49 protein-coding genes and 1 pseudogene (2 of these 50 only partly in view) are annotated in these 57,671 nt (G+C 51.1%); 36 read left to right on the top strand and 14 right to left on the bottom strand.

Annotation, left to right across the window (positions count from 1 at the left end; all coding sequences use genetic code 11):
• Together LLG46_13520 and LLG46_13525 are read right to left on the bottom strand one after the other, a co-directional pair.
• Positions 1 to 2,113: the 5' portion of a hypothetical protein gene (locus LLG46_13520; protein MCE5324314.1), read on the bottom strand. The gene continues 233 nt to the left of window position 1, outside the view; the window shows 2,113 of its 2,346 coding nt (coding positions 1-2,113); the start codon lies at positions 2,111 to 2,113; its stop codon lies beyond the left edge, outside the window.
• Positions 2,114 to 2,624: 511 nt separating this feature from the next.
• Positions 2,625 to 3,704, bottom strand: a complete 1,080-nt coding sequence (locus tag LLG46_13525; GenBank protein MCE5324315.1) for an LptF/LptG family permease — start codon at positions 3,702 to 3,704, stop codon at positions 2,625 to 2,627.
• 72 nt (positions 3,705 to 3,776) lie between these two features.
• On the opposite strand from LLG46_13525, the gene ftsE reads away from it, so the two are divergent.
• The 5 genes from ftsE to LLG46_13550 all read left to right on the top strand — a co-directional run bounded on the left by ftsE (position 3,777) and on the right by LLG46_13550 (position 8,270).
• Positions 3,777 to 4,466: a cell division ATP-binding protein FtsE gene (ftsE, locus tag LLG46_13530; protein ID MCE5324316.1), complete on the top strand. Its 690-nt coding sequence runs from the start codon at positions 3,777 to 3,779 to the stop codon at positions 4,464 to 4,466.
• Complete coding sequence (gene ftsX / locus LLG46_13535) at positions 4,429 to 5,334, top strand: permease-like cell division protein FtsX (protein ID MCE5324317.1); 906 nt, start codon at positions 4,429 to 4,431, stop codon at positions 5,332 to 5,334. The genes ftsE and ftsX overlap by 38 nt, the downstream gene beginning before the upstream one ends.
• A gap of 157 nt (positions 5,335 to 5,491) precedes the next feature.
• Positions 5,492 to 6,643 carry a peptidoglycan DD-metalloendopeptidase family protein gene (locus LLG46_13540; protein ID MCE5324318.1) on the top strand — a complete coding sequence of 384 codons (1,152 nt, stop codon included), beginning with the start codon at positions 5,492 to 5,494 and terminating at the stop codon, positions 6,641 to 6,643.
• 154 nt (positions 6,644 to 6,797) lie between these two features.
• On the top strand, positions 6,798 to 7,556 hold the full coding sequence (locus tag LLG46_13545) for a hypothetical protein (GenBank protein ID MCE5324319.1): 759 nt from the start codon (positions 6,798 to 6,800) through the stop codon (positions 7,554 to 7,556).
• 186 nt (positions 7,557 to 7,742) lie between these two features.
• Positions 7,743 to 8,270, top strand: coding sequence for a hypothetical protein (locus LLG46_13550; protein MCE5324320.1), 528 nt, complete (start codon positions 7,743 to 7,745; stop codon positions 8,268 to 8,270).
• Here LLG46_13550 and LLG46_13555 read toward each other — a convergent pair.
• Positions 8,254 to 10,416: a hypothetical protein gene (locus LLG46_13555; GenBank protein ID MCE5324321.1), complete on the bottom strand. Its 2,163-nt coding sequence runs from the start codon at positions 10,414 to 10,416 to the stop codon at positions 8,254 to 8,256. The two genes, LLG46_13550 and LLG46_13555, sit on opposite strands and share 17 nt — an antisense overlap.
• A 323-nt stretch (positions 10,417 to 10,739) precedes the next feature.
• Between LLG46_13555 and nrdR the strand changes: the two genes are divergently transcribed.
• The 14 genes and pseudogenes from nrdR to LLG46_13625 all read left to right on the top strand — a co-directional run bounded on the left by nrdR (position 10,740) and on the right by LLG46_13625 (position 26,788).
• Complete coding sequence (gene nrdR, locus LLG46_13560; GenBank protein ID MCE5324322.1) at positions 10,740 to 11,222, top strand: transcriptional regulator NrdR; 483 nt, start codon at positions 10,740 to 10,742, stop codon at positions 11,220 to 11,222.
• 243 nt (positions 11,223 to 11,465) lie between these two features.
• Positions 11,466 to 13,697, top strand: coding sequence for a vitamin B12-dependent ribonucleotide reductase (locus LLG46_13565; GenBank protein MCE5324323.1), 2,232 nt, complete (start codon positions 11,466 to 11,468; stop codon positions 13,695 to 13,697).
• A gap of 377 nt (positions 13,698 to 14,074) precedes the next feature.
• The gene (locus tag LLG46_13570; GenBank protein MCE5324324.1) at positions 14,075 to 14,938 is read left to right on the top strand and encodes a hypothetical protein; all 864 of its coding nucleotides are present in this window, start codon (positions 14,075 to 14,077) and stop codon (positions 14,936 to 14,938) included.
• A gap of 218 nt (positions 14,939 to 15,156) precedes the next feature.
• Entirely contained in the window at positions 15,157 to 15,438 is a 282-nt protein-coding gene (locus tag LLG46_13575) for a hypothetical protein (GenBank protein ID MCE5324325.1), read from the top strand.
• A gap of 83 nt (positions 15,439 to 15,521) precedes the next feature.
• Positions 15,522 to 16,295 carry a site-specific DNA-methyltransferase gene (locus LLG46_13580; protein MCE5324326.1) on the top strand — a complete coding sequence of 258 codons (774 nt, stop codon included), beginning with the start codon at positions 15,522 to 15,524 and terminating at the stop codon, positions 16,293 to 16,295.
• Between the two features lie 47 nt (positions 16,296 to 16,342).
• A complete protein-coding gene (gene aroF, locus LLG46_13585) occupies positions 16,343 to 17,374 on the top strand; it encodes a 3-deoxy-7-phosphoheptulonate synthase (protein MCE5324327.1) in 1,032 nt (343 codons plus the stop codon).
• Between the two features lie 207 nt (positions 17,375 to 17,581).
• Complete coding sequence (locus tag LLG46_13590; protein MCE5324328.1) at positions 17,582 to 18,628, top strand: hypothetical protein; 1,047 nt, start codon at positions 17,582 to 17,584, stop codon at positions 18,626 to 18,628.
• A 2-nt stretch (positions 18,629 to 18,630) separates the two neighbouring features.
• A complete protein-coding gene (locus LLG46_13595; GenBank protein ID MCE5324329.1) occupies positions 18,631 to 19,383 on the top strand; it encodes an AAA family ATPase in 753 nt (250 codons plus the stop codon).
• Positions 19,384 to 19,450: 67 nt separating this feature from the next.
• Positions 19,451 to 20,650 carry a hypothetical protein gene (locus tag LLG46_13600; protein ID MCE5324330.1) on the top strand — a complete coding sequence of 400 codons (1,200 nt, stop codon included), beginning with the start codon at positions 19,451 to 19,453 and terminating at the stop codon, positions 20,648 to 20,650.
• Positions 20,647 to 22,911 (top strand): annotated as a pseudogene (gene cdhC, locus LLG46_13605) (CO dehydrogenase/CO-methylating acetyl-CoA synthase complex subunit beta). Before LLG46_13600 ends, cdhC begins: the two are co-directional and overlap by 4 nt.
• Positions 22,912 to 23,055: 144 nt before the next feature.
• Positions 23,056 to 23,985, top strand: a complete 930-nt coding sequence (locus LLG46_13610; protein ID MCE5324331.1) for an acetyl-CoA decarbonylase/synthase complex subunit delta — start codon at positions 23,056 to 23,058, stop codon at positions 23,983 to 23,985.
• A gap of 16 nt (positions 23,986 to 24,001) precedes the next feature.
• The gene (locus LLG46_13615; protein MCE5324332.1) at positions 24,002 to 25,192 is read left to right on the top strand and encodes a flavodoxin domain-containing protein; all 1,191 of its coding nucleotides are present in this window, start codon (positions 24,002 to 24,004) and stop codon (positions 25,190 to 25,192) included.
• Complete coding sequence (gene xth / locus LLG46_13620) at positions 25,185 to 25,973, top strand: exodeoxyribonuclease III (protein ID MCE5324333.1); 789 nt, start codon at positions 25,185 to 25,187, stop codon at positions 25,971 to 25,973. The genes LLG46_13615 and xth overlap by 8 nt, the downstream gene beginning before the upstream one ends.
• Before the next feature lie 14 nt (positions 25,974 to 25,987).
• Positions 25,988 to 26,788: a fumarylacetoacetate hydrolase family protein gene (locus LLG46_13625; protein ID MCE5324334.1), complete on the top strand. Its 801-nt coding sequence runs from the start codon at positions 25,988 to 25,990 to the stop codon at positions 26,786 to 26,788.
• A gap of 8 nt (positions 26,789 to 26,796) precedes the next feature.
• On the opposite strand, the gene LLG46_13630 is transcribed toward LLG46_13625, so the two are convergent.
• Positions 26,797 to 27,153: a DUF1622 domain-containing protein gene (locus LLG46_13630; protein ID MCE5324335.1), complete on the bottom strand. Its 357-nt coding sequence runs from the start codon at positions 27,151 to 27,153 to the stop codon at positions 26,797 to 26,799.
• Between the two features lie 263 nt (positions 27,154 to 27,416).
• Here LLG46_13630 and LLG46_13635 point away from each other — a divergent pair, with 263 nt between their 5' ends.
• The 13 genes from LLG46_13635 (at position 27,417) to LLG46_13695 (ending at position 41,730) form a co-directional block, all read left to right on the top strand.
• Complete coding sequence (locus LLG46_13635) at positions 27,417 to 29,051, top strand: right-handed parallel beta-helix repeat-containing protein (protein MCE5324336.1); 1,635 nt, start codon at positions 27,417 to 27,419, stop codon at positions 29,049 to 29,051.
• A gap of 17 nt (positions 29,052 to 29,068) precedes the next feature.
• Positions 29,069 to 31,276, top strand: a complete 2,208-nt coding sequence (locus LLG46_13640) for a beta-galactosidase (GenBank protein ID MCE5324337.1) — start codon at positions 29,069 to 29,071, stop codon at positions 31,274 to 31,276.
• Positions 31,277 to 31,543: 267 nt separating this feature from the next.
• Positions 31,544 to 32,338 carry a hypothetical protein gene (locus LLG46_13645; protein ID MCE5324338.1) on the top strand — a complete coding sequence of 265 codons (795 nt, stop codon included), beginning with the start codon at positions 31,544 to 31,546 and terminating at the stop codon, positions 32,336 to 32,338.
• A 57-nt stretch (positions 32,339 to 32,395) separates the two neighbouring features.
• A complete protein-coding gene (locus tag LLG46_13650) occupies positions 32,396 to 32,785 on the top strand; it encodes a hypothetical protein (GenBank protein ID MCE5324339.1) in 390 nt (129 codons plus the stop codon).
• The gene (locus LLG46_13655) at positions 32,785 to 33,753 is read left to right on the top strand and encodes a radical SAM protein (GenBank protein MCE5324340.1); all 969 of its coding nucleotides are present in this window, start codon (positions 32,785 to 32,787) and stop codon (positions 33,751 to 33,753) included. Before LLG46_13650 ends, LLG46_13655 begins: the two co-directional genes overlap by 1 nt.
• Before the next feature lie 32 nt (positions 33,754 to 33,785).
• Positions 33,786 to 34,775, top strand: a complete 990-nt coding sequence (locus LLG46_13660) for a radical SAM protein (GenBank protein MCE5324341.1) — start codon at positions 33,786 to 33,788, stop codon at positions 34,773 to 34,775.
• Positions 34,765 to 35,031 (top strand): PqqD family protein, encoded by a 267-nt coding sequence (locus LLG46_13665; GenBank protein MCE5324342.1) that lies wholly within the window; start codon positions 34,765 to 34,767, stop codon positions 35,029 to 35,031. Before LLG46_13660 ends, LLG46_13665 begins: the two co-directional genes overlap by 11 nt.
• A gap of 27 nt (positions 35,032 to 35,058) precedes the next feature.
• Positions 35,059 to 35,202 carry a hypothetical protein gene (locus LLG46_13670; GenBank protein MCE5324343.1) on the top strand — a complete coding sequence of 48 codons (144 nt, stop codon included), beginning with the start codon at positions 35,059 to 35,061 and terminating at the stop codon, positions 35,200 to 35,202.
• Between the two features lie 342 nt (positions 35,203 to 35,544).
• Positions 35,545 to 36,522, top strand: coding sequence for a hypothetical protein (locus LLG46_13675; protein MCE5324344.1), 978 nt, complete (start codon positions 35,545 to 35,547; stop codon positions 36,520 to 36,522).
• Positions 36,515 to 37,924 carry a radical SAM protein gene (locus tag LLG46_13680; GenBank protein MCE5324345.1) on the top strand — a complete coding sequence of 470 codons (1,410 nt, stop codon included), beginning with the start codon at positions 36,515 to 36,517 and terminating at the stop codon, positions 37,922 to 37,924. The genes LLG46_13675 and LLG46_13680 overlap by 8 nt, the downstream gene beginning before the upstream one ends.
• Positions 37,921 to 38,919, top strand: coding sequence for a radical SAM protein (locus LLG46_13685; protein ID MCE5324346.1), 999 nt, complete (start codon positions 37,921 to 37,923; stop codon positions 38,917 to 38,919). Before LLG46_13680 ends, LLG46_13685 begins: the two co-directional genes overlap by 4 nt.
• A 1-nt stretch (position 38,920) precedes the next feature.
• Positions 38,921 to 40,702 carry an ABC transporter ATP-binding protein/permease gene (locus LLG46_13690; GenBank protein MCE5324347.1) on the top strand — a complete coding sequence of 594 codons (1,782 nt, stop codon included), beginning with the start codon at positions 38,921 to 38,923 and terminating at the stop codon, positions 40,700 to 40,702.
• Between the two features lie 2 nt (positions 40,703 to 40,704).
• On the top strand, positions 40,705 to 41,730 hold the full coding sequence (locus LLG46_13695) for a nucleotidyltransferase family protein (protein ID MCE5324348.1): 1,026 nt from the start codon (positions 40,705 to 40,707) through the stop codon (positions 41,728 to 41,730).
• Here the strand turns inward: LLG46_13695 and LLG46_13700 are convergent.
• The 10 genes from LLG46_13700 to LLG46_13745 form a co-directional block, all read right to left on the bottom strand.
• Positions 41,717 to 42,628, bottom strand: a complete 912-nt coding sequence (locus tag LLG46_13700; protein MCE5324349.1) for a hypothetical protein — start codon at positions 42,626 to 42,628, stop codon at positions 41,717 to 41,719. The genes LLG46_13695 and LLG46_13700 overlap by 14 nt on opposite strands.
• Before the next feature lie 13 nt (positions 42,629 to 42,641).
• A complete protein-coding gene (locus LLG46_13705; GenBank protein ID MCE5324350.1) occupies positions 42,642 to 43,937 on the bottom strand; it encodes a radical SAM protein in 1,296 nt (431 codons plus the stop codon).
• A 153-nt stretch (positions 43,938 to 44,090) separates the two neighbouring features.
• A complete protein-coding gene (locus tag LLG46_13710; protein ID MCE5324351.1) occupies positions 44,091 to 44,513 on the bottom strand; it encodes a DUF202 domain-containing protein in 423 nt (140 codons plus the stop codon).
• A gap of 20 nt (positions 44,514 to 44,533) precedes the next feature.
• The gene (locus LLG46_13715; protein ID MCE5324352.1) at positions 44,534 to 45,721 is read right to left on the bottom strand and encodes an anaerobic sulfatase maturase; all 1,188 of its coding nucleotides are present in this window, start codon (positions 45,719 to 45,721) and stop codon (positions 44,534 to 44,536) included.
• On the bottom strand, positions 45,718 to 46,329 hold the full coding sequence (locus LLG46_13720; GenBank protein ID MCE5324353.1) for a MarC family protein: 612 nt from the start codon (positions 46,327 to 46,329) through the stop codon (positions 45,718 to 45,720). The genes LLG46_13715 and LLG46_13720 overlap by 4 nt, the downstream gene beginning before the upstream one ends.
• 25 nt (positions 46,330 to 46,354) lie before the next feature.
• A complete protein-coding gene (locus LLG46_13725; GenBank protein ID MCE5324354.1) occupies positions 46,355 to 47,293 on the bottom strand; it encodes a transporter in 939 nt (312 codons plus the stop codon).
• Between the two features lie 63 nt (positions 47,294 to 47,356).
• Complete coding sequence (locus LLG46_13730; GenBank protein ID MCE5324355.1) at positions 47,357 to 49,681, bottom strand: arylsulfatase; 2,325 nt, start codon at positions 49,679 to 49,681, stop codon at positions 47,357 to 47,359.
• A 38-nt stretch (positions 49,682 to 49,719) separates the two neighbouring features.
• The gene (locus LLG46_13735; protein ID MCE5324356.1) at positions 49,720 to 50,523 is read right to left on the bottom strand and encodes a hypothetical protein; all 804 of its coding nucleotides are present in this window, start codon (positions 50,521 to 50,523) and stop codon (positions 49,720 to 49,722) included.
• An 8-nt stretch (positions 50,524 to 50,531) separates the two neighbouring features.
• Complete coding sequence (locus tag LLG46_13740; GenBank protein MCE5324357.1) at positions 50,532 to 51,260, bottom strand: hypothetical protein; 729 nt, start codon at positions 51,258 to 51,260, stop codon at positions 50,532 to 50,534.
• A 200-nt stretch (positions 51,261 to 51,460) separates the two neighbouring features.
• Positions 51,461 to 52,246: a DeoR/GlpR family DNA-binding transcription regulator gene (locus LLG46_13745; GenBank protein ID MCE5324358.1), complete on the bottom strand. Its 786-nt coding sequence runs from the start codon at positions 52,244 to 52,246 to the stop codon at positions 51,461 to 51,463.
• A 173-nt stretch (positions 52,247 to 52,419) separates the two neighbouring features.
• Here LLG46_13745 and LLG46_13750 point away from each other — a divergent pair, with 173 nt between their 5' ends.
• The 4 genes in view from LLG46_13750 to LLG46_13765 are tightly spaced (at most 12 nt apart) and all read left to right on the top strand, a layout consistent with a single transcriptional unit that may run on beyond the window.
• On the top strand, positions 52,420 to 53,781 hold the full coding sequence (locus LLG46_13750) for an aspartate aminotransferase family protein (GenBank protein MCE5324359.1): 1,362 nt from the start codon (positions 52,420 to 52,422) through the stop codon (positions 53,779 to 53,781).
• On the top strand, positions 53,771 to 55,228 hold the full coding sequence (locus LLG46_13755) for a hypothetical protein (protein ID MCE5324360.1): 1,458 nt from the start codon (positions 53,771 to 53,773) through the stop codon (positions 55,226 to 55,228). The genes LLG46_13750 and LLG46_13755 overlap by 11 nt, the downstream gene beginning before the upstream one ends.
• Before the next feature lie 12 nt (positions 55,229 to 55,240).
• The gene (locus LLG46_13760) at positions 55,241 to 56,389 is read left to right on the top strand and encodes a Gfo/Idh/MocA family oxidoreductase (GenBank protein ID MCE5324361.1); all 1,149 of its coding nucleotides are present in this window, start codon (positions 55,241 to 55,243) and stop codon (positions 56,387 to 56,389) included.
• A protein-coding gene (locus LLG46_13765) for a fucose isomerase (GenBank protein ID MCE5324362.1) crosses the window boundary here: on the top strand, positions 56,386 to 57,671 show its 5' portion. 109 nt of this gene lie beyond the right edge of the window; 1,286 of the gene's 1,395 nt are visible here — the first part of the coding sequence; it begins with the start codon at positions 56,386 to 56,388; its stop codon lies off the right edge, out of view. Before LLG46_13760 ends, LLG46_13765 begins: the two co-directional genes overlap by 4 nt.

Here is a 57,671-nt window from a genome sequence, read left to right on the forward strand (position 1 = left end):
GCACCCGAGTCTTTGGACCGACCCTTGTGTCAAGCAGCCCTTTGATGCTGGAGAGTTTTCGCACGCCTACCGTCGTGTCATAGCGCGTGCCGAGGTCGAAACGGAAGCAGTCGTCGAGTGATCTGTATCTGACCTGGTTGATGAGAGCTTTCCATTTCCAGGTATTGAAATTGAACCCCGTCGCCGTATAGAAGAGCAGGTGTGGTGAGGTCTGGATCGACCATCTGAGCGTCGTGTTCTGCCAGGGCACGGACGGCTGTTCAAAGTTGTAGCCGCCAATCAGACTGAATTTGTTGTTTTCTCCCTGCTTTAGGGTCAGGGCTGCGTTTATGATGTTGTAGGTGCTGATGTAATCGGAACGGAACGGCGTATATCCGCGGGGGTTCTGGTAGCGATATGTCAGAGAGAAATCGGAGCACTCAGTAAATTTCTTTTTGAGCTGCGTGCTGGCGTTGAGCGCGTATTGCGCCGTATCGTTGCTGTAAACATATTGCTTGAGTCCTGCACCCATAAGCAGGTTCCACGTGCTGCTGATGGGGTGGGGCTTTGCCGGAGTAGCCATCTCATAATATGTGCGGAACAGACTGGTGTTTCCCACCTCGGCATATTCACCGAATGCAAGTTTCATCTGCGTTGGAATCCCAAACGGCAGCAGATTGCCGATCCGTGCGCTGTCCGTTGTAAGCGAAAGCTCCGGCAGTTTTTCGACACCGCCGAATGACCCGCTGGTGACGAACGCTTCGTCGCTGAGGTCGGTCTGTTTGATGGCGGTAAGGCTCCAGTCGAACTTTTCCTCTTTCTTTGTGAACGCAAGGTTTGAGGTGAGCCGCGCATTATTTGTGCTGCCGGAGTAGGCGATATAGTTAAACAGGCTGTCTAAAGACGAGTTGGTCCCGATCTTTTGAGAGTAGGTCAGATTGCCGGTGGTGCTGGACGTTTTGGTGTATGTGTTGTTGCTCTGATAGCCGATCACGAGTGAGCTTTTCGACATCGATGTATCGCGCAGCAGTGTGGCTCTGCCGGTGAGTGTCTGGCTGTGCGGCGCGTATTGGTATTCGTTGGCTCTGAAGTCGGTCATCAAATTTAACTTGTAGTCGCCTAAGCATTGATTGTGGTTGACCCTGCCCGTATATGTCTGGCGGCCGATGTTGCGGTCGTTGAGAGTGTAGAACTGTACATCGCCGTTTGTGGAGCCGGACTGATAGTTGTTGCTGATCCCCGTGCCGACTCCTTTCTTGGACATCAGGTCCACCAGCAGAAGTGTTGCCTCTTTTCCACTGCCGGAAAGTGGATACGAAAATTTGGTGTAAAAGCCTTCTTCGGTGGTCTGGCCTATCTTGGGCAGAAGCTCAGGGTCTCGCATGATGCGGTTTATTGGGATCACCAGCCTGCGAAATGTGAGGAGTCTTTTATGTAGCGCGATCAGCTTTACATTTCGCAATACGAGCCTTTGACCTGGATATATGTCGACCGACCTGGCAACAAGCTGATAGTGCGGATCGGCGAGATCGCATGTGGTGACCTCGCCCTTTCTGACAGCCATGGAGGACCGCTTTATGCCCTCGATGGTCGGTGCATTACCGAAAACGGGTGCGCAAGTGTAGCCTCTGGTGAAGTCGGGGGTCAGCGTCGTAATGGCGTCCTGCATGTCCCATTTGCCAGTGTTTAGGTTTATGATGATCTGCTTGCCCAGCACCTGTTGTTTGTCTATCTGAAAGACAACATTGCCGCAGAATGTCGCTGTGTTTGTCTTATAGTCAACCGTTCCGGCATCGGCTGTCACCAGCACGTTGCGGTAGCGGGCAGTGACATGTCCGCTCGCAACTGTGAGGGCAGGCTTGCCGTCTTCAAATATCGTGTTCCACTCTGCCCCGAAGACACTGATGAAGTTGGCCGGACCTGTTGATGCAGAGGGTTCGGGCATAGGAATATAGCCCGATGGCGGTTGGGACGGCGCGACAGGTATCGGAGCGACCTGGTTGGGTGGGGTGATGGGTGCGGGCACGGTTATGTCGGACGATGTGGTTGTCGAGTCAATATCGTCAGTCTGCGAATATGCGCACACCGGCAGAAGCACACACACCAAAACTGCCCAATATCCAAATAGTCTCATAAGAAGTAGAAAAGCATTTAGTTGTGATTCAAAAAATTTGGGGATTCAAATCCCCCGTATATATGCGACGCCAGGTTCAAAGCAGATTCCTCGCATTCGCTCAGAATGACTGCATTTGTAGCGTATTCTGGTTTAGCGGTCGGCTCACATAATAGAAAGCGTTGACTGTAAAAGCCGGATTTTGAGATCCGGCACTGGCCTTGGGGTAAGGATTCAGAGATCCTTACCCATCAATGATTACTTCAACTGGAAAAATGGGAGGGCGAGGCTCCTGCCGAGCCTAATTTGCACCAATAAATCGAATTTCTTTCAGAATAACTCCCACCATGGGATTTCCTTACTTTTAGCGTCTCTCATTTTTCAGTGTCTCAGCGGTTCAAATTCGTAAAGTCAGGTTCAAAGCAGATTCCTCGCTTCGCTCGGAATGACTGTATTTGAATTGTTTTCAGCTCTTGTTGCCAACCCCACATAACCACGCGTAAATTATCAATATAAAATACTAAATCTAAAATTACTCGGTTTCCCACATAAGGTAGATGCCGAGGATTGTGAAGATGATTACTTCACTCCAGCCCGCCAAGCCGGGCGGCAGACCTCCTGTTTTGCCGAGCACACGGCTGAATAGGATCACGTTCCAATAGAAGAATAGCACCACAATCCCTATGAGCACCCCCATGAAACCTCCGCCTCGACCAAAACGCAGGCTCAGCGGTGCCACACACAAAAGCAATATGAGTGAGCTTAAGGGGATTGCGAGCTTGTAGCCGTATTCGAGTTGGTAGCTATCGGATTTTTGGCCACTCTGACAGAGCTTGTCCATTTCGCCTTTAAGCTCTTTTATCGACATTGCTTCGGGGACTTTTTGTTCCTGAGCAAAGTAGTCCGTCACTGCACGCCGCAGATCAAGCTTCATTTTTTTTGGGTGGCCTATCAATTCGGGGTCGCCGTTGTCGGCGACGCAGTATATTGTGCACTCCTTAAGATACCAAATATGATCTTCTTCCATGGCCGATTTTGCAGTGATCAAAGTAGGGAAGCCGTCTCCTATCGGAGGCTCGTAGATCATCAAGTCGGTGAGTGTGGTATTGCCGCCTGTCCGTTCGATACGGTTCACATAAAAATAATACCGCTCCGCCCGAAAGAAGACGTTTGCCTGGATAGGTATCGAACCGGGTGCGAGATAGATGCGTTTGAGTACTTTGACGCCCTCGCGCTGGGTCCAGACAGTTACCTTTTCCTGGAAGACATAGGCTGCGATGCTGGTAAGCGCTCCTACGATGAAGACCGGCAGAAATATTCGCCGCACGCTGATGCCCGCCATTCGCATCATCGTGATCTCGCTGTCTCGCGCGAGCCTGCTGACAGCCAGAGTGCAGCCGAACAGCGCACCTGCCGGAAGAGCGAGCATGACCCAGTACGGAGTCTGCAGAAATATATAGTAAAGCAGGTCCGGCCACTGGCTGATTCTGCTGACTATCAGGTCGATGCTGTTATAGATGATGTTGCCGACAAGGAGGATGAGGACGACCGCAAATCCGGCAACAAACGGAACCATCATCTCTCTTGCGACGTATTTATCTAAGGTCTTCATACTTGTGCTCAGTTCGATTATAACATATATGTCATTGCATCCAAAACGAGCATAAAGTATAATTGAGGCAATATGATTTATCTACAGGGCGTGTCGGTCGAATATCCCAATGGTGTCCATGCTCTAAAAGACATCGATCTATCTATAGACAAAGGTGAGTTCGTCTTCGTTGTAGGCTCCACTGGCAGCGGAAAGTCCACTTTTCTCAAGCTGCTGTATCGTGAAATATTGCCGAGTTCCGGCAGTGTGGTTGTCGATAATGAGGACGTCACCCTTTTGAACTCATCACAAGTGCCATTTCTGCGCCGCAAGCTCGGGATAGTATTCCAAGACTTCAAGCTCCTTCCTCAGAAAAATGTCTGGGAGAACCTGGCGTTTGCGCTGCGTGTTATCGGCGTGAACCCCAGAGATATCAGACGCAGGATTGGCGATGTGCTCGAACTTGTGGGGCTCACTCACAGGTGTGACTCATTTCCGCATCAGATGTCGGGAGGCGAACAGCAGAGAGCCGCGATTGCACGCGCTCTTATCAACCATCCGACCATTCTCATTGCCGACGAGCCCACGGGTAATCTCGACCCTGCGACTTCATGGGAGATTATGCAACTGCTTGAACAGATAAACGTCCGCGGGACCACGATCCTGGTGGCGACACATGATTCTCAGATAGTGGACAAGATGAAAAAACGGGTAATCCAGCTCGAATCGGGCACGCTGGTCCGTGATGTCAATAAAGGTATGTATCAATACTGTGAACCTTAGAAACATAGAGTTTGTGATTCAGGAAGCATTTACGGGGATATGGCGAAACGGCCTCATGGCCTTTGCGTCGATATCAACAATCGCGCTCTCGCTTGGAGTGCTGGGGGCGTTCGTTCTGGCTGCGCTTGGAGCAAACAATTTTTCTACAGCTCAGATCGGCAGGTTTAAGATAGCCGTGTTTATGCACGATGATGCTGACCGAAGTCATGCCGAAGAGACTGCCGCGCGGATTCGCAAGATGCATGGTGTCAGCAGTGTGGAACTGCGTGACCGCGACAAAGAATGGCGCAATTTCAAGAGAATGTACCCCGATATCAACTCAGCGGGTCTGCCGACCAACGTTTTGCCGTATGCGATGGATGTGAAGGTCGCCGACCCTGAGAGGCTGCCGGTGATCGCCTCCAGAATTCGCTCCATGGGCGGCATCGATGCGGTCCGTGAGGGGCGTGAGACATTCCAAAGGGTAATGGCCGGAGCGCAAGTCGTCAAAGCGGTGAGTTTTGCCGGTGTGATTGTGCTCCTCATCACAACCGCATTTATCATTAGTAATGCAATCAGACTTACACTTTATGCGCGCAGGCGCGAGATACGGATAATGCAGCTTGTCGGAGCTACGAATGAGTTCATCAGGCTGCCTCTGGTCATCGAAGGTATCGTCTTTGGAGTGGCAGGGGCGATTGTGGCATGGTGCCTGCTCAGAATCGGCTCTACATATATTGCATATGCCGCCGAGAAAGTGACGCCGCTGCTCGGCAAGGTCTCCAGTGGGCTTGGGGCATCTGCTCAGGCTTTGTCTCTGGTGATACTGGGTGCTGCAATAGGTGCAGCGGGCAGTTTTGTGTCCATCAGACGTTTTTTGAGGGATTAGACCTGCTGAGGCGCTAAATGAATAGAAAGCCCACAGTGGAGAGTTGGCGCAGACTAGGCTCGGCGGGAGCCTCGCCCTCCCGGCTTTCCGGTTTATGCTCTCTATTATGTGAATCGAACGTATAACCAGAGGATTCAGTCATTCCAAAAAGATAATCATGCTGAACGGATTTGCTAATAAAACAAGGTTTGCCGTAATATCATTGGCCTTTATAGTGGCGTTTGGGCTGTGTTTGCCTGTGCTCGGCGCCAAGAAAAAAACGTCTGCTCTGAAATCTGACTTGCGCAATGTCCAGAGTAAAATCCGCTATTATAGAAAAGAAATAAAGAAAAAAGAACACCAGAAGCGCTTTGTACTGAGCCAGCTCTACTCCACACAGCGTGACCTCGAAAGCACTCAGACCAGTCTTACACGCAACAAGATCAAACTGCTGGATGCTCAGACCGACCTCAATGAGACCGTGGAAAGACTCAAAAGGACCCAGAAACAGCTCGATAGACGTGAAATGCTGCTGCAGAGCAGGGTGGTCGACATATATGAGGGTGAGGGTCTGGACTATCTGAATGTCGTGCTTGGCGCGGCCAATATGTGGTCGTTCCAGACTCGAGTATATTATCTCCAGCGAATACTCGATTCTGATGCAAAACTCATCAGGCAGATTAAAGCAGATAAGGCGGCTATTGAAAGAGATAAGGCTCGCCAGGCGCGCAGAGTAAGTGAGATTAGCTCGCTTCAGACACGGCTTGAGTTTCAACGCAATAAAGTTGCTGCATTGGCCGACAGCCAGCAGGAGATGATTGATAACCTTGAGCACAACATAGAACTGCAAAAAAAAGCTGAAGACGAACTCCAAGCGGAATCACAAGAGATTGAAAATCAGATCAGGCGCTATCAGATGACTCCAAAGGGTCGCGCACGATATGCCCGTGCTTTCAAAGGCGGACTTTCGATGCCGTGCTCCGGTCCCATTACATCACCGTTTGGTTACAGAAAGCATCCGATCAGTGGTATATATAAACCGCATACCGGTGTCGATATCGGTGTTCCATCGGGTACGCCTATTCATGCGGCTGCCGATGGTGAAGTAATTTTTGCGGGCTGGAGGAATGCATATGGTTATGCAGTTATTGTAGATCACGGCGGCGGTGTTTCCACACTCTATGGCCACAACTCAAGACTCCTCGTAAAGTGTGGGCAGCAAGTGTCAAGGGGCCAGGTTATCGCCAAATCCGGCAGCACCGGCTACTCCACAGGTCCTCACCTCCACTTCGAGAAACGTGTCAACGGAAAGCCAGTTAATCCACTATAGAATTTGATATTTAGTATTTTGGATTTGGTATTTGCCAGAATCATTGCGTTCTTTCGATATTAAACACAAAATATACATTATTAAATTCTCTCCCCTCGGGTATACTGATTGTGTGATACGTATGCCTTTGGCTCAGGCAGTAAGGGGGCACGAGATGAAATCCATAGGTTTGCTCTCGTGGGTGCTGGTGTTGACGGCTTTTGTGTGTGCAAGCGCATATGCTGCCGGACAAAATCCCGCGCTCGTTAATTTGGAGCTTAAGAACGTTACCGTGCAAGAGGGCTTATCGGCTCTGTTTGCGGGGACGTGTTATCAATATACGGTTGAGCCCGGAGTCTCGGGCAGGGTGGTTGAACTCAAACTCAAAGGGATAACATTTGAACAGGCGCTGACGCTGTTTACCAACGCGGCAGGGCTGACATATACAATCAGTGACGGTATATATATAATCGGGCCATCAGCGAATGCCGGACAGGCGACCAGGACAGTTATTGCGCAGGGGACGGCCAAGCCCAAGAAGCCGACCAAGAGCACGTCGGTCAAATATCCTCAGGAGACGAACCAGGCTCAACAGTCTCAGCCCGCAATGACACAAACTGCTCCTCAAACGACAGCCCAACCGGCTCCACCGTCACAGCAGGTTGTGGTCAATCAACAGGCGCCGGTTTTTTATAGTCAGCCGGGTAATAATCCTGGATATTACGGATATCCACAGATTTATGGCACGGGGAATTTCGGTGTCATCGGAGGATGTGGACCGCTTGTGGCACTGGGTGGAGGATACCCATATGTGACAAGATTTGGTCTGGGAGCTGTGCCGCCTCCCGGATGGGTCAACGCTGATACACTCAGGTTTTTGCGCAACCTGAAGGCTCTTCTCCCAGGGCTGCATATATATGGTCCGGGATATTGATGTAGCGTTCAAGCAGCTCTCACAGTAATTTCGCGAGAGCTGCTTATTATATGGTTGACTGCTGAGCTTGTTGTCTAATGCATAAATAATGGCGACAAAATAGCGCCATGCTCTTTACATCGCCATGTCGGAGTGATAGAATACAATTACATAAAGGCATTTGCCGACCACTCAGGAGTACGGAAGTTGAAGGTAGTCGAGATTCTCTTCTATGATAGCAATCACGTCAAGCTGGTGGTGGAGATGCCTGACCCAAATTGCTATTCCACCAAGCACGCACCTCATATTCCCAAGCTGCTTTTTAAGCTCTTTCCACATCTGGCGCGCCATCGGTGCGAAAACGATAATGGTTTCTCTTTTCGGCGTGAGTGCCAGTCCACGGAGATTCCGCATCTGTTTGAGCACTTGATTATCGAGCTTCAGGGTCAGGTTCTTCGTAATAGCACGCTGAAAGGCGAGACGCAGTGGAATTGGCGGGTCGACCCGAAGGGCAGGTTCCACGTGTATGTTGAGTATGAAAATGAGATACTTGTGCTGGGAGCAATAAGGGTCGCCGAGCGTATTATTCAGGCGCTGGATCGGCGTGATGTCGATTCGATAAATGTGGACGAAGAAATAGAACGGCTGCGCAAGTTGGCCAAGGTCGGCGATCAGCTCAAAGAGGACCCACACGATGCGCTTATGGAGAGGCGTCACCCTACGGCTGCGGGCTAGGAATCTTTATGCCGGCGCGCATTTCATCTGCTGAACATGTGAACTTGTGTCTGTTGATGCGCACACTGTAGGCTCTGCCGCGCATTCCGTCAAACACGATCCTGGCTGTATTGGCCTGCGCATCACATATCGACAGGCCGAGTATACTCCGGTCGAAACTTACGCTATGTATCTTTGCGCCGTTTACTGGGAATGCCCATTTTTTTCCAACATGGACGAATGCAGCGCCGAATGAACGGCGTATTACTGCATCAATCGCACCTATATGCGCTGCGCTCAGCGGTCTGATATTGTTTGCATTCACTGCGGCCTTTAGTGCTGCCGCTCCCCGCTCAAAATAGAGTTTCTCGCCTGACACGCGCGAGTATCGCATTGCACATTCGGCGAATGCGGCTGTAAGCTCGATATCGGCTGATATATCCACATTGCCTCTGGCGCACATCCCGAATGGTATCGTTCCACACCCATTCCATACCGACTGGAACAGGCTGAGATCGTTCAAAATATCGATTCCCTGCTTGAGAAACTTGTGATCGGCAGTAGATTCGTATATTTCCAGGCAGGCTATTGCACTCCAGAGCAGCGACCATCCGCTTTGGGGAAGCGAGCCGGTATGAGGGTCCTGGATCGAAGTGGTGAGGTGGTTTTGCGTGTCGATGAGTGTGTGGTCCTGATACAGGTTGCTCTTGATTACAAACTTCACTGCATCTTGGGCAGCCTGAGTATATCGATTGTCACCTGTGATCGAGCCAAACCGTGCAAGAAACAGTGCGGAGACGGCTGTCTGGGAACTGCTCAGCAGAGTCGGTAATGGATGGGCATATTTATCGAAGAATGAGGGAATTGATCCGTCATCGCGCATGATCCTGACTAAGAATTCGCCATAATCTTTACAATAGTTGACTATTCGCTGATCATGATCGATATCCGTATACCACCTGAGCAGCCATATGCCCTGGCGCGAGCATTCGACGCTGTGATAATATGCCCCATCAACTGCGACATTACAGCCGGACCATTCACGTTTGTTGCTGTTAAACTTTGTTGGAAAAAGTCCTGCATACTTGGGCGCACTGAGCAATGCATTTATTAGAGCATGCGCTCCTTTTTTTAACGCCGTATCGCCCATAAAATATACTCCATATGCCGACCATGCATCAGGCTCAAGCAGAGCTAGTCTGAGTGTTCCGGTTTTGTCGGTGTATATGTCTGCAGTCGATATTGCATAATTATTGTGCCCTGCGCTCTCCGCTCTCCACTCTCTGCCGTGTCGCCATAGCGCTATAGCCACATACTTGTGCATGGATTTCCTCTTGCGGTCTGCATCCAGCAGAATGTCGAAGCCATATTTGAGATATGGAGTGTTGAGGTGTCTGGCCATGGTCATATCGTGAGTGAAATACCTGCCTGACTCTTCGTATCCGCAGAAACCATATGAGATGAGGGGTGATGAGAGCAGGCCGTTTGCGATGTCCAGGTCGAGTGCTGTCTGCATCTCTCCTTTCGTGACTTGCGGGTCTGGTATGAGCGCGGCAGCCAAATGGCCGTGCTGGATAATCGCGGCGGGCGAATGGAATGCGCGATCGCCGATGATTTGCTCATCGCCCGGCCTGAGGACTGGAGCCCATGTATAATCGATATTGCTGCCGTGAGTGACTGCCCACCTGGCGGGAGTGAACGCATACGAACTCATCAGATACTCAACCAGTGGGGGGTGTGCGTTATTCTCGATATTGTCTTCTACTGTAATATGGACGCAGGACTCAGCATCACGCAGTTCGATTTGTTGTTTCAATTGGTGACCCATGGCGGAGCCTGTCAGGAGTATTACCACGCTTTGTTCGGTTTGCGAAATGACCCGTGCATCGGAAAATACCATTCTCAGCGAGTCACGGCTGATTGAAAAAAGATGTGGACGGCTGCCGGAGATCATGGGTGATGCGCATGCCCGGAATTCGCTGGACGGAATCAGGTTCTTGTGCAGTGACGACAGCACAAGCTGGAAGTTGCCGTCCTTATCGACGGCGTGATATTCCTGTGCGTAGCCGCCGTCTCTGAGGGCAAGCCTGACCAGCACAAGCCCGTTTGTCACGTCGATGCCTGATTCTGATGTCGAAACAGAGAGATTATTATGTATGGATGCCATGATATATTAACAAACCCCTATAGTAATTACCACAATATTGCGGAGCTGTCTATATAATTGCAGAGCTGCGAGATTAAATTATTGACAAATATTAACAAGCGTGCTTAATGATGCGTATAGAGGGCGGGGGTTGGGTATATAGGGAGGAAGCCGCTTGTGATTTTACGACCATGCCAATCACCAGTCCCAAATTTATATTTCTTAACCCCTATAAAACTTGCGGGGAATTTTGCATCAGTAAAATTTGCTGAGCCTCATTGACAGCGCATATGTTGTGTGATACTATTCTGAAGTCCACTAGATATAGTGGCAGAGGGCTTATCATGAAATGTCCATTTTGTGGCAATCTGGACGATAAAGTTCTTGATTCGCGCACCGCAAAAGGCGGTGAGGCTATCAGGCGGCGGAGAGAGTGTGTGGGCTGCGGCAGGCGCTACACAACCTTTGAACAGATAGAAGAACTCCGCGTGATGGTGGTCAAAAGAGACAAACGCCGCGAGCCGTTCGATAGAAATAAGATATTGAAGGGTATGATCGTGGCATGTGAAAAGCGTCCAGTGGGAATGGATATGTTGGAATCGATTGCCGACGACATAGAGCGCAGGGTCTATGACTCCGGGATCAGAGAAGTTGAATCGGAGCAGATCGGCGAGATGGTGGTCGAAGCCCTGAGGAAAGTGGACCAGGTTGCTTTCGTGAGGTTTGCATCGGTCTACAGGCAATTCCAAGATGCAGGGCAGTTCAAAGATATAGTGGAGGTCCTGGGCGGCAGCGGGCGGCGCTCCTCCAAACGGTCTTCACGCTAAATAAATTACGGCCTTGAACTTGTATTACCCCTGATTATGCGCTTACCGCATAATCAGGGTCTCTGAGAGCATTATTCACGTTCCTTGTGAATAATGCTGGCCAGAGATATGTGTTCTGAATACGGAATTCAGACCGAGACGTGCAATTTACATTGCGTAAATTGCTTAGTTGTTCTATTAATTGATTATGTCCGTGTTTTTACATCTAACCTCTTACATCTAACTTCAAAACAGGGGTGGGCTATGCTTACTAAAAACGCAATAACCGTTCTTGAAAAACGATATCTGAGAAAAAATGAGAAAGGCGAACTGCTTGAAGACGTCGACGGGATGTTCAAGCGCGTGGCGCGCGCAATTGCAGATGCCGAGATCGCATATGGCAAGTCCGAGAAATATATCGATGGGCTTGCGGGCGAATATTATGAACTCATAAGTAATCTTCATTTCCTTCCAAACAGCCCGACCCTTATGAACGCAGGCCGCGAACTCGGTCAGTTATCGGCTTGTTTCGTTTTGCCTATCGACGACTCGATGGAGAGCATCTTCGAGACGGTGAAGAATACTGCGCTCATCCACAAGAGCGGCGGCGGAACCGGCTTCTCGTTCTCACGATTGAGACCGGCTCATGACTGCGTCAAGTCCACCAACGGAGTCTCAAGCGGACCTATATCGTTTATGGAGGTCTTCAACTCGGCAACCGAAGCGATCAAGCAGGGCGGTACCCGTCGCGGGGCCAACATGGGGTGTCTTCGCGTGGATCACCCGGATATCATCGACTTCATAACCTGCAAAAAAGACACATCCAAGCTCACCAATTTCAACATAAGCGTGCTGCTCACAGAAAAATTCATGCAGGCTGCAATCAAGAATAAGGAGTATGATCTTATCAACCCCCGCGACGGCAAGCCTTGCAAGAAACTCAATGCGGGCAAAGTATTCGATCTGATCGTGAACCTGGCATGGACGAACGGTGAGCCCGGCATCATATTCATAGACCGGATAAACCGTGACAACCCGACCCCGAATGTCGGCCAGATCGAAAGCACGAACCCGTGCGGTGAGCAGCCTCTGCTGCCGTATGAGTCGTGCAACCTCGGTTCGATCAACCTTGCGCTGATGGTGAAGGAGGTCGATGACCATTATGAAGTGGATTATGACAAGCTCCGCCATGCGGTCCAGCTTGCAGTGCGGTTCCTGGACGACGTTATAGACGTGAATCGCTATCCGCTCGATGAGATTGCAGAGATGACCAGGGGCAACCGCAAGATCGGGCTGGGAGTGATGGGCTTTGCCGATATGCTGCTGCAGTTGGGGATTCCATACGACTCTGAAGAGGGCATATCCATTGCCGAGCAGGTGATGAGCTTTATAAACAATGAGGGTCGCAAGGTCTCGTGCGAGCTTGCAAAGGAGCGGGGCATTTTCCCGAACTTCAAAGGCAGTATATATGATCGCAAGGACGATGGGATGGAAGTGCGCAACGCCACCGTCACCACCATCGCCCCGACGGGCACTCTGAGCATTATCGCGGCGTGCTCCAGTGGGGTCGAGCCGCTGTTTGCAATCAGTTATGTGAAGCGTGTTATGGACGGCACTGAGCTTGTTGAGGTCAATCCATACTTCGAGAAAGTGGCACGGGAGCGTGGGTTCTACAGTGAAGAACTGATGCGCAATATCGCTGAGAGGGGCGGTGTGCGCGGGATGAATGAAGTGCCCGAGGATGTTCAGAAGGTCTTCGGAACAGCTCTGGACATCGCTCCGGTCTGGCATATACGCATGCAGGCGGCTTTCCAGAGGTTTACGGACAATGCCGTATCCAAGACAGTGAACTTCCCGCAGGATGCGACCCCCGATGATGTGCGTGAGGTCTATCTGCTCGCATACAAAGAAGGGTGCAAGGGCTGCACGATCTATCGCTATGGCAGCAGGGACTCGCAGGTGCTCAATGTGTCCGGGATGGACAAGAAGGCCGCTGAAGCAGCCGGTAAGGTCGTGCGCGGTCCCAGACCCAGGCCGAACCGCACCCAAGGCTCCACCGAGCGAATGAACACGGGCTGCGGCAATCTTTACGTTACGATAAATGAGGATGATGAAGGGCTGTGCGAGGTCTTTACTTCGATGGGTAAAGCAGGCGGCTGCGCGTCGAGTCAGCTAGAAGCCATAGGCAGGTTGATTTCGCTTGCGCTGAGGGCAGGTGTGGATGCTCAGTCGATCCAGAAACATCTGCGTGGGATCAGGTGCCCGACCCCGGCATGGGGCAACGGAGGCTCAGTGCTCTCGTGCGCTGACGCAATAGGGATTGCAATAGAGCATTATCTGGCCGAACGCAAGACGGGTGTAGCCACTGATGAGATATCCAAGAATATAGACAAGCTCGACAACATGGTTGGAGCATGCCCGGACTGCGGGAGCGCCGTAGAGCATGAGTCGGGATGCGTGGTCTGCAGGTTCTGCGGGTTCAGCAAGTGCGGGTAAATATCAGGTGTTGGGTGTCGGGTGCCGGGTGATGGAGCTGGTAATCGGACACGGGGATGGGGCGTCCCTCCTGCCGAGTTTGGTAATCGGTGTTGCTGTATCGGGAATCTTGTTTCCGATACGTGGTGATCGTTTCGGGAATGAATTCCCGAAACACCACACCAAATACAAAAAAACACCAACACCAAAAAATTCTGAGAGTTTATATCACGAAAACACGAAAGGAAAGAAACACGAAAAGAAAATATCGTGATTTCGTATTTTCGTGCTTACGTGACAAAGCAAAGTGTCAGATTTGCAGGAAGCACTGCTGATACAAGGACGTTATGATTGGGCGCCGGGGAAGGGAATTCCCGGCGCCCGGCTTATTTATATATATGAGGTGCCGTGCCAAAGAAACACTCACCGCAGTCGAGATGGACCGTGGTGAAGCCATAGAGTTTCAACTTGTCTCCGGGGATGTGGCAAAAATCACGCTCGTCTCCACTGATGCACATGTCCTGCGCACAACGCTGAAGCAGCTTGGTGTGCCCGAACAGGGTGCGCGCACGGATTATCGTTTCTCGTGCGTTCTGGATATCAATGGGTATGAGCATATACTCGAACGCGAAGTCTCCACGCAGAACAGTTTCTATGAGCCGTGGATGATAGACGGCATGCGCATATGGCTGGATGCCGTGGATGACATTTTCGAGTTTTTGGCGGAAGACCACGGCGAGTGCCGTCCACACAAACATGCTCGGTTTGCCATTCAGGATGCGGCGCTGCGCATATGCCCCGACATACTCTATCCATGGTGTCCGCTGCCCGAAGGAGGACTCAGGATCGAGCAGTGTTATCGGGGTGAGGACTGCTGGCTCGGCGCATATGAGGGCACGCAGGCGCATGGCGGGCTGGATATCAATCACCCGCGCGGCACGCCGCTTTGGGCTCCTCTGGATATCCACGATCATTACCTTTTCAACAGCCTCGGAAATGGTGATAATAATAACCGGTGGCGCGGAATACATAAATGGCAGGACGGTTCCGAATGGATCATCCAGACGCATCATATAATCGAGCTGACTGTGCCGGAGCATGAGCCCATACCCAAGGGCAGGCAGTATGCGATTGGAGCAGGAGTGTTCACCGGATGCGTCGACCACAGCCACTTTGTTTTCAAGGTCCATGACCATGGTCAGACGATATTGCTCGACCCATGGATTCTATTTTGGCAGATGTATCGTGACCGGCAGGGGTAGCAGCACCTGGCGGCGAAGGGTATTTTATGAAGAACTTTGCGATTGGCCTGGCTGTTGTTATAGCGTTAATCATTCTGTGGGCCGGCCTGCAGGCAATAGGGCCGAAGACGGATGAACCGAGCCAGTGCGGATCATCCGGCGGTGGGTGAGGCGTCCCGATTGACGTGGGGCAGGTTGCTCCCGCATTCACCTTTCATAAGGGCAGGCCGACTTGGCTATTGGTTCGATCCGACAAGAAGCCGGGCGGCAGTGATATGGACAAGACGTTTGCCCGTATGAATGCCGAATTCGGCGATAAGATCGAGTTTCGCAGGCTGAACTGGGAAGAGAGGGCAGGAAAGGGCGCGATTGAGAGCCTTTCTCTTGCAAAACCTCCTGCATCTGTCCTGGCGGACTGCCGAGGGCATGTTGTCGAGAAATTTGAAGGCGTGTGTGATGCAACTGCCATCAAGGATAAACTTAGTAATATGATCGAAAGCAACGAGGAGAAGACGAAATAATCAGCGAACAGGCAATAAATTCACGGACGTTCGTATGCGGAAACGCTCAGGTCAAGCTGATCAACAGCGACTGCATCTCGGGTATGCGCAGCGGTCTGGATGCGGGCAGTGTGGATGTTGTTGTGACATCGCCGCCGTATAACCTCGGGATCGACTACAACGGTTATGACGACACCCTCTCTCGTGAGGATTACCTGTCGTGGATGGACGAGTGGGCATCAGAAGTCAAAAGAGTGCTTTCGGAGACGGGTTCGCTTTTCCTCAATGTAGGCGGCAAGCCGAGTGATCCGCTGGTGCCGTTTCAACTGCTGGACGTGATGGTCCGGCATTTCACATTGCAGAATGTGATCCACTGGGTGAAGTCGATTGCGATATTGAAGAGCGAGGTCGGCAATTACCCCGGGATAGCAGGCGATGTGGCAGTTGGTCACTTCAAGCCGATCTCATCACAGCGCTTCCTCAACGATTGCCATGAGTATATTTTTCACCTCACAAAGTGCGGTGATGTCCCGCTCGATAGGCTGGCCGTGGGTGTGCCGTATCAGGATAAGAGCAATATAGGCCGCTGGAAAAGTGCTGATAGGGATCTGCGCTGTCGGGGAAACACATGGTTTATCCCATATGAGACTATCCAGAGCCGCGATAAGGAAAGGCCGCACCCGGCGACGTTCCCGGTCGAGCTTCCTATGCGATGTATAAAGTTGCATGGCGTCGAGCGTGCACGGCTTGTGCTTGACCCGTTTTTGGGGATAGGCTCCAGCGCAATTGCATGCGCAAGGCTCGGCTTGCCGTTTATCGGTTTCGAGATTGCGCAGGAATACTATGCCGAGTCATGCGAGCGCTTGACAGCAGAGTAGTGTGAGCTTAAGATATTGTCATAAACTGATAAGTCGCGGAGTGTAATATGATCGTCGCAATGAAGTCCGGCGCCTCAAAAAGTGAGATCGAGGCAGTCGTTGACCGTATATCCACCTACAAACTCAAGCCGCTCAATATGCCCGGAGGCGAACGCACCGCCATCGGCATAGCCAGCGCAATTCCGCCGGACCTGCGCGGTGCGCTCACGAGCATCCTCGAAAGTATGCCGGGGGTCGATCACGTCACCCAGGTCACGCGCGCGTATAAGTGTGCCTCGCGTGAGTTTCATCCGGCGGATACTGTTGTGACGGTCAAAGGCGTCTCCATCGGTTCCAAAGAAGTGATTGTTGCTGCCGGACCGTGCGCAATCGAAAGCCGCGATCAACTGATGGCTGCTGCGAAGGCCGTCAAAGATAGCGGAGGCAAGCTGCTTCGAGGCGGGGCATTCAAGCCCAGGACTTCGCCGTATGCATTTCAGGGACTGGGAATCGAAGGTCTCAAGCTTCTCAAAGAGGCAGGTGAGGCTATGGGTCTGGTTACAGTGACTGAGGTGATGGACCCGCATGACCTGGACGCAATAGTGGAACACGCGGATATACTCCAGATTGGCGCTCGGAACATGCAGAATTATCCGCTGCTCATCGAAGTCGGCAAGACGAAGCGCCCGGTTGTGCTCAAGCGCGGCTCCAGCGCGACTATAGACGAGTGGCTCCTTGCGGCTGAGTATATCCTGGCGCAGGGCAACGGCAATGTGATCCTGTGCGAGCGCGGCGTCCATCCTCTCGAACGAAACCATACCCGCTACACGCTTGATCTGTCGGCCGTGCCGGTGGTGAAGTCTTTATCGCACCTGCCGGTAATTGTGGACCCGTCGCACGCATGCGGCAACTGGAGATATGTCTCGGCTATGAGTAAGGCTGCTGTTGCGGCTGGCGCTGACGGGTTGCTTATAGAAATTCATCCACATCCATGCGATGCGCTTTGTGACGGTGCGCAGTCTCTCGACCTCGATGTTTTTGCAAAACTTATGGCTGACCTGGGTGCTGTGGCTTCTTCGATTGGACGGTTTATAGATTAGATATTGTGAGAGAGTTCAGTTATCCGGGAATTTGTGCTAATTGTAGATTCTATGAGCTTTTTTCTTCCAATGACAGGCATGCCGGGAGGGCGAGGCTCCTGCCGAGCCTTATTTATTCCCACTAAACTGAACAGTTCAGATATTGTAATTTGGTGCTCAATATTGTAATCTAGTGCTGTCCGACCAAACTCAGGAGAATCAGCCAAAGTGAGCTTCTTACCCAGATGCATGGCCACGGCGATAGGCAGCATGCCGCATGCCGACGCCAAAGCTGCTATAGATATCGTTCTTGATAGTATCCCAGATGCGCCTATATGGCCTCAGCTTCCCGCAAACGGCATGAACGAGCAGATGGAGGTCCAATACTCCGAGGGTCTGCCGGATGTGGTGATCGATAATGAAAAACAGCGGATTTATTTCGATACAACTGACGATACATTCGCTGCTCTGGGCGCGTTTATGGAGAAAATCGCAATGGATGAAGTTGACGCCTTCGCCATAAGCCCAGACTACTCCAGGGGAATATACGCTATGGAGGTGGCGCTTAAAAACTGCGGTTCGACGCGGCCGTTTGTTAAGGTGCAGACTACCGGGCCGCTGAGTTTTGGCCTTACTGTTGTTGACCAAGACAAGCGCGCAATATATTACAACGACATCTACAAGGACGCTATTATAAAGGCTCTGACGATGAAGTGTCGATGGCAGATTCGCAAATTCAAGCCGTATGCCGAAAAAGTGATATGCTTTATCGATGAGCCGATACTCTCGGCGTTCGGATCGTCGACATATGTCAGCGTGAGCCGGGATGATGTGATCTCAGCTTTGAACGAGATGATAGAGGCTGTTCACTCCGAAGGTGCGCTTGCGGGCATTCACTGCTGCGGCAACACTGAATGGTCGATACTCATCGATGCAGGGGTCGATATCATCAGCTTCGACGCATTCGATTTTGGCGATACTATTGCTCTCTACCCGGATGCCGTCAAAAAATATCTGGAAGACGGCAAGTATTTGGCATGGGGGATCGTGCCTACAAACAGTGAGAAAGTGCGGTCTCAGTCGGTCGAGAGCCTTGTCGCGAAGTTCGACTCGGTGGTAGATAACCTTGCCTCAAAAAGTGGGTTGAGCCGCGAATATATCATCGAGCGGGCATTTATTACTCCCTCATGCGGGACTGGTTCGCTGCCGGTTGACGATGCGGAGATGGTATTCAGACTTCTAAGCGAAACAAGCAAAGCACTGCAAGGCAGGTAGTTATGGGTTATACGATAGCGGTTACAGGCAAAGGTGGCGTGGGCAAGACCACAATCTCCACACTGATTCTCCAATGGCTGGTGGCGCACAAAGAGACGCCCGTGTTGGCGGTGGATGCCGACTCAAACGCCAACCTCAACGAGGCTTTGGGAATCACGTACGAGGCGTCTGTCGGCGGGATACGCGAAGAGGCAAGATCAACTGCAACCAAGTTGGCCGGGATCGCCAAGCAGGAGTTTCTGGATATGCAGGTGCAGTCGGCTCTGGTCGAGCAGGAAGGTTACGACCTGATCGTGATGGGTAGACCTGAAGGTCCGGGCTGCTACTGCTTCGCCAACAACGTGCTGCGCGATGTGATCCAACGACTTTCGTCGAACTACAAGCATATTTTGGTGGACAGCGAGGCGGGCTGCGAGCATATCTCGCGTCGGACTCTGCTCAAGATAGACTTTTTGCTTATTGTGTCCGACTGCAGTGTGCGCGGTATACGCACTGCAAAGCGCATTGCCGACCTGACGCAGGAGATGGGCACGCCGGTCGCAAATCGTGGATTGATTGTCAATCGAGTGCCTGACGGTGTATTACCGGAAAGAGTAAAGGCCGAAGTAGATGCTGCGGGTCTGCTGCTGCTTGAGGTCATAAAAATGGATGATAACGTGGCCGCGCTGGATGCGGACGGATTGGCGGTCGGCGATATACCGGCTGATTCGGCGTGCAGGATGAGTGTAGACAAAATGATGAGCCATTTGATTTAGTATTTTATATTTTGGATTGATTATTGCTCTCTGTACCGACACCTAACAACCAATTTTGGAGACTCCGATGGCTGTTGATATAACTGAATTTACGCGCACATGCACAATGGGCACTGCTTCCATTTCCGATTTCGCCAAAACGAAAATTGCAGCCCTCAAGCTCGCATCGCAGAAGCGCAGTGGGATAGTGGACGCAAAAAGTCTGCGCAAGGCTGCATCACTCTTCGACATCGATACCGATGGCAGGGGCGATTATGAGATAGCATCCGACCTGGCTGATTTTTTTATGAGTCAATTCTCTTGGTCGGACCAGCCGAGCGCTGCATTGAACCTGGCTCCGGTAAAACTCAGGCAGCACTGGAAGAATATCGGTGTCGAGCCGAGTGGAATCGATTCGGTAGTGATTGAAGCTCTGGCTGGTGCTGGTGACATGACTAAGACGTGTATGAAATGCGGCATAGCTGACGGCTGGATAGGCTCACTTGTCGCCACTATCACGTCGGACATACTTGATGGTTCGCCGGAGCCGTTTGTGGCTCATGCCGATCCTGATAAGCATGTCGAGTGTAAAAACTTCAATGATTCCATTAAAAGTGACACTGGTGTCGAGCTGATCGCAGGGTTCTCGAATGAGTCGATTGCGCATATGCTCGGTGGGCGGTTCAGAGCAGGGTTCCAAGTCTTCTCGGATGCGATAACTGACGGCAGAATCCGCGGGATCGTATGCCTGTTCGGCTGCAGTCAAAGTGATACCGGTTTGGCCGATATAGCGGGTGAGCTTATAAAGAAAAATGTCCTCGTGCTCAATATTGGGTGCTGTGCGGTCGAGTTGGCAAAGGCCGGACTGCTTCTGCCTGAAGCGGCTGAACGTGCCGGTGAGACACTTGCTGAGATGTGCGAGATGATAGGGATGCCGCTTGTTCTGCAGATGGGATCGTGTTATGAAGGCGCTCGTGTGCTCTTATTGGCAAATGAACTACTCGCGTTGGGTGGACTCGGCGAGGACTTCTCTGATATGCCGCTAGCCGCATATTGTGGTCAAATTGATGGAAGAGGTGCTGCAATTGCGAGCTGCTTTGCAGCAAGTGGTCTATTCACGGTGATAGGCAAATCCGGGTTTTCCACTTTCCACTTTCCGCTTTCCACTGTTGACGATCCTGTCGACGCGATAATCACGCACATCGAGTCCAAGCGTGATGATCTGAAGATCAATGCTCAGCGCGAACGCAAATTACTGGATATGAAGGAGCGCAGGGAACTGGTATGAGCAAAATTATATCCTCCATAGCCATATCCGGCGCACAAAAAGTGGTTGGGGCAGTCGATTCGGCTGTGCGGCAGGTGATTGCCGACAAGGGCAGCGACTGCCCGGTGGGCTTTCCAGATACTGCCTATTATCTGCCGGTGATATACTCGCTGCTGGGTCATAAGGTCGAGACACTCGGGGACATGCTGCCGGTGCTGGATGAGTGCAAGGCTCTGCTGGCTCCTCCGCCGTCTGAGAACGCATGGCTGCCGTATTTCGGCAGTACTCTGGACGCGGGTATGGCGACACTTTTTGCTGCCGAGATGCTTGAAGCGTGCAAATATCTGATCGGTCCGAACCCTGTGGATGGAATATGGCTGGGCGCTGCAAGCGATGTGATTATACGCGAGCGAGGGATCGAGTTTGTGGACGGTTCCGCTCCGGGATTTGCCGCTATTGTGGGTGCGGCTCCTGATGTCGAAACTGCGGTCAGGATCGCACGTGAGCTTCAAGAGAAGAACATCTACGTCTTCATGGCCGGTGAGACTGACGGCATATCCTTTGCTGAGCAGCTCGTCGAAGGCGGAGTGGAAGTCGGATGGGACACTCGTCTTGTTCCATTCGGCAAGGATGTCTCGGCTGCGATATACGCGCTGGGCTTTGCGAACCGCGCGGCACTGTCATTCGGCGGTGTCCAGCCAGGCGATTATGCTCGCAATCTCAAATATAACAAAGACCGCATCTTCGCATTCGTGATGGCTCTGGGCGCTGTGGATGAGATCAAATGCGCTGCCGCAGCCGGTGCGCTCAGTTACGGCTTCCCGATTATTGCCGACACTGCCATTCCGCAGATATTGCCCAGCGGCGTATGTACATATGAGCACATCATCTCGGATGTGCCGCTGGATCAGATAGTCGAAAAAGCTCTTGAAGTGCGCGGGTGCAAAATCAAGATCACAAAAGTCCCGATTCCGGTTACCTATGGCGCGGCATTCGAGGGCGAGAGGATCAGGAAAGAACAGACCCACGTCGAGTTCGGCGGCAACCGCACGCCCGCATTCGAGTATGTGACCACAAAAGATCTCGATGAGGTCCAGGACGGCAGGATTGAAGTTGTCGGGCCGGATGTGAATGATGTCGAGCCGGGCACCGCTCTGCCGCTGGGTATATGGGTGGAAGTGGCAGGCCGTAAGATGCAGTCCGACTTCGAGTCGATCCTTGAGCGCCAGATTCATCACCTGATCAACGGCGCCGAGGGTATCTGGCACATGGGTCAGCGCGACATCATATGGGTAAGGATCAGCAAAAACGCCCAGGCCAAGGGCTTTACTATCGCTCACCTGGGAGAAATTCTGCATGCCAAGCTCCTGAATGAATATCCGGCGATTGTGGATAAGGTGCAGGTGACGCTCTTCACCAAGAAGGACGAGGTCGAAAAACGCCTGACTGAGGCGCGAAGGGTCTATCGTGAGCGCAATTTGCGTGTGGAGTCGCTTACTGACGAGACTGTGGACACGTTCTATTCATGCCTGCTGTGCCAGAGTTTTGCGCCCAATCATGTCTGTGTCATAACTCCTGAGAGGCTGGGGCTGTGTGGTGCATATAACTGGCTGGACGGCAAGGCAGCCTATGAGATCGACCCGACAGGTCCGAACCAGCCGCTGGTGAAGGGCGAATGTCTGGACCCGGTTCGCGGGCAGTGGAAGAATATCAACGACTACGTATATCAAAACTCCAAGCAGACTATCAAAGCGTTCAACGCATACTCGATGCTCAAAGACCCGATGACGAGCTGCGGTTGCTTCGAGGCGATAGTCGCGATGCTGCCGGAGTGCAACGGAGTCGCGATAGTGAGCCGCGAGTATCCGGGCAATACGCCAATGGGCATGAAGTTCTCCACTCTTGCGGGTATGATCGGCGGAGGCATTCAAACACCGGGCTTTATAGGTGTAGGCAAAGCCTACATCTCAAGCCGGAAGTTTATTGCATCCGAGGGTGGGCACAAACGCATCGTCTGGATGCCTAAAGAACTCAAAGATTCCCTGCGCGAAGAGCTGCTTCATATCGGCGAACAGGTTGGCATACCCGGCTTTATTGATATGATCGCTGATGAAACAATCGCGATGGACGATGCCTCGATCCGTGCTCATATGGAGAAGGTGAGCCATCCTGCGCTGGATATGTGGGATATTACCCAGTCATCACCGGAGGCCGAGGCATGGGATGCAAAGAAAGCTGCCGCTCCGGTGGCAGAGCCGGTGCATATCGAGACTGTCAAACCGGCTGAACCCGTGAAAACTGCCAAACCTGTAGTCAAGCCTGTAGAGGCAGTGGCTGCTGCGCCTGTGGTTTCACCGGACAGGCAATATACGTCGGCTGAGATTGTCATGCCCGGCAGGTTCAGTGTGCCCGGCGAGACGGCCAACATGCAGGTTCGCACAGTTACACTCGGCGGCGGCGGGACACGGACATCGGCTGTGACCATTGGAGGAGCGTCCACGCTGCCGTTCAGGCATTTCGAGGGCGACACGGGCTGCAGGCAGATAGTCGCGATGGAGGTCTTCGATCAGGTCTCGCCAAAGCTGCCTGAGAGCATACTCGAAGCATACGGCAATCTGCTTGAAAATCCTGCCGGTATGGCTAAATACTGCGTTGAGGAGCTTGGTGCGGAGGCGATCAGCGTCAGACTCGACGGGACCCATCCCGATAATGGCGACAAATCACCAGAAGAAGCGGCAAAAGTAGTCGAGAGCGTGCTCAAGGCTGTAGGAGTGCCGATTATAGTGACTGGTCCGGGCAATTATGATAAAATGAACGAGGTAATCAAGCAGATAGCCAGTGAGTTTACCGGCGAAAACCTGCTCCTGAACTGGGCGGAGACGGATAATTACAAGACACTCGCCGCCGCCGCGATGGGATATGGGCACTCTGTGGTCGCTCAGACGCCGATAGATGTCAATATGGCCAAGCAGCTCAATATTCTGATGACCAATATGGGGATCGCACCGGAGAAGATAGTGATCGATGCTCTTACCGGCGCTATAGGCTATGGCCTTGAATATACATATTCTGTGATGGAGCGAATACGCACCGCGGCGTTTACTGGTGACGCTATGCTAGCTATGCCGATGCTGGGCACTCCGGGCTGCGAGGTCGCAAAGACAAAGGAGAGCAAGGCTCCTCAAGATGCATTTCCACTTTGGGGATCGGCTGAGAAGCGCGGAGCTTTACTTGAGATAGCGACGGCCATGAGCCTGCTGAATGCGGGTGCGGATTTGCTGATTATGTATCATCCTCTTGCCGCTAAGACAGTCAAGCAGAAGATTGCAGAGATGGGGGAAATAGGTAACAGGTAATAGGTGTGTGAGACAGATGGAACCGATAGAGATAAAGAAAAACATTTACTGGGTGGGAGCGCTGGACTGGGATGTGCGCGATTTCCACGGCTATTCCACTCCCCAGGGAACGACATATAATGCATATCTGGTCATAGACGACAAGGTTACGCTCTTCGATACTGTGAAAAAAGGCCATGGCTGCGCGCTTATCTCCAACATAAAGCGCATTATCGACCCCGCAAAAATTGACTATATAGTAGTAAACCATGTCGAGCCGGATCACAGCGGGTCTATGCCCGAGGTGATGGAAATAGTCAGGCCGGAGAAAGTGTTCTGTTCGTCAAACGGCAAAAAGTCGCTGCTTGCGCATTATCATCGTGATGACTGGCCGTATGAAGTGGTCACCGACGGCCAGACTCTGAGCCTGGGTTCAAAGACAGTGCGTTTTCTCGAGACCCGAATGCTCCACTGGCCGGACAGCATGTTTTCATATATCGAGCAGGACAAGTTGCTGATATCGCAGGATGCGTTCGGCGAACACTGGGCGACCACTGAGCGATTCGATGATGAGGTTGACCAGTCTAAACTGATGCACGAGGCTGCCAAGTATTACGCCAATATCCTGCTGCCTTATTCGCCGCTCGTGCAAAAGCTGTTGGCACGTGTGAGTGAGATGAACCTTGAGATAGAGATGATCGCACCGGACCATGGTGTGATCTGGCGGAGCAATCCCGGTTCCATCATCGAAGCATGGGGCAAATGGAGCAGGCAGGAGACAACAGCCAAGGCCCTGGTCGTCTATGATACCATGTGGCACAGCACAGAGCATATGGCCAACGCCATTGCCGAGGGTCTTGACGCCGAGGGCATAAGCGTCAAAGTCATGAATATGCAGTTCAACCACCGCAGCGATGTCGCGACCGAGATGCTGGACGCCAAAGCGATCATATTCGGCTCAGCGACCATCAACAACGGCATGCTCCCGCGAATGGCCGATGTCGTAAGCTATGTGAAGGGTCTGCGCCCGGCGAACAAGATAGGCGCTGCGTTCGGGTCATACGGATGGGGCGGCGAGGCGGTCAAGCTGCTCAATGCTGCTATGGAAGAGATGAAGTTCGATATCATCGATCCGGGCGTGCGTGTGAACTATGTTCCCACCGAATCCGACTTAGCAGGTTGTGTTGAGTTGGGGCGAAAAGTCGCCAAGGCGATAAAAGGTGAGTAAAAGATTGAGGGTAGCCAGTTTCAATGCGAACTCGATCAGGAACCGTCTGCAGGTAATCCTCGACTGGATGGGCGCGAATGAGGCCGATGTCGTCTGCGTGCAGGAGACAAAAGTCCGCGATGAAGAGTTCCCTCTCGATGCAATAACCAATGCGGGCTATCACACGGCTTTCAAGGGTCAAAAGGCCTTCAATGGCGTAGCAATTATAAGCCGGCATCCGCTGGAGGATATAGTTATCGGTACCGGCAGAACCGACTGGGATGAGGAAGCTCGCATTATACGCGCCGGTGTGAATGGCATCACTATAGTCAACACATATATTCCACAGGGGACGGCCATTGATTCGCCCAAATTCGACTATAAGCTCGCATGGATACAGAATATGCGAAGCTACTTCGATGTTTCATTTACTCCCGATGATTCGATTGTGTGGGTGGGAGATTTCAATGTCGCACGCGAGCCAATAGATGTGTATGACCCCGAGGGGCTGATGGGCAGTGTGTGTTATAACCCTAAGGAGCATGCGGCGCTCGATTTTGCGAAGGAGTGGGGGTTCGTCGACGTCTTCCGCAAGCATCATCTGGGTGAGTCGAACCAGTTTACATTCTGGGACTATCGTGTGCCCAACGCGCTTAAGCGCAGGATGGGATGGCGGCTTGACCATATATGGGCAACCGAGACGCTGGCCGCAAAGTCGACAGGCTGCTGGATCGACGCTGAGCCTAGGATGCTTGAAAAGCCGTCCGATCACACATTCATCGCCGCTGATTTTGAAATATAGTGTATTAGGAGAGCATGTTGAAGTTTGTTCGTTTTAAGAGTGCGAGATACCCACAGGGCACATATGGAGTGTTTGCTGATGATGGGCAAATAGAAGTGATAAAGGGCAGCCTGTTCGATACTGTCGCAAAAACAGGCGATTCGATAGATGAGTCTGAGATAACGACTTATCTGCCGCCTGTTGACCCGCCTAATGTGCTGGCGATAGGCCTCAACTATGCCGAGCACTCGAAAGAAACAAATGATATTCTTCCGACTGCTCCGCTGCTCTTTATGAAGGCGAGCACGGCGGTTATCGCTCATGGTCAGAATATAGTGCTCCCTCATACAGCGCCGGATCATGTGGATTATGAAGCCGAGCTGTGCGTCATAATAGGCAAAAGCGCCCGAAATGTCTCCGAGTCGGATGCGCTCGATTACGTTTTCGGCTATACATGTGCCAATGATGTTTCAGCGAGAGATGCGCAGAAAGCAGACGGTCAGTGGGTCCGTGCAAAGAGTTTCGATACGTTCGCGCCCATGGGACCATATGTGGTGACGTATCTTGACCCGACCAACTTGCGGGTTATCTCACGCTTGAATGGTAAGGTTATGCAGGACGGCAACACTAATGATATGATCTTTCCGGTAGCCAGTGTGGTCAGCTATTTGAGCAGGTGTATGACACTCCTGCCCGGTACTGCCATACTTACCGGTACACCGTCTGGTGTGGGTTTTGCGCGCACTCCGCCGGTCTACATGAGACCCGGAGATGTTTCCGAGATAGAGATCGAGGAAATAGGCGTTCTGAGAAACACCGTCGTCTCGGAAAACTGATGGTTGGCTCAGTCGTGATCGGCGGAGTCCTGCCGTGTCGCCTGCCATGGCCATCTGCCTTCGAGTTCAAACTGCAATGCGGTGCTCAAAAATGTCCGGATGAGGACTATCAACCCCAGCACCACCACATTCTCCAGTGTGGGCGCAACCACTACCGTGCGAATTATGTCTCCAGCTATTAGAAATTCAAGTCCCAGGAGTATGGCGCGACCAAGGTTCAGCCTATAGAGTTGGTATGATGCGGCAGGCTCCCGCCGGAATAGGAAACGGCCTGTAGCGTATACGGCTCCGATCACGATTACCACGACTCCCATCGCGTCTATCACTGTGCCGATATCTCCCATAAGCTGACGATAGTCGTTCATTTGTGATGCCTCGGAATTGCTTATACCCATTGGTGGCGGTTGGTGGGGCGGCAAAAATTTAAGCTGGCAAGAACGTCTTAGTTATTGACAAGCAAGCGTATTGGGGCTAGACTACAATGACCTTTATACCTGGATTACGCGCTTCACGCATAATTCGGGTCTCCGAGAGCATTATTCACGTTTCTCGTGAATAATGCGGTACAGCTGTCATGGCTTCGCATTTATGCCCAATAACAATCTCAAATTACAGGAGTTGGTGAGAAATGTGTGATAGGATGACTGCAATATACATCTTCGCTGTGTTATGTCTCTCTTGTATTGCCGGACCTGCTTCGTCCAGCATATGGTATGTGAAATGGAATTCCACAGGTAATGAGTCGGGTTATACCTGGGCAAACTCTTTTCATGCCATATCAGACGCGATCGATGCTGCCATCCCAGGTGATGAAATATGGGTTGCAGGCGATATCACTCATCCTTACAAGGAATGTATCATACTTCCATCGGGTGTTGCGTTATATGGCGGATTTGCCGGCAGCGAGAGCGCAAAAAATCAAAGAAACTGGCTTGCCAACAATACAATCATTGACGGTAATCAGGCGGGCACAGTCATAACTATACCTGATTCTGCGATCTCTACCACACGTATAGATGGGTTTACAATACAAAACGGGAAATATTCAACCTCCGATACAGGCAGCGGGATACATTGCCTTTATGCTGGGTCGCCTGTTATAGCCCACAACACAATTACCGGTAACAATGCCAGTAATGGCGGCGGAATTTATTGCTCAGGTGCTTCTCCGACGATAATTAACAACTTGATAGTAGGCAATGAGGCGGGCGATGGCGGCGGTATATACTGCACAAGTTATTCATCACCTATCATTGCAAACAACACTATTTTGTCGAACACATCATTGTGTTTGGGTGGTGCAATATATAGCTTTGCTTCTTCGCCGTCTATATCCAACAATATAGTGGTATTCAACAGTTCGGGAATTTATCGATACGGCGGATTACCTGTCTTGCGGAACAACGATTTTTATCAGAATATTTATACCGATTATGATGGCATATCTGCCGGAGATGGCGATATTTCGGTAGATCCGCAGTTCGCTGATTATTGCTATCACATCAAATCGACCTCACCTTGTGTCGATGCAGGCATAATAGTGGATGGTGTATCTGATGACATAGATGGACAGGGGCGCTATTCAGGCACATCGTTTGATATTGGCGCGGATGAATATTCGGCTCCTATCGAAGTTAAGAAAGCGAGAGACGGCAATAGCGTTGTGCTGAATAACGTGGTTATCACTGCATCATTTGACGACTGTTGTTATGTTGAGACCACCGATCGCACGATGGGAATCAGGGTGGAAAATTCTGCTTCTAGCTATAGAATTTTACCGAATACGCTGGTTAATGTGATTGGGCAGTGCAACACAAATGAGAACGGAGAGCGCTACATTGCAGCAGCCATAATCAACCAGACTAAGTTTAGTTATCAGTTGAAACCGTTGGGCTTAAGCAACAGCAGCATTGGTAATGGATCACTCGGATATCAGAGAGGCGTTTATGGCTGGATTATCAGACTGGATGCGGAAAAGAAACCTTATCGTGTATGGGGGCCTGTATCCGGCCTGAATAACATCGGCCTCCTGATTAAAACATGGGGTAAGGTGACAGATAAGGAGCAAGACACAGCTACATGGTTCACGATTGATGACGGCAGCGACCTTGATATCAAGTGTACCTGCTCCAGTGGCGTGAGCGTGAATGTTGGAGATTCGGTGTTCGTCACTGGCGTTGTGTCGTGTGAAAAAGTCGGAGGTGAATTGCGTCCTGTAATTAGGATGCGAGGGTCCTCTGATCTTGCTTGGGGCGATAAATGAGTGTGAGGAGTAGAAAAATGCATAGAACGTTACTTATTATTGCTTGTGTTTTTTGCATGGTTTGTGTGGCTTCTGTAGCTATTGCAGATACAAGAACTGATCTGCAAGTCATCAAGTTATCCCTGCCTACTATTAAGACGAAGCTGGACAGGATCAAAGCCAGTGGGCAGGATATCTCATATCCGATGGTGAGTTATACAGTGCTTGAGAATTTTGTGGATTATGCGCTGACGGATGTAGATACTAATGCCACGCTGGCGGCGACTGAACTGTCTGAACTACAGACGATTAAAAGCGACCTTGATCAGCAGATTGCCCAGGCTTTAGCGGGCAGCCTGGTTTTTCCCATACTCCCCAGGTGGACAGGAGACACAAGACCTGTAATAAGCGGCGGTTCATTTATGGCTCCAACCATTACTTTCGGCAGCGATTGTCGCGAAATACGCCCGGTCTTCTTTACCGGATTTGGTCACTTTGGGCAGGTTAGAGCGGATATGGAAAAGTGGCCGAATTATGGGATCAATATGGTCCAGTTTGAAATTGGACCATGGAGCCTATATGGTGATGGAACAGAGATAAACCCACCTGACCTGACGCCTGTCCAAAGCATTAAGGCAGACCTGGACAGAGCACAGAAGGCCGGTGTAGCAGTGAATCTTCTTATAAGCCCGCATTATTTTCCTGCTTGGATGAAAGCTAAATATCCAGAACTTGTGAAGTCTCGCAGCGGGTTTATAGCGTTCTGTATCCATGCGCCTTCCGGTCAGGAATTTCTGAAGGAGTATATCACGGAATTGATAACTCCGATCAAAAATCATCCTGCCCTTCACAGCATTTGTTTGACGAACGAGCCGGTGAATATCGAGGAGCCCTGCGAATATGCGACTGCTGCGTTCCATACATGGCTGTGGAAGCGCCATGTGAGCGTAGACCTCCTTAACAGACGTTGGGGGACGAACTATGCCAGTTTTGATGACATTACAATTCCAATTTCGGGTTTGAGTGCAGTTACCACACCTATGGGACGTTGGGCTGATTATGTGCGGTGGAACCAGGAATACTTCGCTGGCTGGCATAAGATACTTGCCGATGCCGTTCATGCCGTAGCTCCCAATCTGCCAGTTCACGCAAAGGTTCAGGATTGGACTTTTGGCAACAAAAGCCAGATGATCTGTGGCAACGATCCATATTTATATGCAGGCATATCCCAGATCAACGGCAATGATGGTTCCAATTACTACGTCGATCCATCTCCCTACTTTAACGAATGGCTGGGCTGTTACATGTATGCCGATCTCCAGCGGTCTATGAAAGATGCTCCGGTCTTTAATTCTGAAAACCATATGGTTGGGGATTACAGTCTCGAAACTGTGTTGTGGAGGCATATGCGTACTGCTCTTTGGCAGGAGGCAATCCATGGGCAGAGCGCAACAACTCTTTGGGTTTGGGAGCGTTCCGGCACTCCCGACAGCCAGATATATGGCCATTATATGTACCGGCCTTTATGCACAAAAGCAGTTGGTATTGTAAACTGTGATCTGAACCGTGCCGCGAAAGAGGTTACCGCTTTGCAGAGTCTTCCCGAGCAGGTCGACCTCCTTTATTCCACAAGTTCGCTGATTTGGGATACCGGCAACGAATATGACTACCTTACGATGCGGGCATATAATGCTTTGGTTTTCAGCAAGGTGAGAACAGGCTTTATATCTGAAAGGCAGTTGGAAGACGGGATTCTGCCGAAGGCACCGGTGCTCGTGGTCCCGAATGCCAAACACCTGTCAAACGCAGCGTTTGCGACACTCAAAAATTACACAGGACGCATAATATATCTGGTCAATTCATCTCTTCTGGCTTATGACGAGTATGACAAACCCAGATCTGAAACATTGAACGCTACTGTCCTTTCCTTCACTTCAGCGTCTGCTGCAAATATAACGGCACTATACAAGGTCCTGTCACCTCAACTCATTTCCTGGGGGATAAAACCCAAGATTACAATGACGGATACGGCAGGCAATCAGTTAATGGCGGTTGAGTATCTGGAAGCCAGTACCGCTGACGGCATAATCGTGGATATGTGCAACTACTATGATGGGTCTGTCAATGTGAGATTGTCCAGAGATGGTGAGCCTGTTACTGCCGTTGATGTTCTTACCGGCGAAACCGTGACTGGAATTATTACGCTCGAAACGCTTGAGTTCCGGTTGCTGAAGATTGCCAACTGATGAAGTATATGATGGCTTCTAGAAACCCATAAGAGCATTTTCATGCTGCCGTATTGTCAGGACTGATGATAGATGTGTGGGAATATGAGTCTTGCGGCAAGCTTTGTTTACTCAAGAATAATTAAACTGTCCCTATCGTCTGAAAGTTGACAGTAAGTATGGCAGCATGATATGTTATTTCTGGGTGGTTTTTATCGAGGGTTGCTGGTGGGAATGTGTAAATCAAGTGCCTTTTGGTCATGCAATTGTCTTCGGTTTGTTGTAATTTTGGCTTTAGCAGTCGTTCTGTTGGTGGCATCTCCACATGGTGTACTGTCCACAGGTAAACACAAGCAGGAGAAGAAAGAAAAAATTGCGAGAAAAGTCTATATAACGAACGATCCTGTCTCTGCAGGTGTGTTCAATGAGCTGACTAAGGCAGTTATATCGTCGACTAAAAACCTGGAGGATTTGAGTTTTCAAGTCAAGATAGTGAAATCAAATCCGAAAGTGCTTCAAAAGCTCAAGAATGATTTTATGCCGTTGAAAGGGATGCGAAGGGCGTCAGTCTGGTATAAACCCCCCAAGATCAAAGTTGAAGTCAAAGTCGGGTCCATGACACTGACCGAAAAATCCGATGGCATAAAAAGAAGTCTTTCTGTTCGGCCTCTGCGATACAAAAAAAATGAATCGTCGGACGAGAGAGAGTCTGCCAGCCTACTGGATGCATATTTTGGACTGTTGACAGAGAATATCTGGCAAAATTATGTCGTCAAATCGGCATCCAGGGCGCAAGATGGCCGTTCGGAGAATTGCACAGTGTGTTTTTCGCTTGGAAACAAAACCAGCGGCAGTCATAACTGCGTCATAGACATGTCGGATATGAAGCTGCTCAAGATAAACCAGTATGATTCATCCGGTGTGTTGCAGGCTAAGTATGTGTATTCCGATCACAAACGATATTGCGACGGATTTTGGGTTCCAAGACACATAGATATATATAATGCAAAATCGGAACTGGCTGCAAGTGTTGAATATGTAGACATAAAAGTGAATGCCGGCATACGGGATTCAATTTTCTAAAAACAGCCGATGGGTTTGGAACCACTTGATTCAAATATAGAAGAGACCTTGAAACGAATGGTCGTGCATGAGGGGGCTAGGGGAGTTCTCCAGAGACTGGGCTGCCGAGTGGGGCTTGTGCTATTTGCGGCTGCACGCCTGGTTATTCCCGCTTTTCGCAAACAACCATGTTATTGGCGAGTCTGCCTGATATGGTGCACCCTCAACGAGGAACAAAGAACAGCTGTGCGGATCAATATATCTCTGGACGTAAGCAATATGCACTGCGTCTGCGGGCATATATGGCTGACAAAAGATGGAGAAGCAATAGGCGAGAAGAGGGATGCTTCGAGAAGGCCGTTGAAACTGGTGGGGTCGTGCGGTCGTGTCGATTATTGGATCGATACGCCTGCTTGCAGCATCGATTACCGGCTGACCGATTTGTCTGAAGGCAGGTTCTTACATTAATGGCAAACATATTTCTAACCCCCCATTGCGGTCGGAATTGCGCTTTCTGCTTTGCGAAAGAAGGCCCATGGTCGGATGAATATCAGGCGCGTGAACTGAGCCTGGATGAAGTCGAATGCATTCTGGAGACGGGCGACAGGTCTGTATGCACTGAATGCGGCTTCATAGGCGGAGAACCACTGACCTACAAAAACCTCTCCAAGGTCATCAGAATGTGTCTTGACAGAGGGATTCGTGCAAAGGTGTTCACCAGCGGCAGTTGCGTATGTCCCGAGGGTATGGACGAATTCGTCGGTGTCGAAAACCTGAGCTTCATTGTAAACGTCAGCCCACCTCACACATATGAAGAGACTCGAATGAAGAACCTTGATGCTTTTTTCAAAACATTTGGAGGAGCATGCACACTGTCATATACTCTTTCGCCGTCACAGCCCGATGGACGATATTTGGTGGACTATATTCTCAAATATGGACTATCCAAGCATATCCGGGTGGGCATCGCGGTCCCTATGATAGGCGGGGGAAATGAGCACGTTGCGCCAACCAAATTCAGGGAAGCTGCGCTGGCATTTATCGATCTTGCACGATATGCCGCAAGGTTCAATATATCTTTGGGCACGGACTGCGGGTTCGTGGCGTGTATGTTTACGGAGCGCGAGATCGGTGAACTGCAGTGGCTGGGAGCAAAACTCATATTCACATGCGGTCCTGTGATGGATATCGGTCCCGATTATGAAGTGTGGCACTGTTTCCCGCTGGCCAGGATAATGCGGGTCAAAATGGAAGACAACAAGATGCCGATTGGTGCTTTCAAAGACGCGGCACAGACCTTGAGGGAGCATTTCAGAGCAGGTGTCTTCGAGAGATGCTCAATATGCGACTTTCGCAGGAAAGGCATATGCATGGGAGGGTGTTTGGGCCACATCATCCCGAGCGTCAATGAAGGAATCTCTGCTTTGTCCGGTTAGGCTGAAAGAGAATTATTCGGGGGAGAGACTAGATGCCGAATTTGATCCTGACTACAAAATGCAATCTGGACTGCTCATATTGCTTTGGACGCGATGTGATGCAAAAGGGCGGCAACAAGATCGCCGACATGTCGATGGAAATCTTCCATGAGCTGAAAGCATGGATAATCCGGGAACGTCAGAAGATCACAAGCGTACATCTGATGGGCGGTGAGCCGACACTAAACCATAATCTCGTCGAAATGGCATGCTCTCTCCTTGATGAAGGCCTTGCTGTCTCAATCTTCTCTAACTGCTCAACGAGCGAAAGCCCCGTCTGCGCGCAGTGGCTCAAAGATAAAAATGTGACCTGGGTGGTGAATGTGAACCCACCCGAGTCAAGAACCGCCCAACAGGACAGCTTCCTGAGAGAATCACTCGAGACTCTGGGAGAGGCAGTGGTCATCACACTCAACATTCTCCCTCAGCAGATGGATTATGAATGGACGCTCGACCTGATTGCCCAGTATGGCCTGGCGAGGAAAATAAAGATCGGGTTTGTCCTGCCGACGCTCAGTAAGACGAATGAATATCTTTCGGATGAGGACTATCCGGTTGTCGCCGAACGTGTTGTCGAGTTCGCACGGCTTTGCAACAGGTTTGACGTGAAACTGGAGTATGAATGTGGAGTGCCCTGGTGTTCATTTACCACCGAGCAGCTCGGGGCGCTGTGGGCGTGCAATTCCTCATTCTTTTCGTCATGTGATTCCCGGCTGGATATATTGCCCGACGGTCGTGTGATATACTGTCTGCCTCTGGCGGAGCTTTGCTCTGTGGCTTACAGTAATTTCTACTCATATAGAGAGGCAAAAAAATGGTTCGAGGGCAGCCTGTCTCCATACAGGCCGTTGGGCTCAAAAACTGAATGCCCGAGCTGCCGTTTGATGATTCAAGGACCATGCAGAGGCGGATGCCTAGCTCGCACGTTGTCGGGTGCGAAAAATATTGAAATAGGAGGCAGAACTATAAGCAATGTCTCATGAAGTTGCTCCAAATGCTACTTGGAAAGAACTGGACGGTTCCATCGTTGTTGTTAATACTGTTTCAGGAGCGTATTACTGCCTGAACGAAAGTGCCGCGGTGATCTGGCAGGATGTGGCCGCGGGCAAAGACAATAATTCCATTATCGAGCATTTGTCGGGGGTCTATGAAGTCGATCCGACAATGGTTGCAGCCGATCTGCAAAAATCAATCGACTATTGGATACAGGAAAACCTGATTGTCGCAAAAGATGCTTAAACCACTCTAGAGAAAAGGAGGAAAGGGATGGAGATTAACGAGGAAAGCAAGACTGTAAAAAAGAAGTATGTCAGCCCTGAAACAGTCAAGCATGAGCCGCTTGACATTGTTCGCGGTTCCGGCAGCTATTCGAGCCTGTACTACACATATTATTACTACTATTATTACTAGCCCGTATTATGGAAACAGTTCAGTTTTACGGGAGCGAATATGGCTCGGTGGGAACCTCGCCCTCCCGGCAAGCTCAATATTGGGAGGGTGAAGCTCCTGCTGAGCCTAAAATTCCAGGGTAACTGAGCTTTCTCGTATTATGCGCTTTCCGCATAATACAGGTCTCCGAGAGCATTATTCACGTTCCTTGTGAATAATGCGGGCTAGAGGGCAGAATGGCAGTGAGTATGTCCGCCATATGGCGGGCGGCTTGACAGTCGTTTGGTGATCGTGTGCAAACACGATCACCATATTTGCTGGTACGTCAAAAGCGTATCCTACCACTTATTTTGTTGACAGACAATGGTATACAATACTGCTGACCATACAATTGTGATGTGCCTTGCCGGCGGCAGGTTTCGGATCAGGACTTCATGTGCGCAGACCATGCAAACTCTCGAGAATATGTTCAGCTATCACAGCACTGATGATATCGCGGAGGCGGGTTTCGAGCATGAGGTATGCATACGTCATCGTCGTGTCGATCAGGACATAATCGATCTGCTGGATAACGCGAATGATCCATGGCTTGGACGGACGGCCATAGACATACCGGTTATGGCTGTAAGGGACTCCGATAAGGGCATTGCACTAAAAATTGGTGATGAAGCGTATTCATATACCGATATCGGACGGCACAAGACTGTATGCTATCTGAAGCCTGAGTGCAGCGGTGATGCATCGATATGCCCACAGCCGTGGGTCTATCTGCTGCCGATCTTGCAGGCTCTGCTGGCATTATACGGCATTTATGTCATACACTCCGCTGCGGTGACATATGAAGACAAGGCTCTGCTGCTGCTCGGCGAGTCAGGCGCTGGAAAGACGACCATGTGCCTGGCTCTGGCGCGCGCAGGAATGGCTTATATGGGCGATGACCTCGTGGGGCTGCAGCGGCACGAAAATACGATTTATGCGCATGCCATCCTGCTCAGACCCAAGCTGGTTATAGATGAAAGCGGCGAAAAGTGCACGGTCGATGCGGTCGCCGATGAGAGACTTGCCTGCATGCGATTCGCTCCGGTGGGAGCGCTGGTCCATCTGCAGCGAAGTGTGCCGGAGTTGAAGCAGACCGCGAGAATGCAGAGACCGCAAATGATGTCGCAGCTTTTGTCTATGGGCAATTCACCTGTGATGACGAATGATATGAAGCAGTGGTTCGATACTGTTTTTGAACTGTCGCAGCAGGTGCCGGGATGGATATGGTCGCCTCCATTTCCTGATGCGGATAATATCGATGCAGTTTTCGGACACATGCGGAGGATGATGAATATTGCGTGAACCCGGCCTGGCAGGGATATCGACACTTCTTGCGTCGAGAGATTGCGTCTTTCATAATGTCGGCATACAACAAGTTCTGGAGAACTTGCCATATTCTATCGCGCCGGCTATCGAATACCTCGCTCAGGCAGAAGCTGATATGGCATATAGGCTCATAGACAGCATAAATAAATTCTGCCCGTATTTGCAGCGGCCATATTCGACCCAACAGGACATTTCCGGCAGGACATTTCCCATTTTCGATGATCTGCGCAGTGAAATGGAACTGTTTCTTGCGGCTGTGCAAAATAAAATTTCTTATTGCAGCGCACATGAGCGGCATGTGTTGACCAAAAGGCTTGCCCGTTTCCTGGGGGTCAGGCAGGAGGTGCGTGAAATTGTCCGTGCTGCTGTGGGAGATGACGCCGCGGACGAGTTTGATGCAGCAGTGGCCTCAGAAGAGTCCAAAGCCATGGACCGGCAGTTGATGCTTTTCCTGTCATACAGGTGCAATCTGGATTGCCCGTATTGCTTTGCAAAGGGCAATCAGGGCGATATGCCGCTTGACATGGCTGTTGAACTTATTGATTGGGCAAAAGAAAACGGCGCAACTGTCATAACTTTTCTGGGCGGCGAACCCACAATATATCCCCACTTCATTGATGTTTTACATGAGCTAAAATGCAGGGGGCTATACACATTCTTTGCGACAAACCTGCTGGCTGAACCGGATGTGATCCATGCACTGGAAAAAGATTTCGTGCGCTCGCTGGTGGTTCATGTCGCCCACAAAAATGTATACAAACCGGGACAGTGGGATATGTTGAATCGCAATCTCGCGGATGTGCTATCCAAGGGTTTGGCGGTTTCGCTGCGCGCGAATGCGTATGCCCATGGGCACGACTGGTCGCACTTATTTGAGCTTACTGATAAATTCGGCGTAAAGGAAGTGCAGTATGCGCTTACGTTTCCCGGAGGAGACGGCTCCAATGCGTTCGTAAAGAGGGATGACCTGGCCGCGATGATACCCGAAGTGATGGAGATGCAGCGGCTTTGTGATGAAAAAGGGCTGCACCTGATAATAACAAAACCTCTGCCGCCATGCCTCTTCCCGCTACACATGCAAACGAGAATTGCCAGGCTTCACGAATATCAGATCTCATGTACGGCGCCATGCGACGGGTATTCCCACAACCTTTGCGTGCTGCCGGACGGTGGTTTTGTGCCATGTATGGCTATGCTGGATGTAAAATATCCAGCGACTGAGCCACATGATTACGACCGGATTGCGGATTTCTGCAAATCTCAACTGCAGCCTTGGCTGGATAAGCCGCTGTTTGAGGATTGCGTGGGCTGCTTCCTTTTTGCAAGAAAAATCTGTCAGGGCAGCTGCATCGGGCATAAGCGGGAATTGGGTCTATGAGCTTATCCAATGTCGACTGGCGGCAGGTGCTTGGTCTGAGGGTCTCGCTGCCGAAGAAAATAGATATCGAGCCGACGAACACATGCAACCTTGCATGTCCGTTGTGCCCACAGTCTTCATCGCACACGCGAAAACGGGGTTTCATGACCTTGGAGACCTTTGGAAATGCGATTTCGAGCTTTGACGGACGGGTATCCGAGGTGTCTCTATATCTTCATGGAGAGCCGTTCCTGAACCCGGACCTGCCCAAATTTGTGAAGGCGCTCTCTGAAGCCGGCATACAAACCACTATAGCCACGAACGGCCTGGCGATAACCGATGAATGCTGGCGGGGCGTGCTCGATGAAGGAGTCAATGCCGTACGGTTTTCGATGGACCTGATAAGCCGGCAGGGGTTTCTGGCATATAAGGGTCTGGACTCATATGATGAAGCGCGCAGCAGGCTCGACGAACTGATCGAGATCAAACTGGGTCAGAAGTCTGATGCTCACCTGGGGATTCGCACCATATACAGTGGGCAGTCGCGTGAGGAACTGCTATCGTTCCTGGAATACTACTTCAAGAAGCCCGGAATAGACGATATCTGGTTTACGCGCCCATGCCCATGGCCTGGATCAAAAGACCCGGAGATGCTGGCGGGACGCCTGATGAAAGACAGGAAACAACCGTGCTCCATCGCCCGCGAGTCGATCAGTATCTGTTGGGACGGCAGCGTGGTGCCCTGCAGCTTCGATCATAATGCGGAGTATGTGTTGGGAAATGTCAATGATGCGCCGCTTGACGAGATCGTCAACTCGGAGGCTGCGCGCAGCTTCAGAAAACTGCATGCAAATGGCAGACGTGATAAAATACAGCCATGTGCAGACTGTATGCTCCCAAGATTTTTCTTTCGGGAGATATCGCTGAACGGAGCGCTTTTCAACAAGGCAAATACTGCGCAGATGGATAATCTGTTTGGCCGTATAGAGGCGTTGATGCCCAAACTGGAGATTTGATATGGCAGGCACTCGAATTCCAATCGGCATACCCGGAAGACCGATAGAAGACGACCGGTCGAAGTCGCCTTCGATAGAGACCCGCGACCTGCTCAGATGGGCATGGAAACACTCGCGCTCGGAAGTGCCGCTGATTGTCCTCGGCATGATATTGGCGCTTATCATATCGTCTCTGTCGGGGTTGGTGCTGATTAAAGCACGCGAGTTTATCGAAGTTGTCAGTTCGGGAGTGGGACCCAGACACGGCCTGAACCTGGCTGTCATTCTGAGTGTTATATTTCTTGGGCGCTCGCTGCTGGGTATGGTGGCCACGATGCTGGGTTCCTTTGCATCGGCGAATATCCGTAAAAACCTGGAATGGGCATGTCTCGACCACCTTTCGTTTCTTCCATATGAGAGAATGGCTTCCAAGTCCGGCGGGCTGGTTAGCGCTGCGCTTTTCAATGAAATCCCTATGATGGCGGATATCCCGGTAATGATTACCCGCTCGTTTGCCAGAGCGCCGTTCACCATACTGATACTGTGCATCATACTCTACAAGAACCTGCCTCTGATGGGAATATTGGTCCTGCTGGCTACGCCTCTTGTTTTTATCGGGATGTCGACCCTGGCAAAAGCAGCGAAAAATGCAAGCGCACGGGCTCACGATGCGATTTCGCTTCTATATGCGAGAATGAGCGAATATCTCGGAGGTATGCGGACGATTCGCACACTTGGTCTGATGGACTGGTATACACGAAAGCTGAAGGCGCTGTCAGTCGAGATTGCGCAAAAGATGAAAAGGACCATCTTCGTTACCTCGCTGCAGGGAGCCGTCCAAGAGGGCATTTCGCTGATACTGTTGATGTTTGCTCTATGGTGGTGCGCGGTGTGTGTCAACATGGGCCTGATCTCACTAAGCAAAGCTCTGCTTATTCCTGTGGCGCTGATTATGATAAAGGATGAAGCCCTCGCGATATCTGGAGGCATTATCGGGCTGCGCAGGATCGAAGGTGCTGCCGCGCGTATACAAAACCTCCTTTCAGAACGGCAGTCTGGAAATGGACAATTGAACCCGAAAGAACCGGTCGAAGAAGTGAGGCTGTGTAATATCACGTTTGGATATGAGGGCTGCGGGCTGATCCTTGAAGATGTGAACCTGGAACTGAGCTCAGGCGGTATCACCGTGCTGCTTGGTGAAAGTGGTGCGGGCAAATCGACTCTGTGCGACATTGTGCTCGGGCTGCGGCAGGCGAAAAGCGGTGAGGTCAGATTTAATGGACACCTGCTTCGGGAATTGTCTGAGGAATATGTGATGAGCCAGATCGCTCTCGTGGATCAACTGCCGTACCTCTTCGAGGGTACAGTGCGCGAAAACCTGCTTTTCGGAGATATGACTGCCACGGACAGCCGGGTCTGGGAAATGCTGGAAGCTGTGAGTTCCGCGAATTTCGTCTCTGAAATGGATGGAAAGCTGGATGCACATATTACCCCGATGGGGTCGAACCTGTCGATGGGGCAGAGACAGAGACTGGTGCTGGCGAGGTCACTGCTGCGCCAGCCGCATCTGCTTGTGCTCGACGAGTTTACCAGTGCTCTCGACCCGGCAAACGAGGATTCGATCATGGATACCATATCGAGTCTGAGCAAAGATATTATTGTGCTTTGCACTACGCATCGAATGTCTGTGGCACGCAGAGCTGCGCATGTATATTGTCTGAGGGAAGGGCAAATTTCAGCGGTACCATCAGATGATTTTGCGCTGTGGGCATATGGCCGGACAGGCCGCGCAGGGGAGCGTTGAGAGTGGCTGAGGGCGCTTTGATACATGAGGGGCTGAAGGCGTTTGTCGATGGACGTCGAGGACTCATCCCGGGCGATGGGGTTGACTGGCGAATATTACTTGATAAAGCATCGGCTATGCGCATCGGTCCGGTCCTGCTCGAAGTGTTCGATAATTCCATGCTGCCGCAGGAGGCACTGGATCGATGGAAGAATGAGCGGCAGATCACTTTTGTCCGTTATGCCAGGGCTGCTCAGGCCGCTGCACGGCTGTCCGGCATTCTTGATGAATCAGGCATTGCGCATGTGTTCACGAGGGGGCTGGTCACCGCTCATACGCTTTATCACAACCCCGCATTGCGTATCATGACGGATGTCGACATGCTCATATCCAGACAGGATGTCGACGGTTTTCAAGAGTGCCTGACAAGACACGATATTCACCCCGAAAAGCTGCTGCGCAGTCAGATAGTGTACTCTATCGACGGTATGGTCTTTGAGGTGCACTGGTCACTGACCAGCATCAAACGGTTCAAATCGGTTGGGCTGACAGACGCTTTTATGAATGTGCGCATGCCTATGGATACGGAATACGGCCGAATCCGGCGACTGCCGAACGGAGCAGAGCTGAGCATTGCGCTGGCGCACAGTTTTCTGCATCATGACATGGAAGAACCGCGTCAGCTTCTCGATATTGCCCTGCTCATGTCCTCTGAAGAAACCGACTGGCGATGGCTTGGCGAATGGAGCCGGAAAGTAGGTTTTGCGCGTGCAACAGGATTTATTCTTCAGTTTGTGAATAAAAGCTTTGGCCTTGAGCTGGATGATACTCTGCGGCGTGAGTTTTCCGAATCGACCGTGCCTGCCGAAAGAGTGTTCCAGGCCTATTACTGTGCACTTTTTGAGGAAGAATATCTGAGCCATTATCTGATAAAACAAGCCAATTTGGTCACCATGTCTGAGACGATGGGGGACAAAATGCGTCAGATAATCAGAAACTTTTCATCGGACCGCATCAGGCTGCTGGGCAAATTTGTCAGGAAATCGTAGACTCATCCACACGGTGGCCGGGCGCGCGAATCGAATGCTTGCCGCTGAGCAGGATCGTCTCCATGTCGGCTATTTTGTTAATTTCGTCCGCATACTTGTGCTCAAGCACCGGCTCGAGATATGTCCGACCAAGTTCTTCTTCCATACCACAGCACACCCTGCTGAAAACGCATTTGCCGCACGATTCACCAATTGCCGGAACGACCTGCCTGTCATATATCTCCTGGCAGTGATACTCCAGCCCTCCGACCACGCAAAAAGGAAATCCGCTCAATACAGGCCATATCCCGGCGTCTAAAAGCTTGGGTATACAAGCCCCTATAGCGGATATGGAATCGCGATAGTCAGCATTGCCCGCATATTTATATACAACTCGATCCGGCCTGTATTTGATTATCTCCTTTGTGATTGCGCTGACATGCTCTATATTGCCGCCAAAGACCGGCACGCTCAGAAACAAAAACAGTTCATTGATCTGGAAACCGCGTGGTCTGACCTGCTTTATCGACCGAATCGCGCGGCAGGCATCACTATATGCGCCGCTTCTTCCGGCAATATCGTCGTGTGTTTTGGCGTCCGGGCCCAAAATATCGATCTCATATAGAAGTATGCCGGCATGCACAAGCTCCATCAGACGGTCGTTCTGGAGAAGAGGCGTGCCGGTCGTCTTCAGCTTGACTCTGCGAAGTCCCCATATGGAGGCCGTCTTCAACGCCTTGATGACGTGGGGTGAGCCTGCCGCGTCACCCTCGCCGAAATACAGGTTGCATGGTGGACGGGTATCGTTAATTTCGGAGACGATTGACGTCAGGTCGATATATTTGCCCCCACGCTGAGAGCAAAATTCGCAGTTGTTGGGACAGACTGCCCCTGTGTGGATGAAGTCGTATTTGTTCATAGGTTCTCGATTGTCAGGTCATTGCGGTCGCGCCGTGTTCTTTGGTGATCGTTTCGGCAAAGACTTTTGCCATGGCAAGCTCGGCTTCGCTGAAAGTGTCATTTTTCAACACGAAATACGGCGGATCCTGCATATAAGTTATGCCTAGACGTGCGGCATCGGTGCGTAACTGGGTGCCGTTGAGCACACACAGCAAATTGATAAAGAGCTTGTCGACATTGAGCGAATATACGAAGCGAACCCCTTCGAGAAACGAGAAAAAGTTGTCACCCGCAAGCCCCAGCAGCAAATATACGCTCACATGTTTGTTGAGAGCCTGCAGAAGTCTGACACCGTTGATAAAGCGGTCACGCACAAATGTGCGGTTAATTGCTGTAAGCGCTGACGGGTTGATGCTCTGCAAGCCAACGTCGAATAGAGTGAAATGCTTCAGCAGGCCGACATTCTTATCATTGATAAGCTCTGCATATATCTCCACGGAACACGTGTACTTTCCGCAGCCTGCCACATGTTTCGAGAGAATATTACTGATCTGCTCGAGCCGTGAGATATCGTTGTTGCCGACAATCGGGTCGAGGAAATGGAAATGTCTGACGCCGTTTTTCACTGCATCTGCTATCTCTTTTTCGACCCTCGAAATGGAAAAATAGCGGACGCCAGCATATTTTTTGCCCTCAAAACAAAAAGTGCATCTGAAACGGCACCCTCTGGATGTCTCGATCATGATTCCCAGGTGATTGTGCTTGCCTATCCTGATCTCATGAGCAAGATATGGTGAGGGTATCGAGTCGAGATTGTCGATGAGCATACCGGGTGGATTGGATACTTGCCTGTCACCTTTACGAAACGAAATTGCCGGGATGTCATCCAAGCTCGACATATCGTCAAATATATAAGACCGGAGCAGGCGTCGAAAAGTCTCTTCTCCTTCTCCATCCACGCAGATATCGACTTCGGGATGTTCTTTGAGGTAATCGATCTCTGAGTTCGTGATCTCCTGGCCGCCGATGATGACAACGACTTTTGGCAGAAGCCGTTTAAGGATTCGTATCGTCTCCAGCGTGCGCCGGATGTTCCATATGTTGCATGAAAAGCCTGCGATGCTCGGTCTGGTGAGAGCAATCCTCAATGCGGCAAGCACGGGACTTATGCGGACTCCCATCTCGATTATGTTTATGTTCAGTCTGTCTCTGAGGTCCGGGTCCTGCAAGGCATATAACTTTAGGTAATACAGCGCCAGGGCATAGTTTCTTTCGATATTCAGAGAAATCAACGCTATTCTTGCCCGTTTGAGCGTGGTGTCTGACAATTCGTTCACCCATCGTTGCAACTTACCACTTGTAAACTGTATACCGATCAATACAACTGTCGGATAAATCAGTTTACTTTTTATGCGGGTATGCTGTCAACAGCAACGTGTATCCCGGCAAGCATGGGACGGAGATTTACTTTTTGAATGATACTAAAACGGTCCAGTCCGCAGGAGCACGTTGATGAATGCGAACACGCCTATGAGCGTCAATAGTAGAGCCGTTATGACAGCCAGAGACCAAGTGTTGATTCGCTCAGCAGCCCCGATCTTCTTGAGGAAATGCCAGTGCTGGCCGACGGCCAGCACCAGTGCGATCGTCCCGAGAGCGATAAGTGCCAGCCCGAGATGCCGGGGAGCCTGTGCTCTCATAGTGTAGTGGAAGCCCTCGGCTTGGCGAAGGTAGTCGAAAAACTTGAAGATGGTGAAACCGAACCCGATCAGAGAGATCGAGGTTCTGATCCAAGCCATCAGAGTCCTGTCGGCAGCGATGACGGTGCGTTGAAGCGCAAGATCAGTTCGTTCCTGAGCGAGATGGTCGGCATTAGCCTCATTATTTTCCGGTGTCTCACTCATTGCGCGTATCTCCTTTCGGCTTAACGAGTTGAATTATCGCTCAAAACCTGCATCACCTCGTCTGCAAAACGCCCGCTTCTAATCAGTTCTGCCATAATGCGCATGGGCTTTTCAGTGTGGCTGAAAAATGCTTTCAGTCCTTCGCATAAATAGTTGATGCCTGAATCGGAGATGCGGTTCTTCGGGCATTCGCCATAACAAGTAAACAGATACTTGCACTCGCGGCAGTATTCAGGCAGGGCATTGAACTTGGCCGAGCCGAACCACCTCTGCCTTTCACCAAGGACCAGTTGGTCGATAGGCGTCTCGGTGATATTGCCAAGCAAGTGCTCCGGCTCGACGAAATGATCGCACGAGTACACGTCGCCGTTGTGCTCCAGCACGACACTGTCACCGCAGGTTGGACGCAATACACACAGTGTCGAATATCCTCGAACCCAGGACGCAAGCACACCATCGAAGAAAATTACAAACATCTTTCCCACGTCTCTGCGCACCCACTCGTCGAATATCTCGATGAGAAACCGGCCGTATTGTGCTGGATGCACCGACCTGTCGGTGACGCGGTCTCCATCCTGGAATCCGGTATCATTGTCCCTTTCGACAATAGGAATAAACTGCAGATATGGCGCTTGAAGTTCGTCCCGAAAGAATTTGTAGACTTCCAGTGGATGCATGCTGTTCACTGCGTTGACTGTGCAGAGGATGTTGAATTGCACATCGTGTGTCCGCATAAGTTTTGCCGCCCGAATCACACGGTCATAAACAGAATTGCCCGAACGGTCTCTACGATAAGCATCATGAAGCTTCTTGGGACCATCAAGACTAAGACCCACCAGGAAGTTGTTCTCGCGCAGAAAAGAGCACCATTGCTCATCAATCAGAACTCCATTGGTCTGCATGGTATTTTCAACTTGCATCCCAGGCTTGAGATATCTTTTCTCCACCTCAATCGCACGCTTGAAGAAATCCAAGCCCATCATGGTCGGCTCACCACCCTGCCATGCAATGGTTACTGCAGGAGCGTTATGCGCCTCGATTGTCTGGCGGATGTAGGTCTCCATCACTTCATCCGTCATTCTCAGTGTGCTCCCTGGATAAAGCCCGGCTTTTTTGAGAAAGAAGCAGTAGTCGCAGCGGAGGTTGCAGTCCGCTCCGGTCGGCTTTGCCATTACGTGAAACGAGCTAAGTGTGTCTGGACGTTTCATTTGAACAACCCCAGTCTCTCAAACGCTGTTATGAGCACATCAACTGCGAGTGCTGTCTGAAATAGATACAATACAACACCGACAACAGCGAGAGTCACTGCGCCGCCAAGCGATTTTAGAATTTTGTCTGCAGTGAGCATAGCAACAAGGTTAAGAACCATAACCCCGATCAGGATTGCGATAATAATTCCGATACCCGCCCAATCGCGTGCTGTCATAGTGAAATACATAATTGCCGCAATTCCAGCAGGCGTGATGGAATGCGGCAGTGTGAGTGGAAAGACCGACAGGCTCAGCCCCGGTTCCTCTGGTGGTGCCGGCGGCTTTGTGGGTCGACGCAGTGTGTGAATACTTTCAAGTCCCCACAGAAACAGCACAAGCCCTCCAGTTATGGCAACTGCGTTCTGCGATATCCCCCAACTGGCAGTCAGACGATTTGCTATCAGGGCTAGAATGACAACTATAAGTGTCGACAGCCTGAATGTGCTGAATGCGATGGCACGACGAAGAGATGGATCAGCATTCGTGGTAAGGTTTGTGAACGGTACAATGAGCTTGATCGGACCAAGAGTTATAAAGAAGAAGATAAACACCTTACTCAGTTCCACATGCGATCCCCCGAGTTTTCATTCGTTACAAAGTGAGCGCCAACTCCAGCCATCCCGAGTTACCTTCAAATCTGTGCTGAGTGTCAAGCTCGGTTATAAACTTGCCGATTAGGGTTATTGTCGTATTTCCAGCTTGTGCGTCATATGTGATGAGCGGTCCTATCCCAAATGTTCTGCCTTTGAAACCTCCCAGTCTGGCTCCTGGTCCGCTGTCTGGCGTTGTCTGCCATAGTGCATAACCAGTCAGTCCAGCTCCAAGTTTATTAGGAAAACGTTTTAGCGCGGCATAGTCCACGTGCAGTTCCTGACCGCTTGTGTAATCCGTATCCGGGTTGCGAAACGGAATAGTGTAACCCGGGGCAAGGTCTATTTCAACGCCTGTCTTCGGATCAAGAAATGTGTACCAGTAATCGAACTCGATCGCCCAGCGGTTCAAGCCCGAATTGACCAGCCTTTCGACATTGTAGTTGCCGCTCGGCACATATACTACAAACTGAGCCAGTTTATGAGATCGCCCGTTATGCCATCCGAGCACTATCGGGGCAAGCACTATGTCGCCAAATCCAATCATGCTCTTATCGAAGTTTCTTACGGGTGGCGGTGATTCTATTGTGGCGGACAGACGGGCCTTAAGCACTGGAATTACGGCAGCAAACGCATAGTTCGACCCCAGAACTTTCGTCTTGGTGACATGGCTGAGCGCGGATAGGCTGAGTGGAGTTCTGAGTTTTGCGTTAGCCTGAATCCGCCCTTCCGCCACCATACGTGATACGTTTCCCGCGTAGTATGTGAAATACTGCTTCAGGTAGGTTCCCGGAGGCGGCAAAATGCCGGTCATGACGTCCTGGAAACCGGGAAGGTAGTTACTCGTGCCGCCTTCACTGGCATGCAAATTGGACTGATTAGTCAGACAGATAAAAAAGGCTAATGTAGTCAGCCACTTTGAACGCACTCCAGGAAGCATATCTCCCTCATTCCTCATGGCGGGCCGGACGACATCAAGCCGTCCGGCGGCCATGTACGACTGCTATTCTCTGGCAAGCATCGAACGTGCTTCGGCTTCTTCATCTACGTAGTGCTCGCCGCTGAGATTGATGGAAACCCGTTTGATCGTGCCGCCATGGAACTCGAACGGCGCACTGATCTCACGGCTTACAGCATCCGCAGTGCTGCGTCCGATGACGAACCCACCTGTCAGACCGAATTTGCCCGGCTGAGTGCGCATCTTTGCTTCCGCGACGACATCATCGTCGATGTAGAGTCGAGTAGTGCCGTTGGCGACACCTTTCGGTTCCTCTTTCTCTTTGGTGAATTCTGCGCCAAGTACGTGCTTGCCGGTAGTTATGTCCCTGGAAGAGATGACCTGTTGTTCCTCTATGCCGAGGAAGTTATAGACATAGCAAAGCTTGCTGTCTTTCACAAAAAGCGTATGACCGCCAAAACGGCTGCCCATGGCGAAAATCACACCCTCGGCTTCCGATGTGTCGATCTCCACATTCGCCAGGATCGAATATGAGCGGTTTCGTATATTCGGAGCGACGCCCTCAGGCACAGGACTTGTATCAGAGTAGTAGATATAACTGTTACGCGGCGCGGATAGTTCTGGCCGCTGCTCGCCAAGCACCTCAACAGGAGTGCGATCATCCAGAGGAAAACCGTTGTTTCTGCCGGCGACCGCAAACCATGTGGCTATCAACTCCTTGAGCTTTTCCGGCTCCTGGTCCGCAAGATCATGAACCTCGGACCGGTCTTCCTTCACATTATAGAGTTCCCACTTATCATCCATAAAGTGGCCCTTGCCCGAAATGGCACCGTGTCTGGCAACAGCTTTCCAGCCATTGTGATAGATTGCGCGTGTGCCGAGCATTGAGTAGAACTGTGTATGTCTGGTGCTTTCGGCTTCCGGCTTGTCGAATGTATATCGCATACTCACGCCCTGAATAGGCGACTGCTGATATCCCTTTATAAACTCAGGCGACTCTATTCCAAGGCAGTCCAGTATCGTCGGCACGATATCAATGGCATGGTGATACTGATCGCGAACCTGGCCTGAGACACTCGACATAGATTTTGGCCAACAGATAATGCATGGATCGGCAATGCCGCCCTCAAGAGTGTAGCGTTTGAACATCTTGTATGGAGCATTGAATGCCCATGCCCATCCGGTGGGATAATGATTGTAAGTATTCGGGCTGCCCAGCTCGTCGATCTTTTCGAGGTTTTCCTGAAGATCGTCAGGCCAACCGTTGAAGAACTTGTTTTCGTTAACGGAACCGTTCGGTGTCCCCTCACCACTGGCGCCGTTGTCTGAAACTGCCACTATCAGCGTGTTCTCCATTTGGCCGGACGCCTCTAGATAGTCCAGCAAGCGCCCGAGTTCATGGTCAGTGTAGCTGGAGAACCCCGCATAGACTTCTGCCATTCGAGTAAAGAGCTTCTTTTGATCGTCAGATAGTGAATCCCATGGGAGCACCTGGTCGGCATCGGATATGACCTCTGGCCATGGCCAGGGATTAATCTGGGAGATTTCAGTATCCTGCGGCACAGTCCCCATTTTCTTCATGTTCTCGAGGACCATTTCTCGATATTTCTCGTAGCCCATATCGAACTTGCCCTTATATTTGTCAACCCATTCATTTGGCGTATGGTGCGGCGCATGGTTGGCTCCGAATGAGAGATACATCAGCCATGGTTTCTCCGGCGCAATCTGCTTGGAATCCTGAATGAACCGTATCGACTTGTCCACCAGGTCCTTCGACAAGTGATAGCCCTGCTCCGGCTTGTACGGCTGGTCGACGAAGTGGTTATCGAATGTGAGTTCGGGATACCACTGATTGGTCTCGCCTCCCAGGAAGCCGTAAAAGCGCTCGAACCCACGTCCTGTCGGCCAGGTGCGCTTTGAGCCGGCCATGTTGGACTCGGTCTCAGGGGTCAGGTGCCACTTGCCCACACAGAACGTGCCATAGCCGTTCTGCTGCAGTATCTCAGCGATTGTGCCGTTTTCGGGAGGAATGACCCCACATGAGCCTGGATATCCGCTTGAGGCTTCAGTGATACAGGACATACCGTTCATCGTTGCGTTGCGACCGGTCATGAGACACGATCTGGTTGGGGAACAAAGCGCTGTTGTATGCCAGTTTGAATACCGCAGTCCTTTGTCCGCAATACGCTTCATATTGGGCATTTCGATTAGGCCGCCGAAAATATCCCATGCGGCAATGCCTGTGTCGTCCCAGACAATGTAGAGCACGTTGGGAGCGCCTTCTTTCGCCATTGGAGGCTGATACGGCTCCCAATCGGGTTTTGAGTCCCTGATGTCGAGATTAATGATTCCATTGAATTGTTTTGCCAACTGACTCGTCCTCCTTTGTGGTCTTGTACCGCTTGCGTCTACTTCACCTCGCGACTGTGTGCCTCGAACCCGGATAGGCTGTCGCGGAGATCAATCATACTCTGCTGGCTTACCTTCGTAGGCCCTGTTTGAGGCCGATCCAAATCCACGATCATTATTATTACCGCCGCCACCAGTACCGAAACGAGGCCTAAAACAATCCAATCCCGTTGTCCTGAAAGCCCAAAACTATAGCCTGTGATAGCCAGCCCGGCTATTGCTATGAATGCAAGTATCCACAATACACTATCCGGGACACGGTTTCTGAATGCGGCAACTCGGGCAGAATAGAGGTCAATGGATTCGTTTAAAGTCTGGAGGAATATGGCGGTAATTGGATTGGGATAGCGCCTTGCCGCCGCAGCAGCCTGTGCCCACATATCTTGCTGCAGTCTTTCTGTCTTGCTTTTCACACGCGCAAGAGCCTTTGGATTGTTTATTACCGAAATCGATTGAAGGCGCAGGTCGACATATTTACGGATCATTTGTGATGTTCTCGTCCTATATGGTTCGGGCAGAGTCTGTGCACGCAAGAACGTGGTTCCAAGGGCATTTGCTTCTTCGACCGCCAGAATCCTGCGAGCATCGTATCGGGCTGATGCAGCAGCGAATGTAAACCCCATCATTAAAGCCAATAAACCCAGTATGGAAGCCTGGACTGCACCGATTTGAGAACGCTCCCCGACACGACCGCTGACAATGTGCCCAATCATATAGCCGATCAGTCCGGCTGCAAAAAGCACCAAGCTTGTCTCAATAAAGACAAAGAGTGCCCTTTGACAGTAAAACAAATGTCCTTCCATTGTTCACCTCACAGCATTAGTAACAGCGAATAGACAGCGGCTCCCAACGCAAATGGTGCGAGTCTGCCTTCACCTGACCTGGGAAGTTCATCCCTTATGCCGTTGATAGTCACTCCTCCAGATACAAAACCTACCATTGCTCCGACAACTTGCTCAGGCAGAGATATCGTCAGGCCGCATACCCAGCCGACAAATACTGATGTCATCAGGAGCCACCGACCCTGGTGATCATAAAGGCTTCCATACTCATTTCTGAGAGTGTGATCGTATACGAGCAAATGGAAAGCCATAGCAAGTGTGTAGAAGAAGAGAGAACGCGGGCTTTTATTCCAGTCGACAAGCAGGTAACTAATTAGCGCAACATTGAGCGCCATTGCTATTATGTGCAGCCGGTAAGCCAGGTTGCCGCCATGGTGCGTACGGTCTGTTTTGTGCTCTGCGGTTCTGGAAGAAACCGCCATAGTGTATAGGCCAAAAAAAAAGATAAATCCGACCAGTGCTGCCAGGTAGACGTGGACTTCCGAGAAGAATGCACTTCTGCCGGTTGCTTCGGCATATGCTGCCTGCTGTTCGCTAAGCTCAGGAAGAATGTGAACGAAGATATAAGCTATGGATGCGCCCGATGCTGCGGAGATCCACCTGCGTCTATGCCTGAACTGACCGACCTGGATCAGCCAGCCATAGGCAAACGGCAAACAGAGAATGAGAGCGCTGATAAGTAAATATAAGGCTTCCATCAATGTATGATTGCCGGAGAAATGATAACTGAAACTTGCAGCGTGTGGTGTGAGGTCAGAGATGAGGATATTTACGTGTCAATCATTTCAATGTTACAGAAGCACCAACCCTCTTCTGGGGAACTTATCCTTCCAAAAATTATTGAGTGCCTTGGGTACTTGCCACTGTATCTCGCCAGTTGTTAATTGCAGAGTATGTGCTAGCTTTGTGTGGTGTTCGCGATCAAAACCTTTACCCCGGCTTCCTCGAGGTTTGCTTTGTCTGTTTGGGATATGCCTGGGTCTGTGATGATGGTATCTATTTCATACGGAGCGGCAAACCTTGCGAATGTACAGCGCTTGAACTTTGTGCTCTCAGTCACAAGGATTACTCTATCAGCCACTCGGATCATCGCTCTCTCCTGGCCGGATGCGTTGAGATCGGACATATAAAAGCCGTTTTGGCTGTCCGCACCATCACAGCCGATAAAAAGCGTGTTTACATGCAAATTACTCAGAATGCTATCGGTTATGGGTCCGATTAGCCCTGGGAAATCGCTGCGAAGGATTCCTCCCAATACCATTACCTGTATAGGCGAGCCATATAATTCCTGCGCCACGCACAATGAAGTTGTCGCAATTGTTAAGCCAAGACTTTTTGGCAGATGTCTTGCCACTTCAAGTGTTGTCGATCCTGAGTCAACCATAATGGTTTCACCAGGCGATACGAGGCTTGCTGCAAGCTCACCAATGGCTGATTTGGTCACTGATGCGGTGTAGTGCAGGAGTGCATTTTGAAGAAATTTAAGCTTTCCGGCTGGTGCACCGCCGCCGTGAGTCCTTTGCAGCAGTCCCCGGTTTTGAAGTCGAGCCAGGTCACGCCGTATTGTCATCTCAGAAACCGCAAAATCACGCGCCAGATCCTTTACACTGACTGAGCCGCAGTCCTGGAGCTTGTTTATTATTTCAATTTGTCTGGTGGATACGTCTGTGACAGATGAGTTCATATAATCGGACCTTGTTCGATTTACATATTTCAGTCTACATTCAATCGCGCATGCTGTCAAGTGAAATTCACGCACAAACACGTTCGACAGGATTGACAGAACACTGCTGAGGAGATATCATAATAACATAATAAACACTATACCGCACACATAACGAACATCGGGGGTTGGCCATGCATAAGAGTAATTGGGCAAAGGTGGAACCAGGCGCTGTGCCGAATATCGTATCCGAGACTATTCCAGGCAAAAAGTCATGTGAACTGAATAAGCGAGGCATGGCTCATATGATTGGATATTCAAGTCAGGTAATACTGTGCCCGGTTGTCTTCGAGAAAGGGCATGGCGTAACCTTGACGGATGTTGACGGCAACACCTATATAGACTTTTCCAGCGGCATATATGTCACTACTCTCGGCCATTGCCATCCGAAGATCAGTGAGGCTATCGCTTTTCATGCAAAGAACCTCATGAACTGCCACGATTTCAATACTCCGATAAAGGTGGCGCTGCTTGAAAAGCTGGCCGAGGTCCAGCCATGGGATTTGACGGGCATTCAGCTATATGACAGCGGTACCACGGCTGTCGAGGCCGGACTGCGAGTATGCAGAGCCGCAACAGGCAAGTCCGAGTTCATCTCATGTTTCATGGATTTCCACGGCAAAACCGGTCATGCGGTGAGCTGCGGCAAGATGAACCAGACCAACGGTGTGGGCAGAAGCCAAGGCTTCTACATGGTTCCAAGACCGTATCCATACAGGCCGATGTTCAAGAAACCCGACGGCTCCATAGACACGGACGCATATATCAATTTCTATGCGGATTTCATCGATTACGCGACCACCGGCAACATCGCGGCATTTGTGCTCGAACCTGTTCAGGGCTGGGCCGGGTCTATATTCCCGCCGGAGGATTTCTTTCCGAAACTGCGTAAGTTTTGTGATGACAGGAGCATCCTGTTGATGGCGGATGAGGTGCTGACTTCGATGGGCAGGACCGGAAAATACTTCTGCATGGAGCACTACGACACCAGGCCGGATGTCACCACTGTCGGCAAGGGTTTCGGCAATGGCTTTCCAGTGACCGGTATGCTGGTCTCCGAGCGTTACAAGGAGAGCATAAACAAGATATCCGCATCCACCAGTTACGGCGGCAACCCCATGGCATGTGCGGCTGCGTTGGCAAGTCTCGAAGTTATAGAAGAAGAAAACCTGCTTGAAAACTCGAGTATGCTCGGTGAATATTTCGACAAACGCATGCGCCAAATCAAGCAGTCACACCCCATAGTGGGCGATGTGCGCGGAAAGGGTTGCCTTTTGGGTGTGGAACTGGTCAAAGACCGCGAGACCAAGGAGCCGTTTCTTGAGGCAGGCAAGCTGGTCTACCAAAAGGCATTTCGCAAGGGGCTGGCATGGGTTCCGGCAGGCCATATTCTGCGAATGTCGCCGCCGATTGTAATGGGGATTGACATAGCCACCAAGGGGATGGATATTATAGAAGAAGCAATCGCTGAAGTAGAGAAAGAGTTTGGCTACTGATAAACGAACTTTTCTGACATTCGATATAGGCACCACGGCTCTCAAGACCGCGCTCTTTGCCGATGACGGCTCTCTGCTGGCTCTGCATGCGTCCGAATACTCGTTCAGATCGCCCAAGCCGCATTGGGCACAGCAGCATGCCGACACGTACTGGCAGGCGGCAGTCGAAGGCTCTCGCACGGTTATTGAACAGTCAGGCACCGATCCGTCGCAAATTGCGGCAATAGGGTTCAGTTCGCAGGCACAGACTTTTGTGCCGGTGGACGCAAACGGTAAGCCGTCATATGACGCAGTAGTGTGGGTTGACAAACGTGCGGATGGTATCGCCGATGAGTGGTTTTCGGACCGGCTTTCGCCTGAATATCTCAAGCGTATAAGCGGCTTTCCTGACGCGCCGCGCGACCTGTCCGTGTTCAAGATCGCATGGCTGATGCGCAATATGCCGGAAGCGCGCAAAGCAGCCGGATTCTTATGGATACCCGATTATCTGATATACAAAATGACGGGGCGTGCCGCCACAGATTCGGTCACAGCCTCGATGGGCGGCCTGTTCGATATGAGCCAAGGCGTCTGGGATGCCGGGATGCTGGATGCGGCGGGAATAGACGAGTCTCGACTGCCCGATGTGCTCGCACCCGGCTCTGTGGCGGGAGAGCTTAATGCAGAGGCTGCCGAAGCGCTCGGTGTAAGGTATGGCGTGCCGGTATGTGTCGGTGCGAACGATCAGATAGCCGGCGCTCTGGGAGCGGGCAACGTGGAGCCTGGGATAGCTACTGAGACTACGGGCACTTCACTGGCTGTGATAGTGACCACCGAACAGCCTCTGAGCGACGGAGGTTCCTGTATTGGTCGTCACCCGGCGGAGGGTCTGTATTACGCTATGCGGTTCACAAACACTTCCGCGATCATTCTAAAATGGTTTCGTGACATATGCTCGTCCGAAGAGAGCTACGAAGAGTTTCTGAGGGGGATAGTTGATATTCCCATAGGGTGCGATGGCCTGACCGTCCTGCCGCATTTCAATGGTATGGCGTCAAATCCCAACGCAAAGGGCGCGTTTATCGGTCTGACTCTCGGGCACACGCGCGATCACATATCCAGGGCGATCATGGAGTCATGCTGCTGCCTTTTGCGGGAGCTTTTGAGTGATATCGGAAGGGTGCAGAGCATACGCTCATTGGGGGGGGCGGCGAACAGCGGCGCATGGCTTCAGATGAAAGCGGACATGCTCGCTATCGAGGTCGAACGGCCAAAATGCGCGGAGGCGGCATCGCTGGGCGCGGCTATGATGGCTGCCGCTGGTATTGGCCGATTCAAGTCTATAAAAGAGGCGTCGAATGCATGGTATCGACCGTCGGAAATATTCAGGCCGAATGCAGATTTGCTTAATCGCTATAGTGAAGTATACGAGCGTTATAGCTTACTCAATAAACTGATATACGGATAGAGAGGATCGATAGTGGAGAGTTTAGGTGTCGGGGTCATCGGGTTCGGGTTTATCGGCAAGGTGCACACGTATGGGTATTTGAACATACCTCTCTTCTATAATCCCGTTCCGCTGAAGACAAGGCTTGTAGGGGTCGCTACATCCAAGGATTCCACGGCAAAGGCGGCAGCAGAACAGGGTGGTTTTGAGTTCGGCACATCCGACTGGCATGAACTTATTGAGCGTGATGACATTCAGATAATCAACATCTGCTCGCCCAACAGTCAGCACGTCGATCAACTGCTGGCTGCGATGAAAGCGGGCAAGCATATATATTGTGACAAGCCCCTCATCGTCAGTGATGAAGATGCAGGGTTCATAGCCGATGCGCTGGCTGATTATCATGCCGTCGCCCAGATCACACTGCAATACAGGTTCTATCCGGCGACCCTGCGCGCAAAGCAGATGATAGATGACGGATATCTGGGCAATATCGTCAGTTTTCGCGCGGCATATATGCATTCGGGGAGTGTGGACCCGTCAAAGCCTATGGGCTGGAAGCAGTTGAAGTCCGAAGGGGGAGGGGTGCTGCGCGACCTCGGCTCGCACATTCTTGACCTGATGGACCATTTGATCGGACCTACGACCGATATCTTCGCGCACTCGCGCATTCTATATCCCGAAAGGCCGGATGGAAGCGGACGAATGGTCTCAATTGAGGCTGAAGATCAGGCGCTGATGATTGTAAAACTCAAAAAAGGAGCCGTCGGCACTATCGAAGCCACGAAGATAGCTACAGGCGCAGAGGACGAATTGAGGTTCGAGATTCACGGAGACAAGGGTGCTCTCAGATTTAACTTGATGGACCCGAACTATCTGGACTTCTACAGTTTGGATGATCCCGAGGCTCCACTGGGCGGCGAGCGCGGCTGGCGCAGGATCGCGACTGTTCAGAAATACGAAAAACCCGCAGGCTTTCCCGGACCTAAGTTTTCGATAGGCTGGATCAGGGGTCATATGCACTGTCTGTATAGCTTTTTGGATTCGATTGCAAATGGCCGGCACGCCGAGCCGTCATTCGAGCGCGGTCTGCATCTGCATCACATGCTTTCCGCCGCAGAGAAATCGGCTGCCACATCGACCTGGCAAAAGCTGCCCGAAAGAAAAGGTGAGTCGATATGAAACGCAAGAAACCGCTGCTGGGGCTTTGCCCGATAGGCAAGTTCGTTTTCAGCCATGAAGACGCGCTCAAATATAAGGCGATCATAGAAAACAAGCTCAAGTTATGGAATGTCGATTTTGTCGGGGTTGATGATGCGATAGCCGACGGCATGGTCAGGTCACAGAACGATGTGAGGCCGGTTGTAGAATACCTGAAGCAAAAGAATATCGACGCGCTCTTTATCCCGCACTGCAATTTCGGCACCGAAGGGGCTGCGGCGGTTATTGCGCGCGACCTGAATGTGCCGACTCTGCTCTGGGGACCCAGGGATGAAGCCCCTATGCCCGACGGCAGGAGGCTACGCGACACTCTGTGCGGTATGTTTGCCACAAGCAAGGTACTGCGAAAGCTGGGGGTGAGGTTCACATACATCGAGAACTGCAGCCCGGATGATGATATATTCCGCGATGGTGTGGACAACTTTACGCGCGCGGCGAATGTGGTGCGAAAGATGAAGGGCATGCGCATCGGACAGATAGGCGGGCGCATCGACTTTTTCTGGACAACAATCATCAATGAGAGCGAGCTTTTGGAACGCTATGGTATCGAAATTTTGCCCATAGATATGGTGGACTTCATCAAGGATGTGGAGGAGCTTGCTGGCAGAGATCGAGATCGATATATCGAAGAGATCGAAAAAACCGATGGAAAAAAGCAACTGAGCTTCGACGATTTCGATTCTATCGATCAGATCATAAATATATACGCCGTGCGGGATGCTATGCTTGCGATAGCGGAAAAATATGGGCTGGATGCGATATCGGTTCAGTCGTTTATGTCTATCTGTGATGCCCTCGGGTGCATGATCGAATACTCGTGCGCTATGGTGACGGACACGGGAGTGCCTGCGGCTTGCGAATCGGATATTCACGGCGCGATCAGCTCGGTTATGCTTCAGGCCGCATCGTTTGATACGGAGCCGGTGTTTCTTGCCGACCTGACTGTCCGCCATCCTCAAAACGACAACGCCGTGCTGATATGGCACTGCAATTTCCCTGAGAGCCTAAAGCATCCCGACAAGCCTGCATCTATAGGTTCGCACTGGATCCTGCCGGGTCAGGCGCCGGGCTCATGTCACTGGGAGATGAAAGAGGGCCCGATAACCATTTTACGGTTCGACGGCGACAGGGGAGAATACGGCGCTATCTGCGGGCAGGGTCACAGCGTGGAGGGTCCGCCGACTCTCAACACGTATGTATGGATGGAAGTGACGGACTGGCCTGCTTGGGAGAGAGCGTTTAT

The organism is bacterium, assembly GCA_021371935.1.
GTDB lineage: Bacteria > Armatimonadota > UBA5829 > UBA5829 > UBA5829 > UBA5829.

Bases quoted from the DNA above. Each gene is read 5' to 3' on its own strand.
- LLG46_13580 (MCE5324326.1), top strand. From the start codon at position 15,522: ATGCGCAGCGGTCTGGATGCGGGCAGTGTGGATGTTGTTGTGACATCG.
- LLG46_13555 (MCE5324321.1), bottom strand. From the start codon at position 10,416: ATGGCATCCATACATAATAATCTCTCTGTTTCGACATCAGAATCAGGC.
- LLG46_13750 (MCE5324359.1), top strand. From the start codon at position 52,420: ATGCATAAGAGTAATTGGGCAAAGGTGGAACCAGGCGCTGTGCCGAAT.
- LLG46_13545 (MCE5324319.1), top strand. From the start codon at position 6,798: ATGAAATCCATAGGTTTGCTCTCGTGGGTGCTGGTGTTGACGGCTTTT.
- LLG46_13675 (MCE5324344.1), top strand. From the start codon at position 35,545: ATGGTATACAATACTGCTGACCATACAATTGTGATGTGCCTTGCCGGC.
- LLG46_13630 (MCE5324335.1), bottom strand. From the start codon at position 27,153: ATGAACGACTATCGTCAGCTTATGGGAGATATCGGCACAGTGATAGAC.
- LLG46_13670 (MCE5324343.1), top strand. From the start codon at position 35,059: ATGGAGATTAACGAGGAAAGCAAGACTGTAAAAAAGAAGTATGTCAGC.
- LLG46_13640 (MCE5324337.1), top strand. From the start codon at position 29,069: ATGCATAGAACGTTACTTATTATTGCTTGTGTTTTTTGCATGGTTTGT.
- LLG46_13610 (MCE5324331.1), top strand. From the start codon at position 23,056: ATGCAGGTTCGCACAGTTACACTCGGCGGCGGCGGGACACGGACATCG.
- LLG46_13725 (MCE5324354.1), bottom strand. From the start codon at position 47,293: ATGCTTCCTGGAGTGCGTTCAAAGTGGCTGACTACATTAGCCTTTTTT.
- LLG46_13685 (MCE5324346.1), top strand. From the start codon at position 37,921: ATGAGCTTATCCAATGTCGACTGGCGGCAGGTGCTTGGTCTGAGGGTC.
- aroF (MCE5324327.1), top strand. From the start codon at position 16,343: ATGATCGTCGCAATGAAGTCCGGCGCCTCAAAAAGTGAGATCGAGGCA.
- LLG46_13735 (MCE5324356.1), bottom strand. From the start codon at position 50,523: ATGGAAGGACATTTGTTTTACTGTCAAAGGGCACTCTTTGTCTTTATT.
- LLG46_13525 (MCE5324315.1), bottom strand. From the start codon at position 3,704: ATGAAGACCTTAGATAAATACGTCGCAAGAGAGATGATGGTTCCGTTT.
- LLG46_13715 (MCE5324352.1), bottom strand. From the start codon at position 45,721: ATGAAACGTCCAGACACACTTAGCTCGTTTCACGTAATGGCAAAGCCG.
- LLG46_13625 (MCE5324334.1), top strand. From the start codon at position 25,988: ATGTTGAAGTTTGTTCGTTTTAAGAGTGCGAGATACCCACAGGGCACA.
- LLG46_13615 (MCE5324332.1), top strand. From the start codon at position 24,002: ATGGAACCGATAGAGATAAAGAAAAACATTTACTGGGTGGGAGCGCTG.
- LLG46_13565 (MCE5324323.1), top strand. From the start codon at position 11,466: ATGCTTACTAAAAACGCAATAACCGTTCTTGAAAAACGATATCTGAGA.
- LLG46_13710 (MCE5324351.1), bottom strand. From the start codon at position 44,513: ATGAGTGAGACACCGGAAAATAATGAGGCTAATGCCGACCATCTCGCT.
- LLG46_13745 (MCE5324358.1), bottom strand. From the start codon at position 52,246: ATGAACTCATCTGTCACAGACGTATCCACCAGACAAATTGAAATAATA.
- LLG46_13600 (MCE5324330.1), top strand. From the start codon at position 19,451: ATGGCTGTTGATATAACTGAATTTACGCGCACATGCACAATGGGCACT.
- LLG46_13595 (MCE5324329.1), top strand. From the start codon at position 18,631: ATGGGTTATACGATAGCGGTTACAGGCAAAGGTGGCGTGGGCAAGACC.
- LLG46_13635 (MCE5324336.1), top strand. From the start codon at position 27,417: ATGTGTGATAGGATGACTGCAATATACATCTTCGCTGTGTTATGTCTC.
- LLG46_13690 (MCE5324347.1), top strand. From the start codon at position 38,921: ATGGCAGGCACTCGAATTCCAATCGGCATACCCGGAAGACCGATAGAA.
- LLG46_13655 (MCE5324340.1), top strand. From the start codon at position 32,785: ATGGCAAACATATTTCTAACCCCCCATTGCGGTCGGAATTGCGCTTTC.
- nrdR (MCE5324322.1), top strand. From the start codon at position 10,740: ATGAAATGTCCATTTTGTGGCAATCTGGACGATAAAGTTCTTGATTCG.
- LLG46_13700 (MCE5324349.1), bottom strand. From the start codon at position 42,628: ATGAACAAATACGACTTCATCCACACAGGGGCAGTCTGTCCCAACAAC.
- LLG46_13660 (MCE5324341.1), top strand. From the start codon at position 33,786: ATGCCGAATTTGATCCTGACTACAAAATGCAATCTGGACTGCTCATAT.
- LLG46_13650 (MCE5324339.1), top strand. From the start codon at position 32,396: ATGGTCGTGCATGAGGGGGCTAGGGGAGTTCTCCAGAGACTGGGCTGC.
- LLG46_13665 (MCE5324342.1), top strand. From the start codon at position 34,765: ATGTCTCATGAAGTTGCTCCAAATGCTACTTGGAAAGAACTGGACGGT.
- LLG46_13540 (MCE5324318.1), top strand. From the start codon at position 5,492: ATGCTGAACGGATTTGCTAATAAAACAAGGTTTGCCGTAATATCATTG.
- ftsX (MCE5324317.1), top strand. From the start codon at position 4,429: ATGTCAATAAAGGTATGTATCAATACTGTGAACCTTAGAAACATAGAG.
- LLG46_13740 (MCE5324357.1), bottom strand. From the start codon at position 51,260: ATGGAAGCCTTATATTTACTTATCAGCGCTCTCATTCTCTGTTTGCCG.
- LLG46_13570 (MCE5324324.1), top strand. From the start codon at position 14,075: ATGAGGTGCCGTGCCAAAGAAACACTCACCGCAGTCGAGATGGACCGT.
- ftsE (MCE5324316.1), top strand. From the start codon at position 3,777: ATGATTTATCTACAGGGCGTGTCGGTCGAATATCCCAATGGTGTCCAT.